Here is a 56475-nt window from a genome sequence, read left to right as displayed (position 1 = left end):
CCGCTCTTGCGCATCTGCCCGCGGTGCGAGGACTCGGCCAGGACGTAGGCGCGGCGCAGCGGGTCGAGGTCGGCGTCGGGGTGGTGGGCGCGGTGGGCCTCGACGACGTGGCCGATGGCGTCGGGCAGGCCCCGGCTGCGGGTGGCGGAGCCGAGCAGGGCGGCCCGGCCGAGGCGGCGCAGGTCGATCCGGGGGCGGGCCTTCCTGCGGGGCGCCGGCGTGACGGCACCGGTGGCCGCGGGCGGCACGGGTCCCGGGCTCGCTGGATTCACGGCCTCCGCATTCATGGGCACCTCCGGCTGCGCGGACCGGCGGACGGGGAATCCCAGGGCGGACACGGCTCAGGGGATGCTGTCGGTCCCCCGTCCGGGCCGGTGCTTGATGCTATCGAGCCCATCACGTGCGGCCGACCGCCTCTCGCCGAGCGTGAAACGGATCACCCATTCGAGCGATGGTCCGAGGGTTTACGTTTTCGCACTGAGTGTCACGGACCGAGCTGTGGTTCACCGCGGTCCGGGTCACCGGGTCGTGGTTCAGGCGAGTACCCCTTCCAGCCAGGCGGAGTCGAACTCGCCCTCCGCGACGATCACGGCCGGCCCCGTCATCTCGATCTCGCCGTCCGGGCGCTCGGTGATCACCAGGGTGCCGCCGGGCACGTCGACGGTGTAGGTGGCCGGGGTTCCGGTGGCCGCGGGGTCGAGGCCGTCCCGGCGGGCGGTGGCGACGGCGACGGCGCACGCGCCGGTACCGCAGGAGCGGGTCTCGCCGGAGCCGCGCTCGTGCACGCGCATCGCGACGTGGCGGGGGCCCCGGTCGACCACGAACTCGACGTTGACCCCGTCCGGATAGGCGCCGGCGGGCGCGTGGGCGGGCGGGGCGTACAGGTCGCCCGCGTGGGCGAGGTCGGCGACGAAGGCGACCGCGTGCGGGTTGCCCATGTTCACGTTCCGCGCGGGCCACTCGCGCTCGCCCACGCTCACCTCGACGTCGCCCGCGGGCAGCAGCGCCCGGCCCATCCCGACGGTGACGTCGCCGTTCTTGGCGATGTGCACGCGCTTCACGCCGCCGCGCGTCGCGACGGCGAGGTCCCCCTCGGCGGCGTGCCCGGCGCGCTGGAGGTAGCGCACGAAGACCCGCACGCCGTTGCCGCACATCTCCGCGACCGAGCCGTCGCCGTTGCGGTAGTCCATGAACCACTCCGCCTCGGCGGCCATGCCCCGGGCCTCGGGGTGCGCCGCGGACCGCACCACGTGCAGCAGCCCGTCCCCGCCGAGGCCCGCCCGGCGGTCGCACAGGGCGGCGACAGCGGCGGGGGGCAGGTCGAGGGCGTTCTCCGGGTCGGGAACGATCACGAAGTCGTTCTCGGTGCCGTGACCCTTGAGGAAGGCGATCCGCGTGCTCATTCCTCGATCGTACGGGGTGGGTGCACCACGACGACGAGGGGCGGAGCCGGGCCCGGGGGCGGGAGGGCCCGTCAGCCCCGAAGGCGGGCGACCCGCCACACGGCCAGGACGACGACCGCGGCGACCGCCAGGGCGTACACGAGGATCGTCCGCCAGTCGGCCCGGCGCCCCGAGCCGCGCTGGGGCAGGCCCGGCCAGGTGTAGCCGACCCGGCGGGCGGCCATCATGCCCCAGCCGGCCGCACAGGAGCAGATCAGCAGTCCCAGCATCGCGATCACGGCGCCGCTGTCGCCGAAGTCGAAGGCGAGCGGGAAGGCGAACATCAGGGAGCCGAGCGCGGCCAGGCACACGATGGGCGCGAGCTGCCAGATCCGCAGCCGGCGCTGGGGCCGCAGCTCGACCTCGACCTCGTCCCCGTACATCTCGTCGGGCGCGGGTCCGTCGGCGACGCCGTCCGGCGTCTCGTCGGGACCGTCGGGGCTCAGGGCGCCGCCGTCCGGCTCCGGTCCGCCGTGGTCGGCGGTGCCGTGTTCGGTGCTCGGTGCGGTGTCGCGAGGGCCGGCCTCCATCGCCACGCGCCCTCCCAACTAGGACTCACTCGGTCGATCGAAGCTCGATGATGGCACGCCGCCGAAGGCCCGGATGACGGCCGGGGCGTCCCGATGCCATCACGTGATCAGGCTGTAACCGGTCGTTCGACCAACGACAGGGCGAGCCGCGGAAGTTCCGTGCGATCCGCCACACCCCCACTCAACCAGTGCACCCGCGGGTCGCGCCTGAACCACGAATCCTGACGGCGCGCGAAGCGCTTGGTGGCACGGACGGTCTCGGCGCGCGCCTCGTCGAGCGTGCACTCGCCGGCGAGCGCCGCGAGAACCTGCTGGTAGCCGAGCGCGCGGGACGCCGTACGCCCCTCGCGCAGCCCCTGCGCCTCCAGTGCGCGCACCTCGTCGACCAGACCGGCCTCCCACATCCGGTCGACGCGCAGGGCGATGCGCTCGTGCAGCTCGGGGCGGGCCACGTCGACGCCGATCTGCACGGTGTCGTAGACGGAGTCGTGACCGGGGAGGTTGGCGGTGAAGGGCCTGCCGGTGATCTCGATCACCTCGAGGGCGCGCACGATGCGACGCCCGTTGCTGGGCAGGATGGCCCGCGCCGCCTCCGGGTCGGCGCGGGCCAGCCGGGCGTGCAGCGCACCCGGGCCGCGCAGTTCGAGCTCCTCCTCGAGGCGGGCCCTGATCTCGGGGTCGGTACCGGGGAACTCCAGGTTGTCGACGGCCCCGCGGACGTAGAGACCGGAACCGCCGACGAGGATCGGCCAGCGCCCTTCGGCGAGCAGCGCGTCGATCCGCTCGCGCGCGAGGCGCTGGTACTCGGCGACGGACGCCGTGACCGTCACGTCCCAGATGTCCAGCAGATGGTGCGGGACGCCACCGCGTTCCTGGGGCGTCAGTTTGGCGGTGCCGATGTCCATCCCTCGGTAGAGCTGCATGGAGTCGGCGTTGACGACCTCTCCGCCGAGCCGCTCGGCCAGGAAGACGCCCAGATCGGACTTTCCGGCCGCGGTGGGTCCGACTACGGCGATGACGCGGGGGGCGGGGGGTGCGCTGCTCACCGCACCAGTCTCGCAAACCTCTCACCTCGCCCTCGAACGAGTTACGTGACGGTCCGCGTCCGGGGTCGTTGCCCGTTGCGAGGTTCCCGCTCCCCGGGCCACCGGGTCATGGCCCCGGCCACGCAAACGGACGCACCGGATGCCGCGGGATTTCGCCCGCACGAGTAACGTATGGAGTTGATATGGGCGTTTTTGCACGGCTTTTTCGGAGGTCGAAGAACACCGAGGCGGCGTCGGGCACGGAGCCGCGGACCGACATCCCGGACACCGGGAGCGCGGCGGAGGCGAAGGCGGCCGACGTGGTCGAGATGGCCGACGCGGCCGAGACCGCCGACGCCGGTCCGCGGAACACGGCGGAGCCCGGCGCGGCCGACGGGGCCTCCGCCGAGGCCGGCGACTCGGAGAGCGTCGGCATCCCCAAGCAGCAGTCCGCCGGGGAGGCCGTCGACAACGAGGCCGACAAGGGCGCCCGCACCTGACTGCCCCGTGAGGGAAGGCGAACCATGGGTCTCCTGGACAATTTGAAGGCCAGACTCGAACCGGCGAAGGGCAAGGTCTCCGACCTCGCGCAGCAGCACGGCGACAAGATCGATCGCGGTCTCGACAAGATGGCGCGGACCGTCGACGAGAGGACCAAGGGCAAGTACAGCGACCGGATCCAGACGGGCACGGGCAAGGCCAAGGGCGCCATGGACCGCCTCGCCCACAAGGACGACAAGGGCGGGGAAGAAGGCGGCGACGCACCCGGCGGCACGCCTGGCGGCGCCCCTCCGGCCGGCCCGCCTCCGGCTTCCTGACCCGGTGCGCCACCGGACGGTCACGGAGCCCGGCCCCCGGGCCGCCGCTCCGGACCGTCCGCGCGCGCGTCGACGGCTACGACGGTGCCCGCGCCGCCGCTGCGACCAGGCGGGGGTGCCTCGCCGCTACGACCGTGCAGCCGCGTCGGCCGGTACGTCCGTGCAGCCGCGTCGGCCGCTATGTCCGGCGCGCCGCGACTGCCACCACGGCAAGATCGCCGCGCCGTCGCTACGACCATGCGGTTGCGCCTGACGACCGTCCGGTTGCACCTGCCGCGACGTCCGGGGCGCCGCGTCCACCGCCACGGAGAGCTGGCCGCGCCGCCGCGACGACCGGGGGCGCGCCCCCGCAACGACCGGACGGCCGCGCCCGCCACCACATCCGGGTCCCCGCGTCCACCGCCGCGGCAAGGTGGCGGCGACGCCGCGACGACCCGGTGGCGCCTCGCCGCTGCGGCCATGCAGCCGCGTCGGCCACCACGTCCGGGCCCCCGTGTCGGCCGCGTCGGGGGCGTCGCGCCGGACACCGCGGCCAGGTGGCCGCGCCGACCACTACGACCAGGTCGCCACGATGTACCCGACCCCGTAGGGCGCGTCCTCGTACAGCAGCGACCCGCCCAGGTCCGAGTCCGCGGCGGCACCCGCGAGGACCTGCCAGGGTGCCCGGCCCGACGCCTTGAGCTCGCGGGCCAGCTCGGCGTCCAGGGCGGCGAGCGCGGCCGGGTCCGCCGTTTCCAGGGCGCGGCCCACCTCCGCGTCGAAGGGCGCCGCCCGCTCGTCGAGGTAGCCGGGCGCCTTCAGCGTGCGGCACGCGCTGGCGTCGCCGAGCACCAGCAGCGCCGTCCGCCCGGCCCGCGCGGCGACGTCCCGGCCGACGGCGGCACAGCGCTCGGCGGACAGCCCGTCGCCCACCCCGATGGCGTCGACCGGGGCGTCGGTCCACCCGGTCCGCCCCAGCAGCCAGGCGCCGACGGCGAGGCCGTGGGGCAGCTCGGCCCCGTCGACACCGCCGCTGTCGGCGCCCAGGTACACCTCCACGTCCACGCCGAAGCCGCGGAAGGAGCCCCGCGCGCCCTGCGGATAGACCTCGGGCCCGGCGGAGTCCGCGGGTCCGACCACCACGAGCCGGTCGGGCCGGGACGCGGCGAGCACGCCCAAGGCGTCCGTGCACGCGGCGCGTGCGGCGTCCAGCTCGGGTGCGGCACCCGCGGCGACCTCCGGCACGAGGAGCGGCGGGCAGGGGCAGACGGCGGCGGCGACAAGCATGATCGGCAGCGTATCCCCGTACCGCCGCCCCCGTCGGCACCCCCCGCGGTCAGTCGCAGCCGCAGCCGCTCGCCACGGCCGGCTGCGGCTCGGGAACGCCGATCTTGGGCAGGCCCAGCAGCACACCCGCGGGCTTGGCCTGCTCGGCGGTGTTGCGCTTCTCCCAGGCGTCGCCCGCGCGCGTGCGGCGCACGTCGAGCACGGCGCCCTCGGCGAGGAGGTGGTGCGGGGCGGCGTACGTGATCTCCACGGTCACCACGTCGCCGGGGCGGACCTCCTGGTCGGGCTTGGTGAAGTGCACCAGGCGGTTGTCGGGGGCCCGGCCGGAGAGTCGGTGGGTGGCGCCGTCCTTGCGGCCCTCGCCCTCGGCGACCATCAGCTCCAGGGTGCGGCCGACCTGCTTCTTGTTCTCGTCCCAGGAGATCTCCTCCTGGAGGGCGACCAGGCGCTCGTAGCGCTCCTGGACGACCGCCTTGGGGATCTGGTTCTCCATCTCGGCGGCCGGGGTGCCGGGGCGCTTGGAGTACTGGAAGGTGAAGGCCTGGGCGAAGCGGGCCTCCCGCACCACGTGCAGCGTCTGCTCGAAGTCCTCCTCGGTCTCGCCGGGGAAGCCCACGATGATGTCGGTGGTGATCGCCGCGTGCGGGATGGCGGCGCGGACCTTCTCGATGATTCCCAGGTAGCGCTCCTGGCGGTAGGAGCGGCGCATCGCCTTGAGGACCGGGTCGGAGCCGGACTGGAGCGGCATGTGCAGCTGCGGCATCGCGTTCGGCGTCTCGGCCATGGCGGCGATGACGTCGTCGGTGAAGTCGCGGGGGTGCGGGGAGGTGAAGCGGACGCGCTCCAGGCCGTCGATGTTCCCGCAGGCGCGCAGCAGCTTGCTGAACGCCTCGCGGTCGCCGATGTCGGAGCCGTAGGCGTTGACGTTCTGCCCGAGCAGGGTGATCTCGCTGACGCCCTCGGCGACCAGGGCCTCGACCTCGGCGAGGATGTCGCCGGGCCGGCGGTCCTTCTCCTTGCCGCGCAGCGCGGGGACGATGCAGAAGGTGCAGGTGTTGTTGCAGCCGACGGAGATGGAGACCCAGGCCGCGTACGCGCTCTCGCGCCGGGTGGGCAGCGTGGACGGGAACGCCTCCAGGGACTCGGCGATCTCGACCTGCGCCTCCTCCTGCACGCGGGCGCGCTCGAGCAGCACCGGGAGCTTGCCGATGTTGTGGGTGCCGAAGACGACGTCCACCCAGGGGGCCCGCTTCACGATGGTGTCGCGGTCCTTCTGCGCCAGGCAGCCCCCGACGGCGATCTGCATGCCGGGGCGGCTCGCCTTCTTCGGGGCGAGGTGGCCGAGGTTGCCGTACAGCTTGTTGTCGGCGTTCTCCCGTACGGCGCAGGTGTTGAAGACGACGACGTCGGCGTCGCCGTCGGCGCCCTCGGGGGCGCGGACGTAACCCGCGTCCTCCAGCAGACCGGACAATCGCTCGGAGTCGTGAACGTTCATCTGGCACCCGTAGGTGCGTACTTCGTAGGTGCGCGTGCCGCCCACTGACTGGCTCCGGTCGATGCTGCTCATGGCACTAAGGGTAGGCGGTCACGATCGGGGCGAACGCCCGCGCACATCTTGACAGTACGCGGTCAGTCTCGGTGTGATGCATGGGAGCGCTCCCACACTTCCCTTCTCCCACCCTGGAGGCACCCTGTGCGCACCCGAGTCCTTCGATTACTGCGCCGGCCCTGGACCGCGGCCGTGGCCGCCGTGGCGCTGGTGGTGTCGGTCCTGGTGGCGATGCCCGCGAGCGGCGCCGCGGCGGCCGCCTGCCGGGTCGACTACAGCGTCGACGCGTGGGCGGGCGGCTACACCGCCCAGGTGAGGATCACCAACCTCGGTCCCGCGGTGAGCGACTGGCGTCTCACCTGGACCTACACCGGCGATCAGCAGGTGACCTCGGCGTGGAACGCGACCGTCACACAGACCGGCACGTCCGTCGTCGCCGTCGACGCCGGCTGGAACGGCGCCGTGTCCACCGGCGGCACCGCCGAGTTCGGACTGCAGGGGACCTGGCGGTCCGCCGACCCCGCACCGGACGACTTCGCACTCAACGGCGTCTCCTGCGGCGAGGACGGCGGCACACCGTCCGCCACTCCGACGGCGTCCCCCACCACACCGCCGACCACGCCTCCCACGACGACTCCGCCGCCGTCCGCGGAGTGCGGTGACGCCGTGATCTGCTCGGGCTTCGAGGACCAGTCCGGCCCCGAGCCCTCCGGCGACTGGCGGTTCACCGCCCCCGACTGCCAGGGCACGGGCACGGCCACCGTGGACTCGGCGGTGTCGCACGAGGGCGGCAGGTCGCTCCGGGTGGACGGCCGGGCCGGGTACTGCAACCACGCCTTCGTCGCCCACACCGCGGACCTGTCGTCGGTCGGCCCGGTGATGTACGTGCGCATGTGGGTCCGGCACACCACCGCGCTGCCGACCTCGCACGTCACCTTCGTGTCGATGCCGGACTCGGCGCAGGGGGGCCGGGCACTGCGCGTGGGCGGCCAGAACGGCGCGCTGCAGTGGAACCGGGAGAGCGACGACGCCACCCTGCCCGCACAGAGCCCGGCCGGGGTGGCGCTGAGCAGGCCGCTGCCGACGGACGGCTGGCAGTGCCTGCGGTTCGCGATCGACACCTCGGCCGCCAACCTCGACACCTGGCTCGGCGACGAGCAGGTTCCGGGCCTGCACGCCGACGGGGTGCCGACACAGGACGTCGACCAGCAGTGGCTCACCCGCGGCACCGCACCCAGGCCGACCGCCCTGCGACTGGGCTGGGAGAGCTACGCGACGGGCGACGACACCGTCTGGTTCGACGACGTGGCCGTGGGCTCCGCACCGATCGGCTGCTGACGGGGCGGCCCCGAGGGCCCGAGGCCACGGGGGTGTCACCACGGCGTCGGCCCGGGCCGGGGCGCCTCAGGGCTCGATGAGGCCCGCGCGGATCGCGTACCGGGTGAGTTCCAGCCGGTCCCGTACGCCCAGTTTCTGCAGGAGGTTCGCGCGGTGGCGTTCGACGGTCTTGGCGCTGATGAACAGCAGCTCGCCGATCTCCTTGGAGGTGTGGCCCTCGGCGACGAGCTTGAGGATCTCCTCCTCGCGCTCGGTGATGGGCCGCTCGGGCAGGCCGCCACCGCCCTGCACGCGGTCCAGGTAGGAGCGGACGAGGGCCCGCTCGGCGCCGGGGTAGATGAACGGCTCGTCGCGCACGGCGGCCCGGCACGCCTCGACCAGGTCGCGGTCGGCGACGGACTTGAGGACGTATCCGCAGGCGCCCGCCTTGAGGGCCTCGAAGAAGTACTGCTCGTTGTCGTACATGGTCAGGATGAGGATGCGCAGCTCGGGCAGGCGCCGGGAGAGTTCGCGGGCCGCCTGGAGGCCGGTCATGCGGGGCATGGCGACATCCAGGACGGCCAGGTCGATCTCGGTGGCCCGCGCGGCCGCGACCGCTTCGGCACCGTCACCGGCCTCGGCGACCACCGTCAGATCGGGTTCGCCGTCCAGGATGAGGCGGACTCCGCGGCGTACGAGGGTGTGGTCGTCGGCGAGCAGGACGCGGATCGGGGGCCGTGCGGACATCAGGGGCTGTCTCCGGTTCGGTCTGCGGAACGGTCCCCCGGCGGCGCGGGGACGCGCAGGCGTACGTCGGTGCCCCCTCCGGGGGCGGGTTCGAAGTGGATCTCGGCTCCTATCAGCAGGGCCCGCTCCCGCATCCCGCGGATACCGGCGCCCTCGGCGGCGGTGCCGAGACCGGTGCCGTCGTCCCGGACGAGCAGTTCGACACCGGCGTCGTCGGGCAGCGGCCTCAGCGTGAGCGCCGCGCGGGCGGCGCCGGCGTGGCGGGCGGTGTTGGTCAGTCCCTCCTGGGCGACCCGGTAGAGCACGAGTTCGGCCTCCGGGGCGAGCGGGGGCAGGTCGCCGGGGATGTGCTGCTGGACGGTCAGTCCGTGGTGCGTGAACTCGGCGGCGAGCGAGCGCAGGGCGCTGGCCAGGCCGAGTTCCTCCAGGACGCCGGGACGCAGCCGCCGGGCGATGCGGCGGATCTCGTCGAGCCCTGCCCGGGTGGCCTCCTGCGCCAGGGTCACCTCGTCGCGCAGTTCCCCGGGGACCCGGTCGGCGACGCGCTTGAGCTGGAGGAGAACGGCGGTCAGGGTCTGGCCCACCTCGTCGTGGAGTTCGCGGGCGATGCGGTGGCGTTCGCGTTCCTGGGCCTGCAGGGCCCGACCGGCACCGGCGGCGCGTTCGGCCTGGAGCCGGTCCAGCATCGTGTTGTACGTCGCGATGAGCTGCGCTGCCTCGGCCGGTCCGGAGACCTCGGGACGGGTCCCGGGCACCAGCAGGTCGGCGGTGGACATGGCCCGGCCCAGCCGGTGCAGCGGGGTGAGCCCGATGCGCAGCACGACCGCGTTGCCCGCCAGCAGGGCCGCGAGGCCGCCCAGCAGGACCAGGGCCTCCCCGGCCAGCACGGGCGTCGACACGGTGACCGGTCCCAGCAGCAGTGCGGTGGCCACGACCAGGCCGGCGGCGTTGAGCGAGAAGATCCGCCAGAACAGCGACACGTTCCTCTTTCCGCTCCTCCCGGCCTTCTCGCACGACACCCCCGCAGCCAGCTTCGCCGACCGCGACCGGCTGCGTATATCCGTCACGACACCCATATCGCCACCGTACGTGCGGATGGCAGCATGGCGAGGTCGCGGGCACGGCACCCACGTGCGGAAAGCGCAGCTGGAGACGCGGCAGGCAACGCAGGACGAGTGAGGGGAAAGCACGTGTCAGCTCCACGCCTGAGGGCGACTCCGCTCCCGGGTATCGGGGTCCAGTACGACCTGGTGACCCGCGAGCACCGCCACCTGTCGGTGGTGGCCCACCGCGACGGTGCCCGCACGGTGAACGTGTACCGGTCCGACGACCCCGACTCCTGTGCCCACTCGCTGCGGTTGACCGGCCCCGAGGCGGGCGCGCTGATCGACGCGCTGAAGCCCTCCCACCACAGCGCGAGCCTGCTCTACACCACCGATCTCGGGCTGGTCGCCGAGCGGATCGAGGTGGCGGCCACCTCCCGGTGGAACGGACGGCTGCTGGGCGACACCCGGATGCGGACCGACACGGGCGCCTCGATCGTGGCGGTGCTGCGGCGGGCCGAGGCGATTCCCTCGCCGGCGCCGGACTTCCGGCTCGTGGGTGGTGACACCTTGATCGTCATCGGCACCCGTGAGGGCGTCGACGCCGCCGCGGCGATACTCGGGCAGGAGTGAGCGCGTGCACTCCGCGGTACTCCTGATCGAGTTCGGTTCCATCATCCTCGGGCTCGGGCTGCTCGGCCGGTTCGCCGGCCGTTACCGGCTGTCGCCCATCCCGCTGTACCTGCTGGCCGGTCTCGCCTTCGGCGAGGGCGGCCTGCTGCCGCTCGGCGCGAGCGAGGAGTTCGTCGCGACCGGCGCCGAGATCGGTGTCATCCTCCTGCTGCTGATGCTGGGCCTGGAGTACACGGCCAGCGACCTGGTCACCAACCTCAAGTCGCACTATCCGGCCGGTCTCGTCGACTGCGCGCTCAACGCCGTGCCGGGCGCGGTGGCCGCGCTGCTGATGGGCTGGGGCCCGGTGGCCGCCGTCGTCCTGGCCGGTGTGACGTGGATCTCGTCGTCCGGTGTGATCGCGAAGGTGCTCGGCGATCTGGGCCGGGTCGGCAACCGCGAGACGCCGGTGATCCTGAGCGTGCTGGTCCTGGAGGACCTGGCGATGGCGGTGTACCTGCCGATCGTCACGGCCCTGGTCGCCGGCGCCGGTCTGATGACCGGGAGCATCACGCTGGCGGTCGCGCTGGCCGCGGCGGGCCTGGTGCTCTTCGTGGCGGTGCGCTACGGCCGGCTCATCTCCCGCTTCGTCTCCAGCGACGACCCGGAGAAGCTGCTCCTCGTGGTGCTGGGTCTGACGATCCTCGTCGCCGGTGTCGCACAGCAGCTCCAGGTGTCGGCCGCGGTGGGCGCCTTCCTGGTGGGCATCGCGCTGTCCGGGGAGGTCGCGGAGGGCGCGCACACGCTGCTGAGCCCGCTGCGGGACCTGTTCGCGGCCGTCTTCTTCGTCTTCTTCGGGCTGCACACGGACCCGGCCAGCATTCCGCCGGTCCTGCTGCCCGCGCTGGCGCTGGCGCTGCTGACCGCCGTGACGAAGATCGCCACCGGGTACTGGGCGGCGCGGCGCGCCGGGATCTCCGTCAAGGGCCGCTGGCGGGCGGGCGGTGCGCTGGTGGCGCGCGGCGAGTTCTCCATCGTGATCGCGGGCCTCGCGGTCTCCGCCGGTATCGAGCCGTCCCTGGGCCCACTGGCCACGGCGTACGTCCTCATCCTGGTCGTCCTGGGCCCCCTCACCGCGCGCTTCACCGAGCCGCTGGCGATGCGCCTCTTCCGGCGCCGCGACAACCCCGACCGCCCGAGCGGGCCCGCGGAGGGGACGCCCCGGACCGCGGCGACGGAGGCGGAAGCCTCGGTGGGCGACTGACCGGGCGCCCGGCCCCGGCGGGCGGGGTCAGGCGCCGGTCGGTTCCGGGGCGTCCGGCGTTGGCGGTGTCCAGCCCTGCCGGCGCAGCACGCCGGACACGTCCGGTGTCTCGTAGTGGTCGCCCTTGAGGACCTTGCCGTCGGCCCGGCGGCTGACGCGGCCGTCGGGCCCCAGCTTGGTCATGTTGGAGCGGTGGACCTCCGCGATCACCGCGTCGAGGTCTATGCCGTGCACGAGGGCGGTGCCGTAGGCCACGTAGACCACGTCGGCCAGTTCGTGCGCGAGCCGGTCGAGCGGGCCCCGCACCGACACCTCGGCGACCTCGGCCGCTTCCTCGGCGAGCAGCTCGCCTCTGTGCGCGGCCAGGGCGGGCGGGACCTCGGTCGGAGTGCTGCGGGCGTCCAGCCCGAAGGCGAGGTGGAAGGCACGGACCAGGTCGGCGGGCGACGTCCTGCCCCCGGCGGACGGGGTGCGGCCCTCGGCAGACGGGGTGCGTCCCTCGGCGGACGGGGGGCCGCTCTCGGCGGGCGGGGTGCTGCTCATGTGGACGACTTTAGCGACCACCACTGACAGTGGGCCCTGGTCAGTGTGGGTGCGGGCTGGCAGGATCGCCCCCATGTCCACGCTGCTCTCCCGTATCGGCAGGCGCCGGGCCGTCCAGGGCGCGGTCGCCGGTGCCGTCGCGCTCGGGCTGCTGTTGTGGTGGCTGCTGCCGCTGGGCGAGAAGCCGCCGAGCGGGACGATCACGTTCAGCACCGGAACCCGCGCGGGTGTGTACCAGAAGTACGGCGAGCTGCTGCGCACCGAGCTGCGCAAGGACATGCCGGACCTGGACGTGCGGCTGATGACCAGCGCGGGCTCGCAGGAGAACGTCGAGCGGGTGGCGTCCGGGGAGGCCGACTTCACGATCGCCGCGGCCGACGCGGTCGAAACGTACAAACTGGCCGGCCGCCCGGGTGCCGAAGGGCTGCGCGGGGTCACCCGGCTCTACGACGACTACGTGCAGCTCGTCGTGCCGACCGACTCGGACATCCAGTCGGTGCGGGACCTGCGGGGCAAGCGGGTGGCCATCGGGCTGCCCAACTCGGGGGTAAGGCTGATCGCCACCCGGCTGCTGAAGGCGGTGGGCATCGACCCGGAGACGGACATCACCCCCAGCGCGGACGGGATCGACACCGGCCCCGGACGGCTGGGCGACGAGCTGGACGCGTTCTTCTGGTCCGGCGGGGTGCCGACGGACGGCCTCAAGAAGATCGCGGAGAGTTCCGCCTTCCGGTTCGTGCCGATCGGCGACGATCTGGTCACCAAGCTGCACCGGTCGGGCGGCGCGACCCGCTACTACCGCACCACCAACATGCCGGAGTCGGCCTACCCCACGGTCCAGAACGGCGCCGTGGTGCCGACGATGGCGGTGTCCAACCTGCTGGTGACCCGCGCGGACGTCGATCCGCGGCTCACCGAGTGGCTGACCCGGACCGTCCTCGACAGCCGCGACGGCATCGGTGCGCACGTGCACTCCGCGCAGCTGGTGGACCTGCGTACCGCGATCTACACCGACCCGCTCGAACTGCACGAGGGCGCCCGGCGCTACTACCGGTCGGTCAAGCCCTAGACCCGCTCGGGCTCCTTGGGCGCCGTGCCGGTCCTGGGCACCGTGACCGTGACCCGAAGCCCGTGCGGCTCCTGGTGGCCGAAGGAGATCGAGCCGTCGCCCGCCGCGAGCAGCGCCCGGCAGATGGACAGGCCGAGGCCGGAGCCGTTGATGTTCTGGTGCCGGCCGCTGCGCCAGAAACGGTCCCCCACGCGCGTGAGCTCCTCGTCGGTGAGTCCGGGACCGTTGTCGGTGACGACGACGGTGGCGGCGTCCCCGGTGGAGGCGACCTCGACCCGGACACTCTCGCCGCGCGGCGTGAACTTCACCGCGTTGTCGATGACCGCGTCCAGGGCGCTCGACAGCGTCACCGGGTCCGCCCAGCCCGTGGTCGGCGGGCAGTCGCCGACCAGCCGTACGCCCTTGGCGTCGGCCGTCGGTGACCAGGCGGCCACCCGCTCGGCGGCCAGCGCGCCGACGTCGGTGACCTTCAGGTCGGCCTGGCTGTGCTCGGCCAGCGCCAGGTCGAGCAGGTCGTCCAGGACCCGGGCCAGGCGTTTGCCCTCGGTCTGGACGGAGGCGATCTCCTCGTTGCCCTCGGGCAGTTCGAGGGCGAGCAGCTCGATGCGCAGCAGGAGGGCGGCGAGCGGGTTGCGCAGCTGGTGGGAGGCGTCGGCGACGAAGGCCCGCTGCTGCTCCAGAACGTCCTCCACGTGGTCGGCCATCTCGTTGAACGACCCGGCCAGGCGTCTGAGCTCCGGCGGTCCCCCGGACGGCGCGACCCGGGACTTCAGCCGCCCGGTGGCGATGTCGTGGGTGGTGGCGTCGAGTACCCGTACCGGCCTGAGCACCCAGCCGGTCAGCCGCAGCGCCGCACCGACGGCGAGCAGCATCGCGGCGAACTCCCCGGCGCCGATGACGAGCCAGCCGCGCAGGATACTCGAACGCATCGAGTCGGTCGGCGACTCGGTGACCACGACCGCGACCACGTCGCCGTCCCGGATGACCGGCGAGGCCACCACGAGCCGTCCGTCCTGCCAGGGCCACACCTGCTCGGGATCGTGGCTGCGGCGGCTGAGCAGCGCCTCGTCGAAGGAGTCGCGGACCTCGCCGGTCTGCGGCAGGAACCAGGTCGTGGGCGCGTTGGCCATCGGGATGTGGTTGCGGTAGAAGACCCCGGCCTTGATGCCGTAGACCTCGTAGTAGCTGGTCAGCTCGGTCTGCAGGGTTTCCAGGCGTTCGTCCGTGTCCGTCCGGCGTGAGCCGCCCGAGCCGTCCTCCGTGACGAACTGGGCGAGCGCGGCGAAGCGCGCCGTGTCGTCGATGCGGTCGATGACGACCTTCTGCTGCTCCGCGCGGGCGACGCTGACGCCGAGCGGCACGCCGAGCGCGAGCAGGACGGCCGCCATCAGGACGATGAGCAGCGGGAGCAGGCGGGTGCTCACCGGACCCGCTAGGCGGTGGGGGCGACGAGGCGGTAGCCGACGCCGCGGACGGTCTCGATCAGCGCGGGCATGTGCAGCTTGGAGCGCAGGGACGCGACGTGCACCTCCAGGGTGCGCCCGGTCCCCTCCCAGCTGGTGCGCCACACCTCGCTGATGATCTGCTCACGACGGAAGACCACACCGGGGCGCTGGGCGAGCAGGGCGAGCAGATCGAACTCCTTGCGGGTGAGTTGGACAACCGAACCGTCCACGCTCACCTGGCGTGTCGGCAGCTCGATGCGCACCGCGCCGAGGCGGACCACGGTCTCGGTGCTCCCGGTGGCGTCCTCGTGGGCGGTGCGCCGGCTGACGGCGTGGATCCGGGCCAGCAGTTCCCCCGTGTCGTACGGCTTGACCACGTAGTCGTCGGCGCCGAGGTTGAGGCCGTGGATGCGGGAGCGCACGTCGGCCCGCGCGGTGACCATGATGACCGGGGTGCTGGTGCGCTTGCGGATCTTTCCGCAGACCTCGTAGCCGTCCTGGTCGGGCAGGCCCAGGTCGAGCAGGACGACGCCGAAGCCGTCGACCTCCGGGACGAGCGCCTGGAGCGCCTCCTCGCCGCTGCGCGCGTGGGTGACGTCGAAGCCGTGCCGTGCCAGGATCGCGGACAGGGCGGCGGCCACGTGGTTGTCGTCCTCGACGAGCAGCAGTCTCATCCGGGCTCCCTTCGGTTCATCGGCCGTACGCTCGGGGCGGGTAGAAATCGGGACGGGCTCATGGACGGGCACGCGCGCGTGCGTCCTGTGCAGTGACGCCGATGGAGGGGGACGGCGTCAAGAGGCTTCCGGTTGCGGCCGCTCGAAGTTATCCGGCCGATATGCGCCCAGCTCACAAGTGCTACGACTCGTGTCCGATTGCTATCGGATCGTGATGCTCAGATCTCGCTCAGATGTAGAGACGCGACGTGGCCCGGGTCACTACTGTCCTGCGAAACCCAGGAGGACGGAGCCCGAGAGCGATGACCGAAGTATCGGTGGCCAAGGAAGACAAGGCTGCGACCGGCGAACTGGTCGTCCTGAAGAGTGTCAACAAGCACTTCGGCGCGTTGCACGTGCTCCAGGACATCGACCTGACGATTCAGCGCGGCGAGGTCGTCGTGGTCATCGGACCCTCCGGGTCCGGCAAGTCCACCCTGTGCCGCACCATCAACCGTCTGGAGACCATCGACGACGGTTCGATCACGATCGACGGCAAGCCGCTGCCCGCCGAGGGCAAGGAGCTGGCCAGGCTGCGGGCCGACGTCGGCATGGTCTTCCAGTCGTTCAACCTCTTCGCGCACAAGACGGTGCTCGAGAACGTGACGCTGGGCCAGGTCAAGGTCCGCAAGGTCGAGGCCAAGAAGGCCGAGGAGAAGGCCCGCGCCCTGCTCGACCGGGTCGGCGTGGGCGCCCAGGCCGACAAGTACCCCGCGCAGCTCTCCGGCGGCCAGCAGCAGCGTGTCGCCATCGCGCGTGCGCTGGCCATGGACCCGAAGGTCATGCTCTTCGACGAGCCGACGTCGGCTCTCGACCCGGAGATGATCAACGAGGTCCTCGAGGTCATGAAGCAGCTCGCCGAGGACGGGATGACCATGATCGTGGTCACCCACGAGATGGGCTTCGCCCGCTCCGCCGCCAACCGCGTGGTGTTCATGGCGGACGGCCGCATCGTCGAAGAGGCCACGCCGGACCAGTTCTTCAGCAATCCGCGCAGCGACCGTGCCAAGGACTTCCTGTCGAAGATCCTGCACCACTGAGATTTCGGTGCGGCTCCGGCGCCCCGCGCCGACCGCACCGGCGGCCCGTTCCCGGGAGCCGCACCTGATCGCCTGATCCTCTGATCGTCCGATCGCAGCTCGATCACAGCCAAAGGATGTTCACCATGAAGCTTCGCAAGGTCTCCGCCGCCTCGGCCGCCGTGCTCGCCCTCGCCCTGACCGCCACCGCGTGCGGCGGCGACGACAAGGACAGCGGCTCGTCCGGTGGTGACGGCAAGAAGATCACCATCGGCATCAAGTTCGACCAGCCCGGCCTCGGCCAGAAGACCCCGGACGGCTACGCCGGCTTCGACGTGGACGTCGCCACGTACGTCGCCAAGAAGCTCGGCTACACCGAGGACCAGATCGAGTGGAAGGAGTCGAAGAGCGCCGACCGCGAGACCATGCTGCAGCGCGGTGACGTCGACTTCATCGCCGCCACGTACTCGATCACTCCCGAGCGCTCGGAGAAGGTCGACTTCGCCGGCCCGTACCTGCTGGCCCACCAGGACGTGCTGATCCGTGCCGACGACGACAAGATCAAGTCGCCGGAGGACCTGAACGACGCGAAGCTCTGCTCGGTCACCGGTTCGACCTCGGCGCAGAACATCAAGGAGAAGCTGGCCCCCAAGGCCCAGCTGCAGCCGTACCCGACGTACTCGGCCTGCCTGCCCGGCCTGCAGAACGGCGCCATCGACGCGCTGACCACGGACGACTCGATCCTCGCGGGTTATGCCTCCCAGTCGCAGTTCAAGGGCAAGTTCAAGCTCGGCGGCTTCAAGCTGACGAACGAGAACTACGGCATCGGCGTCAAGAAGGGCAGCGACCTCAAGAACAAGATCAACGACGCGCTCGAGGCCATGGTCGCCGACGGCGCCTGGGACAAGGCCGTCAAGGACAACTTCGGCCCGGCCAACTACAAGAACGAGCCGGCGCCGAAGATCGGCGACATCAAGAGTTGAGGCCGGGCCTGACGAGGTGCGCCGCCCTACGGCAGGGGCGGCGCACCGGGGCGGGCATCCCTACACCCGGAAGCGCGGGAGATCGTGTTCGACTTTCTTCAGGATTACGACCTGGCGGGAGCCATCTGGACGACAGTGCAGCTCGCTGTGCTCTCGGCCGTCGGCTCCCTGATCTGGGGCACCCTGCTGGCCGCCATGCGGGTCGGCCCGGTGCCGTTGATGCGCGGTTTCGGAACCGCGTACGTGAACATCGTGCGGAACATCCCGCTGACCGTGATCATTCTGTTCGCGTCGCTGGGACTGAACCAGACGCTGGGCATCACCCTCGGCGGAGGGGATGACTTCGAGACGATCAACTTCCGGCTCGCCGTCCTGGGCCTGATCCTCTACACGTCGTCGTTCGTGTGCGAGGCGCTGCGCTCCGGCATCAACACGGTGCCGGTCGGCCAGGCGGAGGCGGCTCGGGCCCTCGGCCTGAGCTTCGGTCAGGTGCTTCGGCTGGTGGTCCTTCCGCAGGCGTTCCGCTCGTCCGTCGTTCCGCTGGCGAACGTGCTGATCGCCCTGATCAAGAACACCACGGTCGCCGCCGCCATCGGTGTGGCGGAGACGGCGCTGTTGATGAAGGAGATGATCGAGAACGAGGCACAACTGCTGCTCATCTCCGCGGTCATCGCTCTCGTGTTCGTGGTGTTGACGCTGCCGACCGGCCTGATCCTCGGCTGGGTGGGCAAGAAGGTGGCGGTGAAGCGATGAGCTCGGTCCTCTATGACGCCCAGGGGCCGCGCGCCAAGCGTCGCAACGTCCTCTTCACGGTCGTCTTCCTGGTGGCGTTCGCCGCCCTGCTGTGGTGGGTGTTCAGCACCCTCGACGACAAGGGCCAGCTGGAGTGGGCCCTGTGGAAGCCCTTCTTCACCGGCACCGAGGCCTGGTCGACGTACATCTGGCCGGGTCTGCAGAACACCCTGAAGGCCGCGGCTCTCGCGGTGGTCATCGCCCTGCCGCTCGGCGCCGCACTGGGCATCGCCCGGCTCTCCGACCACAAGTGGGTCCGGGTACCGGCCGCGGTCGTGGTCGAGTTCTTCCGGTCCATCCCCGTGCTGGTCCTGATGATCTTCGGTCTCGCGCTCTTCGCGGAGTACACGAACGTCAGCTCGGACGACCGCCCGCTCTACGCCGTCGTCACCGGCCTGGTGCTGTACAACGCCTCCGTCCTCGCCGAGATCGTCCGGTCCGGCATCCTGGCCCTCCCCAAGGGCCAGGCCGAGGGCGCGATGGCCATCGGGCTCCGCAAGGGCCAGGTCATGCGGCTGATCCTGCTGCCGCAGGCGGTCACGGCGATGCTCCCGGCCATCGTCAGCCAGCTCGTCGTGATCCTCAAGGACACCGCGCTCGGCGGCGCGATCCTGACCTTCCCCGAACTGCTCGCGTCGGCCAACACCATGAGCGGCTACTACGGCGCCAACGTGATCGCCAGCTACACCGTGGTCGCCGTGATCTACATCGCGCTCAACTTCGCCCTCACGAGCTTCGCGAGCTGGCTGGAGCGCCGGCTGCGGCGGGCGAAGAAGTCGACCGGTGCGGTACTCAGGGCGGACGACGTGGAGACCGCCGATGCCGGAACGGTCGGCAAGATCTAGCACACCTGACACTCGGTCATCTCGTATGACCATCGACGGAGGCCGTGGCGTGATCGCCACGGCCTCCGTCGCTTGACGCAAGCTGCGGCAATAGGTTGCATACGTTCTGTGACCGTGCACCCTGCTCAAACGTCCTGTTCACCCACGTCCCCCGGGACACCGCCACGGGCAGGGGGCGCCGCACCGTGGACCCGGTGATCATCACCGGAGCGGGGCCCGTCGGGCTCACGCTCGCCCTGGCGCTGGCGCGGCAGGAGGTGCCCTGTGTCGTCCTCGACGAGGGACCCGGCAAGGACGAACCGCGCCCCGCGCGCACCGTCGTGCTGCGCGAGGAGGCCGTCGCGCTCGTCGAGCGGCTGACCGGCGCAGCGCTGACGGGGCTGGGTTCGCGTTGGGCCGGATGGCGGTCGATGCGGCGCAAGCAGGTGACGCGCGAGGTCGCGTTCGGCGACGCCGACCCGGCCCCCCTGCACATCGCCCAGCACGAGCTGGCCGGGGTCCTGCGCACGGCACTCGCCCGCGAGCGGCTGGTCAAGATCGCCGTAGACAGCCGACTGGACGGCATCGAGCAGGAGAAGTCCGGCGTCACGGCCCACACCCGCGGCCCCGCCGGCACGTGGTGGCGCGGCAGTTACCTGGTCGGCTGCGACGGCCCGCGCTCCACCGTCCGCAAGCTCCAGGACATCCGCTTCCCCGGCCGTACGGCGGTGGAACGATACGCCGTCGCCGCACTGCGCACCGAACTCCCGTGGCCGGACGAGGCGCTGCTCCACCGCATGCCGCCGTGGCGGACGACCGGGCCCCCGGCCGGCGAGGTGGTCGGCCGCCCGCTGCCGGACGGCGTGTGGCGCCTGGACTGGCTGCTGCCGCCCGGCAAGGACCTGGTCACGCCCGAACTGCTGGTGAGCCGGGTCCGCGAGACCCTCACCGGATGGGCGGCCGACGGTTCGACCCCGGCATACGAACTCCTCGACACCGGCGTCCACACGGTCCACCACCGCCTCGCCCGCCGCTGGCGGGTGGGCCGCGTACTGCTGGCCGGGGACGCGGCTCACCTGCTGGGCGCGCTGGGCACGCAGGGCCTGGAGGAGGGGCTGCTGGACGCCGACAACCTCGCCTGGAAACTGGCTCTGGCCTGGCACCACGGGCCCCGCGAGGCGCTGCTCGACAGCTACCAGCAGGAGCGGCGGGCGGCGATCTCCGCGCGGCTGCGCGCCGCCGATCAGTTGCTCCCGCTGGTACGCGGCGGCGGTGGACTGCGCTCCTACGTGCCCGGCTCCGCCCGTGGCAACGACGCGCTGCTGACGGACGGTCACCTCGGCCGCGGCGCACTGGGCGCGCAGGGGACGTACGCCGACTCGCCGCTCGCACCCGAGGGCCTCGGCGGGGAGGTGTCCGTGGGCACACCGCCGGGGACACCCGTCACCGATGTGCGGGTCACGGCGGAGGACGGCACGTTCGTACAGCTGCGCGACCGGCTGGGGCGCGGGGCGCTGCTGGTGGTACTGATCGCGCCGGGCACCGGGGTGTGGGACCGCAAGCACTGGGTGACGGCCGGGATCATGCCCCGACTGGCGGCCGCGGTGACGGCGCTGCCCCACCACGCCGAGCTGCTGGTCGCCGAGAGCTACCCGGGTGCCGCGGCCCACACGGTGCTGCTCGTGCGGCCCGACGGCCACCTGGTCACGGCGCTGAACGGGGTGCGTCCGGCCGACCTCTACGCGGCTGCCGAGAGCGCGCTGGGCGGGGCGACGGCCAGGGCGTCGACCGAGGCCGAGGAGGGGGCGGGGGCCGGGGCCGGTTCGCGTTGAGCGGTGGCGTTGAGCGGTGGCGTTGAGCGGTGGCGTCCAGCGGTCGCGTCGGCCGGGTGCCGGTCCCGCCGGCCGTCTGGACACCCGGGGGGCGCGGCCGCTGTCCGCATGGTGACGCTGAGTTGACCGGCCCGCACCGTCATGGTCTACTCCGGATCGTGACCGACACCTGTGTGCGCCTGTGGCGGAGGGTCCATATGGACCTCGTCCGCTATGCGGGCTGCGTGTGTCGTCCGTCCTGCTGAATTCGCCTCCCCTTTCCTTCGCGCGCGCCGCCGGTCCGACGTGCCGCCGCGCGCTCCCTCGCGAACTCCCAGGACGGTACCCGTGTCCCTCCCCTCCGTTTCCCCCGCTTCCCCTTCCCCCGCGTCCGCGTCCACGCCCGCCCCGACGCAGGCCCAACTCCTGGGCTTCGTACGGCGGGCGGCGGCCGACACCGAACTGATCGCCTCTCTGCCGCTCGACCCCGAGGGCCGCACCTGGATGCGGCTGGCCGGACCGGGTGGCAGCGAGGCCTGGCTGATCGGCTGGCCGCCCGGCACGGGCACCGGCTGGCACGATCACGCCGACTCCGTGGGCGCCTTCGTGACGGCCGCGGGCGAGCTCAAGGAGAACGCGCTCGCCGCCCGCCTGCCCACCGACGGCTGGAAGACCCTCGAACTCAGCGACGGTGTGGACCGGGAGCGCCGGCTGACCGTCGGCACGGGGCGCGCCTTCGGGCGGCACCACGTGCACGAGGTCCTCAACGAGTCGTCCGACCGCCACGCGGTGTCCGTGCACGCCTACTACCCGCCCCTGCCGCGGATCCGCCGCTACAGCCGCAGCGGACAGACCCTGCGCCTGGAGCAGGTCGAGCGCCCGCAGGACTGGCAGTGAGCGGGCCCACCGGAATCGACGCCCTGCTGGAGCGGGTACGCGCCGGGTATCGGCGGATCGGGCCGGAAGAGGCGTACGACGCCGCCGAGGCGGGCACGGCACTGCTGGTCGACATCCGGTACGCCGCCCTGCGCGAGCGGGACGGTGTGATTCCCGGCGCGCTGGTGATCGAGCGCAACGAACTGGAGTGGCGGCTGGATCCGCTGGGCAGCCACCGCGTGCCCGAGGCGACGGACCACGACGTGCGGGTGGTCGTGGTGTGCGACGAGGGATACGCCTCCAGCCTGGCGGCGGAGTCACTGCACCGGCTGGGACTGCACCGGGCCACGGACCTGATCGGGGGCTTCCAGGGCTGGCGGTCGGCGGGCCTCCCGGTGGCCGCACGGGGCCAGTAGTCGGCGGGGCAGTACAGGGGTGCCGGGTCCGCGTTGCCCTTGGTGACCAGGCGGATCGGAGTGTGGTCGATCTTCTTCGCCTTCCTGCCGCACGGCAGGGCGACGGTGTTGCGGACGGGCCGGACGCCCGCTCAGAACCCCTCGTCGCCGAGGTGTTCCGTGTCCTCGCCCTCCTCCTCCAGTGCCTGGCGGACCACCCGCAGGGCCATGCCCTCGGAGTAGCCCTTACGGGCCAGCATGCCGGCGAGGCGGCGCAGTCTCTTGTCGCGGTCGAGTCCCCGGGTGGCGCGCAGCTTGCGCGCCACCAGGTCGCGCGCGGTCTCCTCCTCCTGCTCGGTGTCCAGTTGGGACACCGCCACGTCGATGACCGTCGCCTCGACGCCCTTGGTGCGCAACTCTCTGGCGAGGGCGCGCCTGGCCAGCCCGCGGCCGTGGTGCCGGGACTCCACCCAGGCCTGAGCGAAGGCGCCGTCGTTGATCAGGCCGACCTCCTCGAACCTGGACAGCACCTCCTCCGCGGCCTCGTCGGGGATCTCCCGTTTGCGCAGGGCGTCGGCCAACTGTCTGCGGGTGCGCGGGGTCCCGGTGAGCAGGCGCAGGCAGATCGCCCGTGCCTGCTCCACCGGGTCCCGCGGAGGCTCCCCCTTCTCGGCCCTCGACGAGGAAGTGGCACCTCCGTCCTCGGCGGACGGCTCCACACGCTCGCGCCTTCGGCGCCCGCGCGTGCCGCCCGCTCCACGGCTCCGTCCGCCTCCGCGGCGCCCCTCGCCGTCACCGTGGCGCGCCGCGCCGTCCTCGTGGGGACCGACGGCGGAGGGATCCGGCTCGTACGGGGCCGCAGCCGCCCCGTACGCGTCGTCGCCCGGCCCGGCGGAGCCGCTCGTGTACTCGGCCCAGTCGGTTCGTCGGGTCACGGGTCAGCTCTTGGCTGCCGCGGCCTTGGACTTGGTGGCCTTGGCGGTCGTGGGCGCGGGCACCGCCGGTGCGGCGTCGGCCGGGGCGGCGGAGGCGGCGTCCGCGCCGGGCTCGGTGGCCGACTCCTCGGGGCGCACACCGACGCCCAGCTTCTGCTTGATCTTCTTCTCGATCTCGTTGGCCAGGTCGGGGTTGTCCTTCAGGAAGTTGCGCGCGTTCTCCTTGCCCTGGCCGAGCTGGTCGCCCTCGTACGTGTACCAGGCACCGGCCTTGCGGACGAAGCCGTGCTCCACGCCCATGTCGATCAGGCCGCCCTCGCGGCTGATGCCCTGGCCGTAGAGGATGTCGAACTCGGCCTGCTTGAAGGGCGGCGCGACCTTGTTCTTGACGACCTTGCAGCGGGTGCGGTTGCCGACCGCGTCCGTGCCGTCCTTCAGCGTCTCGATGCGGCGGATGTCGATGCGCACGGAGGCGTAGAACTTCAGCGCCCGGCCACCGGTCGTGGTCTCCGGGGAGCCGAACATCACGCCGATCTTCTCGCGGAGCTGGTTGATGAAGATCGCGGTGGTCTTGGACTGGTTGAGCGCGCTGGTGATCTTCCGCAGGGCCTGGCTCATCAGCCGGGCCTGCAGACCGACGTGGCTGTCGCCCATCTCGCCCTCGATCTCCGCACGCGGGACGAGCGCGGCGACGGAGTCGATGACGATGAGGTCGAGGGCACCGGAGCGGACCAGCATGTCCACGATCTCCAGGGCCTGCTCGCCGTTGTCGGGCTGGGAGAGGATCAGGTTGTCGATGTCGACGCCAAGCTTCTTGGCGTACTCGGGGTCGAGGGCGTGCTCGGCGTCCACGAAGGCGACCTGGCCGCCGGCCTTCTGCGCGTTCGCCACCGCGTGCAGGGTCAGGGTCGTCTTGCCGGAGGACTCGGGGCCGTAGACCTCCACGACACGGCCGCGCGGGAGGCCGCCGACGCCGAGGGCCACGTCGAGCGCGGTCGACCCGGTCGGGATGACCTCGATGGGCTCGTTCGGCCGCTCGCCCATGCGCATGACCGCGCCCTTGCCGAACTGCCGTTCAATCTGTGCGAGCGCGGCGTCCAGGGCCTTCTCGCGGTCGGTTCCTGCCATGGGTTCCACCCGGTTTGCTTGATTCGATCGCTTCACGTCAAAGACGCTAATGCCTGCCACTGACAATGGGCCCCGATGCGGGTCCGGCCTGTGGATAACTCGGGTGCATCTCCACCCGAACCCACTCGAATCACCCGTCACGAGCCCCGCCGGAGCCTCCATAAGAATGGATGTTCGATTTTCGTGTCAAGCGCACCACGCGGCACTTCCGAGCGTACGTCCCCGGGGCGGCGAGCCAGGTGGTTGGATGCGGATGCGACACCGGGAGAGGTCGGAGAGGGGACACCATGGCCAGGATCACCATCGATCTCGACGCCGAACTCGTGGTGGAGGTGATGGTCCTGGCCGGTATCGGCTCACCCCAGGACGCCGTCGAGGCGGTGGTGCGGGACTACATCGCCCGCGGTCACCGCACCGAGACCCGCACCGAGTTCAAGGACCGCAACCTGCGGGAGATCGACGCCAAGCCGCAGGAACCGCAGGGCTGACCCTGCTCCCGCCGGCGTACGGCGGGTGCCTCCGGCCGGACGACGACGGGGCGGACGGCCGTTGCCAGGCTCCTCCCATGCAGACCGCCCACACCGACCGCTCTCCCGTGCCGCGCCTGTGCCGCGCGACGGGCCTCGTGCTGATCCTCTCCGGCCTCGCGCACCTGGTGGTGTTCGCGGTGGACGGCGGGCCCTGGGACGGACCGGTGTCCTGGCGCAAACCGGTGACGTTCGGGCTGTCCTTCGGGGTGACGCTGATCGCGGTCACCTGGGTCACCTCGTACCTGGACCTCCGGCCGCGAACGCGCGCGGTGCTGCTCGCGGTGTTCGCGGCCGACTGCGTCGTCGAGGTCGGCGGGATCACCCTCCAGGCATGGCGCGAGGTGCCCTCGCACCTCAACATGGAGACGCCCTTCGACACCACCGTGTCCATGACGCTCGCGGTGGGCGGCGGTGTCCTGGTCGTGCTGCTCACCGCGTTCGCCCTCGCCTCCTTCCTCCGTCGTCCCACGGGCCCGGCCGGAATGGCCCTGGCGGTGCGCTCCGGTTTCGCGGTGCTGCTCGTCGGTCTCGCCTCGGGCGCCGCGATGATCGCGCGCGGTGTGGTGCTCACCCGCACCGGTCACCAGGAGGCCGCCTACCACTCCACGGCGTGGCTCAAGCCGCTGCACGGCGTGTCCCTGCACGCCGTGCTGGTACTGCCGGTGCTGGCCCGCCTGCTGGCCCTCACCCCGTGGAGCGAGACGGTACGGCGGCGGGTGGTGACCGGGGCGGTGTGCGGCTACGCGGCCGCCGTCGCCGTCGCCGGTGTGTGGGCCGGTGTCACCTACTGAGCCCGCGGAGCGCCCCTCAGGAGGGTGCTCCGCGCCTCAGGAGGAGCCACCGTCCCCGGTGCCCTCCGTTCCCTCCGTGCGCTCCGTACCCTCCGGCGCCGGGCGCCGGGCCCACAGTGTGCGCAGGCGCGTGGACGTCCCGGACACCGACCGGCGGTCCCTGCGCCCGTGGACGCGGGGATCGTCCGTGACGTCGTAGCGCTTGACGTACGCGCCGAGGAACGCCTGCAGCGTGGCGACCGCCGGGATGGCGATCAGCGCGCCGACGGCGCCGAGGAGGGCGGTGCCCGCGATGACGGAGCCGAAGGCGACCGCGGGGTGGATGTCCACGGTCTTCGACGTCAGCTTGGGCTGCAGCACGTAGTTCTCGAACTGCTGGTAGATCACCACGAAGATCAGCACCCACAGCGCGTACCAGGGGTTGACCGTGAACGCGATCAGCATGGGCAGGGCGCCCGCGAGATAGGTGCCGATGGTCGGGATGAACTGCGACACCAGACCGACCCACACGGCGAGCGCGGGCGCGTAGGGCACCTCCAGGATCTCCAGGAGGATGTAGTGCGCGACGCCGGAGACCAGCGCCATCAACCCGCGTGAGTACAGGTAGCCGCCGGTCTTGTCCACGGCGATCTCCCACGCGCGCAGGACCTCCGCCTGGCGGGCGGGCGGCAGGACGGAGCAGAGTCCGCGCCGCAGCCGGGGGCCGTCGGCGGCGAAGTAGAACGAGAACAGCAGCACCGTCAGCAGCTGGAAGAGGCCGCCGAGGACCTGGGCCGACACGTCCAGGACGCCCGTCGCGCTGTTCTGCACGTAGTTGCGCAGCCAGTCGGAGCGGAGCAGGCCCTCCTGGATGTCGACCCGTCTCAGCTCGGTGTGGAAGTGGCCGTTGACCCAGTTGATGACGGAGTCGAGGTAGTCCGGGAACTCCTCGACCATCTTGACGATCTGGCCCGCGAGCATGGAGCCGAGCAGGGTGACGAACCCCGCGGCGGCGATCAGCACGGCGAGGAAGACGAGGAAGGTGGCGAATCCCCGGCGCATGCCGCGTCCGGCCATCCAGCTCACCGCGGGTTCGATGGCCAGGGCCAGGAAGAACGCGATGAGGACGTTGATCAGCAGCCCGGTGAGCTGGTGGAAGGCCCAGCTGCCCAGCTGGAAGGCGGCGATGAGCGCGAGGGCCAGCACCATGGCGCGCGGCAGCCAGCGCGGCATGCGGGCGCCCGGCCCCGCCACGGAGCCGTCGGCCGGGGGGCCGACGGGCGGCGCGGTGCCCTCGGAGGGTGCGTGCCGGGCGGCCTGCCCGGTCTCGTCAGTGGATGCCACGGAGCAAGTCTCGCCCACGCCACCGACGGGGGAGCCCGGTACGGCGATCTTCGTGAACCGTCACCGCTGTTCCCGCGGCACGTTCATGACGGTGCACACCACGCGCCACACGTCCTTCGCGTCCCAGCCGGCGTCCAGCGCCTCGTGCACCGTACGCCCGCCCAGCTCCGCCATCACGTGATCACGCGCGAAGGTGTCGGCGTACCCCGGACCGAAGTGATCCGTCATCCGCTCCCAGAAGACCGTCAACCGCATGCCCCCAGTATCCCGCCCCTGAGAGTGGGCCCCGAACCGGGACCACCTGCCGGAACCGCCTTTGGGCCTACGGTCTGTCCCATGGCCGAAACCGGAGCGTCCCCACTCCCCGCGATCCCACCGCCCGCGTCCCCCCGCGCCCAGGGCCCGTGCTCACCGCTCGCGCGCGCGGAGCAGTTCGTCTGGCTCACCGCGCGCGTACTGGAGCAGCGGCTGTTCGCGCACGACTTCCGGGGCGGGGACCCCGGCCCGGTGGAGACCGCGCTGGAGGCCTACCGCAACGAGGACGGCGGGTACGGCCACGCACTGGAACCCGATCTGCGCGGCCCGGTCAGTCAGCCGCTGCACACCGCGCAGGCGCTGCGCGTCCTGGACGCCGTGGGCCGCTGCGGCGGGCAGCGGGCCGAGCGGATCTGCCGCTATCTGACCGCCGTGTCCACGCCGGACGGTGCCCTGCCGGTGACCCGGGCGGTCCGGGACGGGGCACCGGCCGCGCCCTTCCTGCCGGTCGTGGCCGACCCTCCCGGCGAGCTGCTCGTCACCGGGCCGGTGGTCGGCCTGCTGCACCGCAACGAGGTCTGGCACGCCTGGCTGTTCCGGGCCACGGACTTCTGCTGGCAGGCGGCCGAGTCGCTGGGGTCCCCGCACCCGTACGAGGTCCGGGCGGCCGTGGCCTTCCTGGACACCGCTCCGGACCGTCCGCGCGCACGGGCCGCGGCCGGCCGGCTGGGCCGCCTGGTGCGCGAGCAGCGGCTCGCCGTGCTGGACCCGGACGATCTCGACGCCTGTCCGGTCCCTCCCGGCCACGCCCCCGGCGAGCACCTTTTCCCGCACGACTACGCGAGCGATCCGTGTTCGCTCGCGCGCGCGTGGTTCACGGACGACGAGATGGCCCGTTCCCTCGACTTCCTCGCGGCCGGGCAGGAGGACGACGGCGGCTGGCCCGTGCGCCGACGCCGGTGGGCGCCCGTCCCGGCGCTGGAGGCCCGCGGCCGGGTGACGCTCCAGGCCCTGCGCACCCTCCGGGCGTACGGCCGTCCGCTGGGCTGATCCGCCGGCTCAGCCGCCCATGGCCCGTACCCCCGCGGTGACCACCACGGCCGCCGCGACGACGAGCAGGAACGGTGCGCGCAGCAGCAGCGCGACGGCGGCCGCGGCGACTCCGGCGGCCCGCGCGTCCAGCACGAGCTGCTGCCCGTCGGCGAAGGTCTGCTGGGCGGTGAGCGCCGCGAGGAGGGCGACGGGCAGCAGCGCGGCGAGCCGCCGGACCAGGGGCCGTTCCAGGGCGCCCGCGGGCACCAGCAGCCCGAGGAGCTTGACCGCGTAGCAGCCCACCGCGGTCACGCCGATCGCGATCCACACGCTCATCGCTCGCCCTCCCCTTCCCCCTCGGCGGCCCCGCGGACCGCGCCGTCCTCGGCGTCACCCGCGCGGCGTCCGCGCGCCCACAGGACGAGCGGCGCCGCGAGCGCGGCCACCAGGACGGGAACGCCGGCGGGCAGCACGGGCAGCAGACCGAGCCCCAGCAGGACGGCCAGGGCGGCGACCGCGCGCTCCGTGGTGTTCTTCAGCATCGGCGCGAGCAGCGCGAGGAAGACCGCCGGACCGGCCGCGTCGAGGCCCCAGGCGTCGGTGTCCCCGATGGCCTCGGCGCCCAGCGCGCCGAGCAGGGTGGTGAGGTTCCACAGGACGTACAGCGTGAGTCCGGTGACGGTGAAGCCGATCCGGACGCCGCGCCGCGTGGGCTGGGCGAGCGCCACGGCCGTCGTCTCGTCGATGACCCACTGCGCGGCGAACGGCCGCACCGCGCGCGGGAGGGCCAGCAACTGCGACAGGCGCAGCCCGTAGAAGGCGTTGCGGACGCCCAGGAAGAAGGCCCCCGCGGCCGCGGTGAGCGGGTTTCCGCCTGCCGCGAGCGCGCCGACGAGCGCGAACTGGGACGCCCCGGTGAACACCAGCAGGCTGAGGGCGCAGGTCTGGGCCAGGGTGAGTCCGCTGCCGGCCGAGGTCACCCCGAAGGCGAACCCCGACAGTCCGACGGCGACTCCGACCCCGAGGGCGTCCCGTACGACGGCGGCGTCCGGCTTGGCACCGGCGCCTCCCGTGCCGGGAGCGTCGGGGAGGGCTGTCTGTTCTGTCACGCCTCGAACGGTAGGAGCGGCTCCCGCCGCGCGTCTTGTACGTTCTTGCGCTCGCGCTGGTAGGAACCGGGCGGCACACCGACGATCCGCGCGAAGTGCCGGTTCAGGTGCGGCTGGTCGGTGAACCCCACGGCGACGGCGGCCTCGGCCGGGGAGGTCCCGGTGTCCAGCAGCCGCCGCGCCCGACGCACCCGGGCGTCCGTCAGCCAGGTGTGGGGCGGCATCCCATAGGCGTCCCGGAAGGCCCGCAGCAGCGCGAACGGACTGCTCCCGAGCTCCCCGGCGAGCCGCTCCAGGCTCGGCGGGTCGGCCATCCGCTCCTCCAGCACCGCACGCGCGCGTGCCGCCGTCCTCGCCCCGGCGGTACGCACCCGGCGCCGGGGCAGCGGACCGCCGTTCAGCCGCAGCAGCCGGGTCACGGCCACCCGCAGCAGGGTGTCGGCGGCGAGCGCGTTTCCCTCGTCGGCGGCCCGCAGCACGCGGTGCACCAGCTCGACGGTGTACGGGTCGTCGAGCACCGGCCGGACGAATCCCGCCGTCCCGCGCAGCGTCGTCGTCTCCGCCGCGATCCCGGCCACCAGGTCGGGCGCCGGGTAGACGGCCCCGTACCGCCACCCCTCCGGCACCCCGGCCCGCCCCGTGTGCGGGGTGTCCGGGTTGACCAGGGCGAGGGAGCCGGCCCCGGCGTACTGGTCGCTCCCGCCGTGGTGGAAGACCTCCACACCGTCGGCGATGGCGGCGATGACGAAGTGCTCGTGCGTGTGGCGCACGAAGGTCTTGCGTATGTACTGGGCGCGGAGCAGGTCGACGTCGGGCAGCTCCTCGTACCGCCAGTGCCGTGCCCGCTCGCCCGATGCCGCCATGCCCCCCATTCTCCGTCACCCGCAGCGGACCCCGGAGTCCGCGGCCCGGGCCGATTGTCAGTGGTCGGGTGCACGATGGAGCCATGGTCAGCTCCGCACACCGAGCCCTGGACGGCTTCTCGCCCGCGACCCGCGGCTGGTTCGCGGGGGCCTTCTCCGCGCCCACCTCCGCACAGGCGGGCGCGTGGCAGGCCATCTCGCAGGGCTCGGACGTCCTGGTGGTCGCCCCCACCGGTTCCGGCAAGACGCTGGCCGCCTTCCTCGCCGCGCTGGACCAGCTGACCTCGACTCCCCCGCCCGCCGACCCCAAGAAGCGCTGCCGCGTCCTGTACGTCTCCCCGCTGAAGGCCCTGGCCGTCGACGTCGAGCGCAATCTCCGCAGCCCGCTGACCGGCATCCGCCAGGAGTCCGTGCGCCTCGGCCTGCCCGAGCCGGAGGTCAAGGTCGGCATCCGCTCGGGCGACACCCCGGCCGCCGAGCGCCGCGCCCTGTCCACCCGGCCGCCGGACATCCTGATCACCACCCCGGAGTCCCTCTTCCTGATGCTGACGTCGGCCACGCGCGACGCGCTGACCGGCATCGAGACGGTGATCCTGGACGAGGTGCACGCGGTCGCGGGCACCAAGCGCGGCGCCCATCTCGCGCTCACCCTGGAGCGGCTGGACGAGCTGCTGCCGAAGCCGGCCCGCCGCATCGGCCTGTCGGCGACGGTCCGCCCGGTGGACGAGGTCGCCCGGTTCCTCGCCCCGCGCGGCCGGGTCGAGATCGTCCAGCCGGAGTCGGGCAAGGAGTTCGACCTGTCCGTCGTCGTCCCCGTCGAGGACCTCGGCGAGCTGGGCGGCTCCCCGGTCGCGGAGGGCAACGAGGGGGCGGAGCGCCCGTCGATCTGGCCGCACGTCGAGGAGCGGATCACCGACCTGGTCCAGTCGCACCGCTCCACGATCGTCTTCGCCAACTCCCGACGGCTGGCCGAGCGCCTGTGCAACCGGCTCAACGAGATCGCGTACGAGAGGGCCACCGGCGAGCCCCTGGACGAGCACCACTCACCGGCCGAGCTGATGGGCGGCTCGGGTGCCGCCCAGGGCGCCCCGCCCGTGATCGCCCGCGCCCACCACGGCTCGGTCTCCAAGGAGCAGCGGGCCCTGGTCGAGGAGGACCTCAAGGCGGGGCGGCTGCCCGCCGTGGTCGCGACCTCCAGCCTGGAGCTGGGCATCGACATGGGCGCCGTCGACCTGGTGGTCCAGGTCGAGTCGCCGCCCTCCGTCGCCTCCGGCCTGCAGCGCGTGGGGCGCGCGGGCCACCAGGTCGGCGCGGTCTCCACGGGTGTGGTCTTCCCCAAGTACCGCGGCGACCTGGTGCAGTCCGCCGTGGTCACCGAGCGGATGCGCAGCGGCGCCATCGAGGCGCTGCGCATCCCCGCCAACCCGCTGGACGTGCTGGCCCAGCAACTGGTGGCGATGACCGCGCTGGACACCTGGCAGGTCGACGACCTCCTCGCCACCGTCCGCCGCGCCGCCCCGTTCGCCTCTCTCCCGGAGTCGGCCTTCACCGCCGTCCTGGACATGCTCGCGGGCCGGTACCCGTCCGACGCCTTCGCCGAGCTGCGCCCGCGCGTGGTGTGGGACCGGGTGGCCGGCACGGTCACCGGCCGCCCGGGGGCGCAGCGGCTCGCCGTGACGTCCGGGGGCACGATTCCCGACCGCGGGCTCTTCGGGGTGTTCCTGGCCGGTGCCGACCCGAAGAAGGGCGGCGGCCGCGTCGGCGAGCTGGACGAGGAGATGGTGTACGAGTCCCGCGTGGGCGACGTCTTCACGCTCGGCACCAGCTCCTGGCGCATCGAGGACATCACCCGCGACCGGGTCCTGGTCTCCCCGGCACCGGGCGTACCGGGCAGGCTGCCGTTCTGGAAGGGCGACCAGCTGGGCCGCCCCCTGGAGCTGGGCCGCGCGCTGGGCGCGTTCCTGCGCGAGGTCGGCTCCCTGTCCAAGGAGGACGCCCGGCTGCGTCTGGTCACCGCGGGTCTGGACGCCTGGGCCGCGGACAACGTGCTGTCGTACCTCGACGAGCAGCGCGAGGCCTGCGGCCACGTCCCCGACGACCGCACCATCGTCGTCGAGCGCTTCCGGGACGAGCTGGGCGACTGGCGGGTGGTGGTCCACTCCCCCTTCGGCGCCCAGGTCCACGCGCCCTGGGCCCTCGCCCTGGGTGCCCGCCTGTCCGAGCGCTACGGCATGGACGCCCAGGTCATGCACGCCGACGACGGCATCGTGCTGCGCCTGCCGGACGCCGACCTGATGGGACTGGACTTCCTCGACCAGGACCCCGCGAAGCCGGGCCTCGAGTACGACGCGGAGAAGGCGCCCGTCGGCGCGGCCGACGTCGTCTTCGACAAGGGCGAGGTCGACCGGGTCGTCACCGACCAGGTGGGCGGATCGGCCCTGTTCGCGTCCCGCTTCCGCGAGTGCGCCGCCCGCGCGCTGCTGCTGCCGCGCCGCAGCCCCGGCAGGCGCACCCCGCTGTGGCAGCAGCGCCAGCGCGCCGCACAGCTGCTGGAGGTGGCCAGCGAGTACGGCTCGTTCCCGATCGTCCTGGAGGCGGTCCGCGAGTGCCTCCAGGACGTCTTCGACGTCCCCGGCCTGGTCGAGCTGATGGGCGACGTGGAGGCCCGCAAGGTCCGCCTGGTCGAGGTCACCACCCCGGAGCCGTCCCCGTTCGCCCGTTCCCTGCTCTTCGGCTACGTCGCCCAGTTCCTGTACGAGGGCGACTCGCCGCTCGCCGAGCGCCGGGCCGCCGCGCTGTCCCTGGACTCACGGCTGCTGGCGGAGCTGCTCGGCCAGGCGGAGCTGCGCGAGCTGCTCGACGCGGAGGTGCTCACCGAGCTGGAGCGCGAGCTGCAGTGGCTCACCGAGGACCGCCGCGTCAAGGATCCCGAGGGCGTCGCCGACCTGCTGCGGGTGCTCGGCCCGTTGACGGACGCGGAGCTGGCCGAGCGGGGCGCCGAGCCGCAGTGGGCGCCCGAGCTGGCCGCGGCCCGCCGCGCGATCAGGGTGCGGATCGCCGGCGCCGACCACTGGGCGGCGATCGAGGACGCGGGCCGACTGCGGGACGCGCTGGGCACGGCGCTGCCCGTCGGGGTGCCGGAGGCCTTCACCGAGCCGGTCAAGGACCCGCTCGGCGACCTCCTCGCCCGTCATGCCCGCACCCACGGCCCCTTCACGTCGGTCACCGCGGCGGCCCGCTTCGGTCTGGGCGTCGCGGTCACCGAGGGCGCCCTCCAGCGGCTCGCGGGGTCGGGGCGGGTGGTGCAGGGCGAGTTCCATCCGGCCGGGATCGGCCAGGAGTGGTGCGACGCGACCGTCCTGCGCAGGCTGCGCCGCCGTTCCCTGGCCGCGCTCCGGCACGAGCTGGAGCCGGTGGCACCGGCCGCGCTCGGCCAGTTCCTCCCCCAGTGGCAGCACATCGGCAAGGGGCACACACTGCGCGGCATCGACGGGCTGGTCCGCGCCGTCGAGCAGTTGCAGGGCGCCTCCGTGCCCGCCTCCGCCCTGGAGAAGCTGGTCCTGCCCTCACGCGTGGCGCACTACAGCCCCGCGATGCTGGACGAGCTGACGGCCGCCGGTGAGGTGGTGTGGGCCGGGGCGGGATCGCTGCCCGGCAAGGACGGCTGGGTCTCCCTCTACCTCGCGGACGCGGCCCCGCTGCTCCTGCCGCCCCCGCACCCCCTGGAGACGACCGCCCTGCACGAGTCCGTCCTGAGCGCGCTCTCGGGCGGGTACGGCCTGTTCTTCCGCCAGATCGCCGACCAGGTCCGCGCCACCACCCACCCGGAGGCCACCGACCCGCAGCTGGCCGACGCCCTGTGGGACCTGGCCTGGTCCGGGCGGCTGACCAACGACACGCTGGCGCCCCTGCGCTCCCTGCTTGGCTCCGGCCGCACCGCGGGTTCCACGGCCCACCGTGCCAAGCGTGCGGTACCCCGCGGCCGGTACGGCTCGCTCACGGCCGCCGCCCGCCCGGCGTCCCGCACCGGCCCGCCGACGGTCGCGGGCCGCTGGTCGCTGCTGCCCGACCGCGAGGCCGACGGCACCGTGCGGGCCCATGCCCTGGCCCGCACGCTTCTCGACCGGCACGGCGTGGTGACCCGCGGCGCCGTCGCCGCGGAGGGCGTCGAGGGCGGCTTCTCGGCGGTGTACCGGATCCTGGCCGCGTTCGAGGAGAGCGGTCAGGCCCGGCGCGGTTACGTGGTGGAGGGGCTCGGGGCGGCACAGTTCGCCATGGAGGGCGCCGTGGACCGGTTGCGCGCGGTGGCGAACGCACGCGAGCGGGGTGCCGGCGGCCCGGCCGGGCCGGCGGACTTCCCGCGCGACGGCTCCGCGAACCGCCGCGGGACCGTCGGCTCCCCCGGCCCCGCCGACGACTCCTCCCTCGGAGGTCCCCTCGACCCCTTCGCTCCCTTCGACCCCCAGGACGCCTCCGGCGGCATCGGGGCCGGCCGCCCCTTCGACGACGTCTTCGCCGACCCCGACCGTCTGGGCCGTTCACCCTCCCGGGGCGACTACATCTCGCCTCGCGACTACGCCGAGCCGGGCGCCGGCGGTCCGCGCGGGGGCGGTGCGCACGGCCGTTCCGAGGGCCCGCGCGGCGGGTACGACACCGGTTTCCCCGGCCGTCGCGACGGCACCTCCGTCGGTCCGCGGGCCGTGGTGCTGGCCGCCGCCGACCCGGCGAACGCGTACGGTGCGGCCCTGGGCTGGCCCGAACCGCCGGCCGGTGCCACGCACAAGCCCGGTCGCAAGGCGGGCTCCCTGGTGGTGCTCGTCGAGGGCGAACCGGCGCTCTACATGGAGCGCGGCGGCAAGACCCTGCTGCTGTGGCCCTCCGACCCCGACCGGCTGCCCACCGAGGACCCACGGCTGCGAGCCGCCGCCGAAGCCCTCGCGGAGGCGGCACGCGCCGGTTCCCTCGGCACGGTCACCGTGGAGCGGGTCAACGGCACGGCGGCCCTGACGTCCCCGTTCGGCCCGCTCCTGGAGGGGGCGGGGTTCATCGCCAACCCGCGCGGTCTGCGCATCAGGGCGTGACCCTGTCACCCTTGAGCCATGCCCGAAGGAGACACGGTCTGGCAGGCGGCGCGACGGCTGCACGACGCCCTCGCGGGCCGGGTGCTGACGCGCAGCGACTTCCGTGTCCCCCGGTACGCCACGGTCGACCTCACCGGCCGCGCCGTGCTGGACGTCACCCCGCGCGGCAAGCATCTGCTGACCCGTGTCGAGGGCGGACTGACGGTCCACTCGCACCTGCGGATGGACGGCTCCTGGAAGGTGTTCACGCCCGGTCAGCGCTGGAGCGGCGGCCCGGCGCACCAGATCAGGGTGATCCTCGGCACCGCCGACCGCACGGCCGTCGGCTACCGCCTCCCGGTGCTGGACATCCTGCGCACCGCCGACGAGCAGCGCGCCGTCGGCCATCTGGGCCCCGACCTGCTGGGCCCGGACTGGGATCCGGAGCGGGCCCTGGACAATCTGCGCGCGGACCCGTCCCGCGCGCTCGGCGAGGCCCTGCTCGACCAGCGCAATCTCGCCGGCATCGGCAACGTCTACAAGAGCGAGCTGTGCTTCCTGCTCGGCGTCACGCCCTGGCTGCCGGTGGGCGAGCTGCCCGCCGACCGGGCCGCGCGGCTGCCCACGCTCGCCAGGAGGCTCCTGGAGGCCAACCGCGACCGCCCGGTCCGCCGCACCACGGGCCTGCGCGGCCAGGACCTGTTCGTGTACGGCCGGGCGCCCCGCCCCTGCCTGCGCTGCGGCACGTCGGTCCGGGTGGCCGACCAGGGCGACGGCTCCCGTGAGCGCCCCACGTACTGGTGCCCGACCTGCCAGGCGGGGCCCGCGCCGCGTCCGGGCAGCCGCACGGGTGCCCGGACACGGCGCTGAGTGAGCCGCCGGGAAGGCCGCGGGACGGACAGCCGCGGGACGGACGGGCCTAGGCGGCGAGGAGGGCGTCCATCTGGCCGGCCGCCTCGCGCAGGCCCTCCGCCGTGCCCATCGTCATGATCTGCTCCATCTGCTCCCGGGTGTCGAAGACCGCCCGCATCTCCATGCGGGTGCCGCCGTCGCGCTCGGTGAGCGTCACCCGGTTCGCCGCCGTCGGCATCGCGGCGTCCGGCACCCCGTCCGCGTCGGCGAATCCGTCGGTGAACTCCAGCGACCTGGGGGCGTCGACCGTGGCCACCCGCCACCAGCCGCGGAACTTCTCGCCCTCCGGGCCGGTCATGAAGTACGTGACGTCCCCGCCCGGGGTCAGGTCGTACTCCTCCACCGTCGCCGGGTAGGTCGGCGGTCCCCACCAGCGCTCCAGCTGCCGGGGATCGGACCACAGCTGCCACACCCGCTCCACCGGAGCGGCGAAGTCGGCGACCAGGGTGAGGGTCAGGTTGTCGAGATCCTTGTCCAGGCTGGTGACACTCATTGGCTCTGTCCTTCCGTCGGTCTACTGCGCTTCGGATCCGGCCTCCGGCGCCTCGGCGAGCAGACCGGACATCCGCTCCACCCGTCCGCGCCAGGCGGCCTCCAGTTCGTCCAGGGCACGGCGGGCCCGGCCCAGGGCGTCGGGATCGGTCCGCACGAGCTGCTCCCGTCCGCGGCGCTCCTTGACCACCAGACCGGCCCGTTCCAGTACCGCGACGTGCTTCTGCACCGCGGCGAAGCTCATCGGATAGGCCTCGGCCAGCCGTGACACCGACAGGTCGTCCCGCACGCAGCGGCGCAGGATGTCCCGGCGGGTCAGGTCGGCCAGGGCCTGGAACAGGCGGTCCGTACCCGCTTCCGCCTCTTCGACCGTCTCAGCGGCTCTATCTACAACCATTTGGTTGTACGTTACTCCTCCGGCGCCCCGCCGTAAAGGTCAGCGCCCGTCCGGGCGGGTCGTGGCCACTCCCCGCGTACGCGCCCCGCGCAGCGCCCGTCGCCACCGGCCGGCTCCCAGCGCCCCCGCGGCCCGGCCCCGTGGCACACAGTGCACCGGCAGCACGCTCAGCCCCCAGCCGCCGACCGCGACCGCCCCTTCGAGCACCCCGGCGTCGGGCTCCAGCGCCAGGCGCAGCACGGCCCACCACCACAGCACGCCGAGGCCCAGCGCGGCCGCCCGGCGAGCCGTCCGCGCCGAGACCATCCCGCGTCATCCGTTTTCGGCCTGGAACATCCAGTGCTGCTTCTCGAGGTCGGCCGTGATCTGGATGAAGATGTCCTGGCTCACGGGATCGGGCTCACCGCTCGCCGCGATCCGCTCACGCATCCGCCCGATCACGGCGCCCAGCGCGTCCACGACGGTCTGTACGGCGGTGGTGTCGTCGACCCAGCCCTCGGGGGTCACGTCGATGCCGCTGCCGACGGCGACCGTCGCGGCCCGCCCGTCCGGGGAGACGCCGAGCGCCGAGGCACGCTCCGCCACGGTGTCCGAGTGCGTGCGGGCGGTGCCGACGAGTTCGTCGAGCTGGAGGTGTACCGAGCGGAAGCGCGGGCCGACCACGTTCCAGTGGATCTGCTTGGCCACCAGGGACAGGTCGACCAGGTCGACGAGGGCGCCCTGCAACGCCTCGGAGACGGTCTTCAGGTCCGCGTCGGACAACGGGCTCTTCACGACGTACATCCACGCCTCCGTCGGTTCGCCCCCCGGCCATCTCCCTCCACGATGACCGCCCCCTCACGGACCGGCAAACCGGCGGCGGCACCGCCGAGGGCCTCACGCCCGCCCGCCGGACACCCCCGGGCATGCGAAAGCCCCGGCCTCGTCGCTCCGGATCTCCGGAGCGACCCCTGGCCGGGGCCTCACACGCACACGTTCTCGGGCGCTCAGGCGGCGACGACGTCCACTGCCTCGGCGGGCGCCTTGATGGTCACCCGTTCCGGTGGCACACCGGTCACCGACACGGAACCCAGCATCGGGCGCACCGGTGCCGGTACGGTCTCGCTGGGCGTGGCCGCGGCGGACCGGGCCAGCTCGGCAAGGGCCAGTTCGTCGCTCACTTCACGCATGAGCTCGGACATCCGTACGTCCAGCGCGTCGCAGATGGCGGAGAGCAGCTCGGAAGAAGCCTCCTTCTGCCCCCGCTCCACCTCGGAGAGATAGCCGAGTGAGACTCGGGCGGACGAGGAGACTTCGCGCAGAGTACGGCCCTGGCGTTGGCGCTGCCGACGCAGCACGTCACCCAGCAGGCGACGGAGCAGAATCATCGGTGGCTCCCTCCTCGGACCGTGTAACCGCATCCTTCACGCCCCACCGTACCGCCTCGCGCCGCGGCCGTGCGGGGAGCGATGTCGTGTTCACTCAGGGCTGCAAACATCAAAACCCCCCGTTCCGTTCCGTATCCTGTGCCCGCTCATTCCCGGTCTGTTCGCTCGCAAGCTCCCTCAAAAGAAGTGCGAGTACGCTCCGTACACTCTCCATACGAATTTCCGCGCGGTCGCCGTTCAACCGCAGCGCCTCCACTTTTCCGCCATCGGCGCAACCCTGCTCGGCCCCGAAGGGCCCGTCCACGGCCACGAAAACCGTCCCCACGGGCTGCCCGTCCTGCGGGTCCGGACCCGCGACGCCCGTCGTCGCGATGCCCCAGTCGGCACCCAACGCGGTGCGTACGCCTGCCGCCATCCGGGCGGCGACCTGCGGATCCACCGCTCCGCGTGCCGCGAGCAGCTCGCCGTCGACACCGAGCAGTTCCCGCTTCAGCTCCGTCGCGTACGCGGTGACGGAGCCCCGGAAGGCCTTGGACGCCCCGGGGACCGCCGTGAGCGCGGCGGCGACCATTCCACCCGTCAGTGACTCGGCGACCGCGAGGGTCTCGCCCCTGACCGTGAGTAGTCGCACCACGTCGGCGGCCGTGGAACTCAAACTTCCGACTCCTTCGACGCGTCCTTCAACGCCGCCCTGCGTTCGGCGATTCCCCGGCGGCGCAGCACAATGGCCTGCTTCACATAGTCCAGGCCGGTCGCGACGGTCAGGACGACCGCCGCCGCCATCACCCAGAACCTCAGGGTGGCCAGCGGCCCCGTCAGCGCCAGGACGTACATGCCGACGGCGATGCCCTGGGTGAGCGTCTTGAGCTTGCCGCCCCGGCTCGCGGGGATGACGCCGTACCGGATGACCACGAAACGCAGGACGGTGATCCCGAGTTCCCGGCCGAGGATGACGGCCGTCACCCACCACGGCAGGTCGCCGAGCGCGGACAGGCAGATGAGCGCCGCACCCATGATCGCCTTGTCGGCGATGGGGTCGGCGATCTTCCCGAAGTCGGTGACGAGGTTGTAGGTGCGCGCCAGGTGCCCGTCGAAGAGGTCGGTGATCATGGCGACGGCGAAGGCGGCCCAGGCGAAGGAGCGCCAGGCCGGGTCGTACCCGCCGTTGCCGAGCATGAGCGCGACGAAGGCCGGCACCAGGAGCAGCCGGAGCATCGTCAGCAGATTGGCGACGTTCCAGACGCTCGCCTGGTTGACGGCGGCCGCCGTGATCTTGCCACCGCGCGCACCGGCGCCGCCCTCGGTGGCGCCCCGCCGCTCTCCCGCGTCCCGTTCCACGGCGCCCCCCGAAGTCGTGCGCCCGGCCGGTTCCGGTGCCGCGCCCGAGGCGCCGCGCGGGCCGGTCCGGCGCGCACTGGAGGAGCCGCCCGCCGCGGACGCCGGGACTCCGGTCATCTGCCGGCCTCCTCACTCCACTCGGACGAGCCCAGCAGCGGTTCGGCCACCAGGTCGACACCCTCCGTACCGACCACCTTCGCGTCGACCATACGACCGACGCTCAGGCCTTCGCTGCCCGTGAGCAGCACCTGGCCGTCCGTCTCGGGCGCCTGGTGCTCCGCGCGGCCGCGGATGCCGTCCCCCTCGTCGGCCGGGTCCACGGACTCGACGAGTACCCGCACGGTCGCCCCGACGCGCTCGTCGGCCCGCTGCGAGACCAGCTCCTCAGCCAGCCGGGAGACGCGTGCCAGCCGCTCGGCGACGACGTCCTCGTCCAGCTTGTCGCCGTAGGTCGCCGCCTCGGTGCCCTCCTCGTCGGAGTATCCGAAGACGCCGATGGCGTCGAGGCGGGCGTGGTTCAGGAACCGCTCCAGCTCGGCGAGGTCCGCCTCGGACTCGCCGGGGAAGCCGACGATGAAGTTGGAACGCACGCCCGCCTCGGGGGCCTTGCTCCGGATGGTGTCGAGGAGCTCCAGGAAGCGGTCGGTGTCGCCGAAGCGGCGCATCGCGCGCAGCACGTTCGGCGCGGAGTGCTGGAAGGAGAGGTCGAAGTAGGGCACGACCTTCTCGGTGGAGGTGAGCACGTCGATCAGGCCGGGGCGCATCTCGGCCGGCTGGAGGTAGCTGACCCGCACCCGCTCGATGCCGTCGACCTCGGCGAGGTTCGGCAGGAGCGACTCCAGGAGCCGGATGTCGCCGAGGTCCTTGCCGTAGGAGGTGTTGTTCTCGGAGACCAGCATGATCTCCTTGACGCCCTGCTCGGCCAGCCACCGTGTCTCGTTCAGCACGTCGCTGGGTCGGCGCGAGATGAAGGAGCCGCGGAAGGACGGGATGGCGCAGAAGGAGCAGCGCCGGTCGCAGCCCGAGGCCAGCTTCACCGAGGCGACCGGGGAGCCGTCCAGCCGGCGGCGCAGCGGCGCGCGGGGCCCCGAGGCGGGCGCGACACCTTCGGGGAGGTCGGTCGGGCCGTGTCCCGGCAGGGCGACCGAGGCACCGGCCTCCTGCCGCTCGGCGGGGCTGATCGGCAGCAGCTTGCGCCGGTCGCGCGGGGTGTGGGCGGCGTGGATGCCGCCGTTCAGGATGGTCTGCAGGCGGTCGGAGATGTCGGCGTAGTCGTCGAAGCCGAGGACGCCGTCGGCCTCCGGGAGGGCGTCGGCCAGCTCCTTGCCGTACCGCTCGGCCATGCAGCCCACCGCCACGACGGCCTGCGTTCTTCCGTGGCCCTTGAGGTCGTTGGCCTCCAGGAGGGCGTCCACGGAGTCCTTCTTGGCGGCCTCGACAAAGCCGCACGTGTTCACGACGGCGACGTCCGCTTCCTCGGCGTCGTCGACGAGCTTCCAGCCGTCCGCCTCCAGACGGCCTGCGAGCTCCTCCGAGTCCACCTCGTTACGGGCGCAGCCAAGGGTGACGAGTGCGACGGTACGGCTTTCAGGCATGGGCTCAAGACTACTTCGTCCCGCCGACAGCCCACGTCGATGGGGTTGGCCGATCCTGGCCAACCCCGTGTGGACTCGTCCCCCGCGTCCCCTATCCGACCTGCGGGTCGCCCTTCGTGTACGTCAGGCGCTCGACGGCGCCGGGCTGGAAGTCGTCCTCGATCTTCTTGCCGTTGACGTAGAGCTGGATGGCTCCGGCGTCGCCGAGGACGAGCTTGACCTTCTCGTTGTCCTGGAACGTCTTGGAGTCGCCCTGCTTGAGCAGGCCGTCGAAGAGCAGCCGGCCGTTGTGGTCCTGGGCGGAGATCCAGCTGCGGCCCTCGGTGGCGCTGACCTTGACGGTCACCTTGTCCGCGGGCGCGGCGGCGATGGCGCTGTCGCTCGGTTCGGGCTTGGGGTCGGCGGGCTTCTTGGGCTTGGCGCTCGACGAGGCGGACTCGCCGGACGAGGGCTGGGCGCCCTCGGCGACGCTCGCCTCGTTGCCGCCGTCGTCGCCGCCCTTGACGAACGTGAAGCCCACGAAACCGATCACCGCGACGATCGCGGCGACCATGGCGGCGGTCCAGTTGGGTCCGCGCCGCTCGGGACGGATGCGCTCCGCCTCGAACAGGGGCGCGGCGGGGGTCGGCGCCGGGCGTCCGCCGTGCTCGGCGTCGAACCGCGCGAGCAGCTCGGCCGGGTCGAGCCCGACGGCCTTGGCCAGGGTGCGGATGTGCCCGCGCGCGTAGACGTCGCCGCCGCAGGGCGCGAAGTCGTCCGCCTCGATGGCGTGCACGATGGCGATGCGGACCCGGGTGGCGGTGGTGATGTCGTCGACGGTCAGCCCGGCGGCGATCCGGGCCTGCTTCAGGGCGTGGCCGACGGAGGGGCGGGCTTCCTCGGAAACGTCGTCAGGGGCGTCCTGGGACACGTCTTCGATCGGACGCTCGTCTTCAGGGGAGTTGCCGTTGGACACGGGGGCGCCTTTCGAGCGTTTGGCCGCCTGTGCTGGGCGTTCAGTCTAGGGGGGGTGCAAACGGGTGGGGCAAGCGGGCGGTACGACCTTTACGCCATCGGAATGGCCCGGCACCCCGATGGTGTACTACCTGTTTGTCACTTCCCTCAACTTGACGTAGGGCCTGGGGAAACGGTTGCTCAATGATCCCTAACGGGTGAGTCACGATCGGCCGCCCGGCCGTCGCGCCCCTCCGTCGGTGGAACATCGGCGGATCGTCGGCGGAACCCTTCTCCTACCCGCCCCTACCCTTCAGACTCCCCCCGGATCACCGCGAGCACGCCGTCCAGCTCATCAGGCTTCACAAGAACGTCACGAGCCTTCGAACCCTCGCTCGGTCCGACGATGCTCCGCGACTCCATCAGGTCCATCAGGCGGCCGGCCTTCGCGAAGCCGACTCGCAGCTTGCGCTGGAGCATCGAGGTGGACCCGAACTGGGTGGAGACGACCAGCTCGGCCGCCTGGCACAGCAGGTCGAGGTCGTCGCCGATGTCCTCGTCGATCTCCTTCTTCTGCTTGGTCCCGACGGTGACGTCGTCCCGGAAGACCGGCGCCATCTGGTCCTTGCAGTGCTGGACGACGGTCGCGACCTCCTCCTCGGTCACGAACGCGCCCTGCATGCGGGTCGGCTTGTTCGCGCCCATCGGCAGGAAGAGGCCGTCGCCCTTGCCGATCAGCTTCTCGGCGCCGGGCTGGTCGAGGATGACCCGGGAGTCGGCGAGCGAGGAGGTGGCGAAGGCGAGCCTGGAGGGCACGTTGGCCTTGATCAGGCCGGTGACGACGTCCACGGAGGGCCGCTGGGTGGCGAGCACCAGGTGGATGCCGGCCGCGCGCGCGAGCTGCGTGATCCTGACGATCGCGTCCTCGACGTCGCGCGGGGCGACCATCATCAGGTCGGCCAGCTCGTCCACGATCACCAGCAGGTACGGGTACGGCTGGAGCTCCCGCTCGCTGCCCTCGGGCGGCTTGACCTTGCCCTCGCGCACCGCGCGGTTGAAGTCGTCGATGTGCCGGTAGCCGTAGGCGGCGAGGTCGTCGTAGCGCAGGTCCATCTCGCGCACGACCCACTGGAGCGCCTCGGCGGCCCGTTTCGGGTTGGTGATGATCGGCGTGATCAGGTGCGGGATGCCCTCGTACGCGGTCAGCTCGACGCGCTTGGGGTCGACCAGGATCATCCGGACGTCCTCCGGGGTCGCCCGCATCATGATCGAGGTGATCAGGCAGTTGATGCAGGACGACTTGCCGGAGCCGGTGGCACCGGCGACCAGCATGTGCGGCATCTTCGCCAGCGAGTGCATGACGTAGCCGCCCTCGACGTCCTTGCCGAAGGCGACCAGCATCGGGTCGTCGTCCTCGGCGGACTCCGCGAGGCGCAGCACGTCGCCGAGGTTGACCATCTCCCGGTCGGTGTTGGGGATCTCGATGCCGACCGCGGACTTGCCGGGGATCGGGCTGATGATCCGCACGTCGGGGCTGGCGACGGCGTAGGCGATGTTCTTGGTCAGCGCGGTGATCCGCTCGACCTTCACGGCGGGGCCCAGCTCGACCTCGTAGCGCGTGACCGTCGGGCCGCGGGTGAATCCGGTGACGGCGGCGTCGACCTTGAACTCGGTGAAGACGGTGGTCAGCGAGGCGACTATGGCGTCGTTGGCGGCACTGCGCGCCTTGCCGGGGCCGCCGCGCGTGAGGGCGTCGAGGGACGGCAGGGAGTAGGTGATGTCGCCGGAGAGCTGGAGCTGCTCGGCGCGCGGCGGCAGGTCCCGCTCCTTGGGCAGCGGCGTCTTCGTCAGGTCGGGGACCGCACCGCCCGCCGGTTCCCGTCCGGCCGCCTTCGTGGCGTCCTTCTTGAGCTTCCCCGGCTGCGGCCGCGCGGCCGGCACCGGCGTGGGCGTCGGGGTCGTGGACTCGCGGTCCCCGGGGCTCACCCCCTGGGTGAGGTCGGCGACCAGCGGGGAGGGCGGCATCCCGTGCAGTACGGCGCCGTCGAGCGCGGCGGCCGCCGCGGCGGCGACGTCCACGGCGTCCATCGGACGGTTCAGCTCGGGCTGCGGCACGGCGGACCGCCGGGGCCTGCCGCGGCGCCGGCTGAGCGCCTCCTGCTCGGCCGCGTCGGGGTCGTACGGCTCGGCGGCGGCCGGCTGGGCGCGCTTGCGGGACCGGGCGGGCAGCGCCTCGCGCCACTGCTCGTCGTAGCGCTCGTCGTCGTCCGTGAACTCGTCCGTCTCCGGGGCGTGGACCACGCCGAGTCGCACCCCGAGCTGCCGCAGCCGCTGCGGAATGGCGTTGACCGGGGTGGCCGTGACGACGAGCAGCCCGAAGACGGTGAGCAGCACGAGCAGCGGCACGGCCAGCACGTCGGTCATCGTGTACGACAGCGGGGTGGCCGCGCCCCAGCCGATGAGGCCGCCGGCGTCCCTTATGGCCTGCATGCCCTCGCTGCGGGCCGGCGAGCCGCAGGCGATGTGCACCTGGCCGAGCACGCCGATGACGAGCGCGGACAGGCCGATCACGATCCGCCCGTTGGCCTCGGGCTTCTCGGGGTGCCGGATGAAACGTACGGCGATGGCGCCGAGCAGGATCGGCACGAGCAGGTCGAGCCGGCCGAAGGCGCCGGTCACGAGGATCTCGACGAGGTCGCCGACGGGGCCCTTGAGGTCGGCCCAGGTGCCCGCTGCGACGATCAGCGACATGCCGAGCAGCAGCAGCGCGACGCCGTCCTTGCGGTGGGCCGGGTCGAGGTTCTTGGCGCCCTGCCCTATGCCGCGGAAGCCGGCGCCCACTCCGTGCGCGAGGCCCAGCCAGAGCGCGCGCACCAGCCGGTAGACGCCGCCGGTGGGGTTCGGAGCCGGTTTGGGCGCGGGCTTCTTCGCCGCGGCCTTCTTGGCGGGCGCCTTTTTCGCGGGTGCCTTCTTCGCGGCGGCCTTTTTGGCCGGACCCTTCGCGGGAGCGGCCGCCTTCTTCGCGGGCTGCTTCTTGGCTGCGGAGGGACGTGAGGCCATGGGTGTGAGGTTACCGGGGGAGACGGCGGTCGACACGTGTGCCTACCGCTTCACCCGTTCGTGTCGCCCCTCCATGGGGGCGGAACTGACGCTTCCGGTACAGCCCCTGACAAGCCCTCACGGGCCCTCTCACCGGCCCTCTCGCAGGCCCTCTCACGGACGGCCGCGCGGGCCGCCACGACGAGCCTCGCGGGCAGCAGGGGCGTTCCCGGCGTCAGTTGACGGCGGCCTGACCGCCGGACGAGCCCGGCTCCAAGGCATCCAGCGCCCGCCGCAGCCCGGTGAGCTTGCGCTCCAGGTGGGCGGCCGTCGCCACCGCGGCCGCGTCCGTCGACTCGTCGCCGAGCTGCTTGGACAGCGCCTCCGCCTGCTCCTCCACGGCCGCCAGCCGCGCCGACAGCTCGGCGAGCAGCCCCGCCGGCTCCTTGGCCTCGCCGACCGCGGCCTTGTCGTTGCCCTCCAACTGGAGGCGCAGCAGAGCCGCCTGCTCACGCAGCTGGCAGTTCTTCATGTACAGCTCGACGAAGACCGAGACCTTGGCGCGCAGCACCCAGGGGTCGAACGGCTTGGAGATGTAGTCCACCGCGCCTGCCGCGTACCCGCGGAAGGTGTGGTGGGGCCCGTGGTTGATCGCCGTGAGGAAGATGATCGGGATGTCCCGGGTCCGCTCCCGGCGCTTGATGTGCGCGGCGGTCTCGAATCCGTCCATGCCCGGCATCTGGACGTCCAGCAGAATGACCGCGAAGTCGTCCGTGAGCAGTGCTTTGAGCGCTTCCTCCCCGGACGATGCCCGCACCAGCGTCTGATCGAGCGCCGAGAGGATCGCCTCCAGCGCAAGCAGATTCTCCGGCCGGTCATCGACCAGGAGGATCTTGGCCTTCTGCACCATGGCCCGCCCTCCTCGCCCCGGCGTGGGGCCTCCCCTGTCCACAGGACTTGGCACGGCACCGGCGGGTGCCGCCCCGGGGGACGGCTCCCTTGCGCCGCCCGTCCTTGTGCCGGTCATCGTAGCCGCACCCCGCCTGTCGCCACACCCTGTCACCGTGATGTCACTGTGCTCGTAGCAGAAACGCGGCGGGAGACCAGAAGGTTCCCCGAAACCCGTACTTCTACACGGCTTCGGGCACGCTGGGTCAGCGACTTCGCGTGGCCCCCGAAGGTTCCCGCCGTTTACACACACCCCACGTTCGCACACCGCCCGAGCGAGCCGCACGGAAGGTGCCCGTACGTACGGCAGGACGCTGCCCGAACGTACTACGGGCCCGGGGGCCGGACGGACCGGTCACTTCCCGCCCGGCCCCGCCACCGCCACCCGGCCCCGCCGCCACCGGCTCCCCCGGGCTCGCCCGGGGCTCACTCCTCGTCACTCCTCGCGCATCCACTGCTGCATCACCGTCAGCAGGTGGTCGGGGTCGACCGGCTTGGTCACGTAGTCGGAGGCGCCCGACTCGATCGCCTTCTCCCGGTCGCCCTTCATCGCCTTCGCGGTCAGCGCGATGATCGGCAGCCCGGCGAACTGGGGCATCCTGCGGATCGCCGTGGTCGTCGCGTATCCGTCCATCTCGGGCATCATGATGTCCATCAGGACGACCGCCACGTCCTCGTGCTGCTCCAGCACCTCGATGCCCTCACGCCCGTTCTCGGCGTACAGCACGGACAGGCCGTGCTGCTCCAGCACGCTGGTGAGGGCGAAGACGTTGCGGATGTCGTCGTCGACGATCAGCACCTTCTGCCCGCCGAACCGGATCCCCCGGTGCGCCTGCGGTGCCGCCTCCTGCCCGGCGCCCGGCTGCCGCTCCTGCGCCTCGAGCCGGTCACCGGTGTCCGCGGCCGGCTTGCGACGGCGCCGGAACAGCGCGGCCGCGCCGTTCTGCGCGTCCTGGTACGACTTCACCTCGGCCGGCGTCTCGACCTCGGCACCCGGCAGCTCGGCCACCGCGCCCGAGGCCGCCGGCAGCTCACCCGCCTCCACGGACGGCAGCGGCTGCTGGTATCCGTGCGGGGGCAGCTCGCTCGGGTGCAGCGGCAGGTAGAGCGTGAAGGTCGACCCGCGGCCCGGCTCGCTCTGCGCGTGGATCTCACCGCCGAGCAGCTGCGCGATCTCCCGCGAGATGGACAGCCCGAGGCCCGTACCGCCGTACTTGCGACTCGTGGTGCCATCGGCCTGCTTGAACGCCTCGAAGATCACCTGCATCTTGCTGGCCGCGATCCCGATGCCCGTGTCGCTCACGGAGAACGCGATCAGCTCTGCGTCCGGGTCGTTCATCGAACCGGCCTCCAGCAACTGCTCCCTGATGCCCTTCGGAACCTCGTCCCGGGCCGGCCGGATGACCAGCTCGACGGAGCCCGAGTCGGTGAACTTCACCGCGTTGGACAGCAGGTTGCGCAGCACCTGGAGCAGCCGCTGCTCGTCGGTGTGCATGGTGGCGGGCAGCCCCGGCGACACCCGCACCGACAGGTCCAGGCCCTTCTCCGCGCTCAGCGGCCGGAAGGTCGCCTCCACGTAGTCCACGAGCTGGACGAGCGCGATGCGGGTCGGGGAGACGTCCATCTTCCCGGCGTCGACCTTCGACAGGTCGAGGATGTCGTTGATGAGCTGGAGCAGGTCGGAACCCGCGCCGTGGATCGTCTCCGCGAACTCGACCTGCTTCGGGGTCAGGTTCGCGTCGGCGTTGTCCGCGAGCAACTTGGCCAGAATCAGCAGCGAGTTGAGCGGTGTGCGCAGCTCGTGCGACATGTTGGCCAGGAACTCGCTCTTGTACCGCATGGAGACCGCGAGCTGCTCGGCACGCTCCTCCAGGACCTGCCGCGCCTCCTCGATCTCGGTGTTCTTCACCTCGATGTCGCGGTTCTGCTGCGCCAGCAGCTCGGCCTTCTCCTCCAGTTCGGCGTTGGACGACTGGAGCGCCTTCTGCCGCTGCTCCAACTCCTCCGACCGCTCCCGCAGTTGCTCGGTCAGCTCCTGCGACTGGCTCAGCAGCACCTCCGTCTTGGTGTTCACGGAGATGGTGTTGACGCTGGTCGCGATCATCTCGGCGATCTGGTTCAGGAAGTCCTTCTGGATGTGCGTGAACGGCGTGAACGACGCCAGCTCGATGACGCCGAGTACCTGACCCTCGAACAGCACCGGCAGCACGATCACCTGCGCGGGCGGCGCCTCGCCGAGCCCGGAGGAGATCTTCAGGTAACCGCTCGGCGCGTTCTCCACGAGGATCGTGCGCTTCTCCTGGGCGGCCGTGCCGACCAGCGCCTCGCCCGGCCGGAACGAGGTGGGCATGGACCCCATCGAGTAGCCGTACGACCCGAGCATGCGCAGCTCGTACGCCTCGCCCTCGGCGCCCGCCTGCTCCTGCCCGTCGACCAGCGGCATCGCGAGGAAGAACGCCCCGTGCTGCGCGGAGACCACCGGCGTCAGCTCGCTCATGATCAGCGACGCCACGTCCTGGAGATCGCGGCGGCCCTGCATCAGGCCGGAGATCCGGGCCAGATTGCCCTTGAGCCAGTCCTGCTCCTTGTTGGCGATCGTGGTGTCGCGCAGGTTGGCGATCATCTTGTTGATGTAGTCCTGCAGCTCGGAGATCTCTCCGGAGGCGTCCACGTCGATCTTCAGGTTCAGGTCGCCCCGGGTCACCGCGGTCGCCACGCGCGCGATGGCCCGCACCTGCCGGGTCAGATTCCCGGCCATCTCGTTCACGGACTCCGTCAGGTCGCGCCAGGTGCCGTCGACGTCGCGTACGCGTGCCTGGCCGCCGAGCTGCCCCTCCGTGCCCACCTCACGGGCGACCCGGGTGACCTCCTCGGCGAAGGACGACAGCTGGTCGACCATCGTGTTGATGGTCGTCTTCAGCTCCAGGATCTCGCCGCGCGCGTCGATGTCGATCTTCTTGGTCAGGTCGCCCTTGGCGATCGCCGTGGTGACCATCGCGATGTTGCGCACCTGACCGGTCAGATTCGACGCCATCTGGTTCACCGACTCGGTGAGGTCCTTCCACGTCCCCGACACGCCCGGCACCTGTGCCTGGCCGCCCAGGATGCCGTCGGTGCCCACCTCGCGGGCCACCTTGGTCACCTGGTCGGCGAAGGACCGCAGCGTGCGCACCATGGTGTTGAAGGTGTCGGCGAGCTGCGCGACCTCGCCGCGCGCCTCGATCGTCACCGTCCGCGTCAGGTCGCCGTTGGCGACGGCCGCGGCCACCTGGGAGATGTTCCGCACCTGGACCGTGAGGTTCTTGGCCATCAGGTTGACGTTGTCGTTGAGGTCCTTCCAGATGCCCACGACGCCGGGCACGCTCGCCTGACCACCGAGGATGCCCTCCGTGCCCACCTCGCGGGCCACCCGCGTGACCTGCTCGGCGAAGGACGACAGCTGGTCCACCATCGTGTTGACGGTGGTGACCAGTTCGAGGATCTCGCCCTTGGCGTCGACGGTGATCTTCTTCGACAGGTCGCCCTTGGCGACCGCGGTGGTCACCTCGGCGATGTTGCGCACCTGCATGGTCAGGTTGTTGGCCATGCCGTTCACGGACTGCGTGAGGTCCTTCCAGGTGCCGGAGACGCCCTGCACCTCCGCCTGGCCGCCGAGGATGCCCTCGGTGCCCACCTCGCGCGCGACGCGCGTGACCTCCTGGGCGAACGACGACAGCTGGTCCACCATCGTGTTCAGCGTGTTCTTCAGCTCCAGGATCTCCCCGCGCGCGTCCACGGTGATCTTCTGGGACAGGTCACCGCGGGCCACCGCCGTCGCGACCTGCGCGATGTTGCGGACCTGAGCGGTGAGATTGCCGGCCATGCCGTTCACCGAGTCGGTCAGGTCCCGCCACACACCGGCCACCCCGGGCACCTGCGCCTGACCGCCGAGGCGGCCCTCCGTGCCCACCTCACGGGCGACCCGGGTGACCTGCTCGGCGAAGCTGGAGAGCTGGTCGACCATCGTGTTGATGGTGTTCTTCAGCTCCAGGATCTCGCCGCGCGCGTCGACGTCGATCTTCTGGGACAGGTCGCCGCGCGCCACAGCCGTCGTCACCTGCGCGATGTTGCGCACCTGGGAGGTCAGATTGCCGGCCATGGAGTTGACGGAGTCCGTCAGCTCCTTCCAGGTCCCCGACACGCCGTCGACCCGGGCCTGGCCGCCCAGGCGCCCCTCCGTACCCACGTCCCGGGCCATCCGCGTCACCTGGTCGGCGAAGCTGGAGAGCTGGTCCACCATCGTGTTCACGGTGTTCTTCAGCTGGAGCATCTCGCCGGAGACGTCCACGGTGACCTTCTGCGACAGGTCGCCGTTGGCCACCGCCGTCGTCACCTGGGCGATGTTCCGCACCTGACCGGTGAGGTTGCGGAACGCGGTGTTGACGGAGTCCGTCAGGTCCTTCCACGTCCCCGCCGCCCCCGGCACCTGCGCCTGCCCGCCCAGCTCGCCCTCGACACCGACCTCACGGGCCACCCGCGTGACCTCGGCACCGAACGCGGACAGCTGGTCCACCATCGTGTTGACGGTGTTCTTCAGCTCCAGCATCTCGCCGGCCACGTCCACCGTGACCTTCTGCGACAGGTCGCCGCTGGCCACGGCCGTCGTCACGGCGGCGATGTCCCGCACCTGCGTGGTCAGGTTCCGGAAGACGGTGTTGACGGAGTCCGTCAGGTCCTTCCAGATACCGGCCGCGCCCGGCACGTTCGCCTGCCCGCCGAGCTGGCCCTCGCCACCGGTCTCGTTCGCCACGCGCGTGACCTCGTCCGCGAAGATCCGCAGCGTCTCGGTCATCTGGTTGATCGTCTCGGCGAGCTGCGCGACCTCGCCGCGGGCCGGCACCGTCACCTTCTTCGACAGGTCTCCGTTGGCGACCGCCGTCGTCACGTGGGAGATCTCCCGCACCTGGGCCGTCAGGTTCCCGGCCATGGTGTTGACGGAGTCGGTCAGCTCCTTCCACACCCCGGCCACGCCCGGCACCTGCGCCTGCCCGCCCAGGGCGCCCTCGGTGCCCACCTCGCGGGCGACGCGCGTCACCTCGGACGAGAACGCGGAGAGCTGGTCCACCATCGTGTTGACGGTGTTCTTCAGCTCCAGCATCTCGCCGGCCACGTGCACCGTGACCTTCCGGGACAGGTCACCCTTGGCCACCGCCGTCGTGACCAGCGCGATGTCCCGCACCTGCGCGGTGAGCCGGTACGCCATCGTGTTGACGGAGTCCGTCAGGTCCTTCCACGACCCGGACATTCCGCGCACCCGGGCCTGACCGCCCAGCTTGCCCTCGGTGCCGACCTCGCTGGCCACCCGCGTGACCTCGTCCGTGAACGTCGACAACTGGTCGACCAGGTTGTTCACGGTCCGGCCGACCTTCAGGAACTCACCGCGCAGCGGCTGCCCGGTGCCCTCGTCGTTCTGCGTGCGCAGCTCCATGCGCGGCGACAGATCGCCGTCCGCGACCGCCGACAGCACCCGGCTGACCTCGGAGACGGGCCGTACGAGGTCGTCCACCAGCGCGTTCGAGTGGTCGATCGCGGCCGCCCAGGACCCCTCGCAGGCGCCGGTCTCCAGCCGCTCCGTGAGTTTTCCCTCACGCCCGACCACGCGCCGCACCCGCGCCAGCTCACCCGTGAGGTGCAGATTGCGGTCGGCCACCTCGTTGAAGACCGCCGCGATCTCCGACATCACGCCGTCGCCGGACACCGTGAGCCGCCTGCGGAAGTTCCCCTCGCGCATGGACACCAGCGCCGCGAGCAGCCGGTTGAGCGCGGCGGTGTCCACCGTCGTACTGCCGCTCCGTGCGCCGCCACCCCGCGATTTGCCCTGGTTACTCAGGGACTGTCCGCCTTTCGCGCGCGTCTTCGTGGTCCGCGTCGCTGCGCCAGACTCCACTGTGTCCCTCCCGCAGGGGTCGACCGATACCGCTGTGCCCGGCCGCCCACGCTCGGCGGACCGGTTCCTGCCGCTTACTTCCCGTACTGCCGGTACTTCCCGCACTGCCGGGTGATCCGGTCCGGCGCGCCGGACCGCTTCCAGGGCTGCTGCCCACCCGACTCGGCGCGCATTCACCTGCCCGGACCTTCATAAGCAGCTTGCCCAGTGTTTCACCCCGGCCGAACCAGGCCATAACAGTTCGGCAGCTTCGCACATCGTCCGCACACCCTCTGGGCGGAAACACTGCAGACCGGCATTCGGATGGACGGCGAAGGTAAGTAACCTTGCATACGGCTGTCCAGCCGAACCGGTCCCGTCCGGTCTGGGCGGTGGCACGGAGTCGAGCGGGCATCGGAGGGGCGGCCGGAATGACCACCGGACTGATCCCGGGGGAGCAGCCCCCGGATCCCGGGCCGACGGGTGGGCTGCCGCAGCAGCGGCACGAGCCGGTCGGCCATGAGGCCGTGCACGGGGAGAGAGGGTCGAGGAGTTCTGTGATCACCGCGCGCGCGGCCGCCAGCTTCGAGCCCGTCGGACGATCCGTGGCGAGTGCCCGGTCCTTCGTCCGCGACACGCTCCAGGGCTGGGGCCATGCGGACATCGTCGACGACGCCGTGGTGCTCACCAGCGAACTGGTGACCAATGCCGTGGTCCACGCCGGCACGACCGCCGACGTCGTGTGCCTGCGCAGCGACGACGGGGTACGGATCGAGGTCGCCGACCACTACCCGGAGCGCGAGGTCCCCCTGCAGGGCTCCCCCGCCACCATGGGCAGCCTCGACCGCGAGGGCGGCCGCGGCCTGCAGCTGTGCGCGGCCCTGGCCGACCGCTGGGGCGTGGAGTACTCGCCCACCCTGAAGAACGTCTGGTTCCACCTCCACCTGCCCGAGCGTCCGGTCGGCACCCGCGCCGCCGGCCCCTCCCTCCCGGCCGCCCTGCTGCCGCTCGCCGACGGCCGGGTCCGCGTCGCCGTCGTCCAGATCGACCGCTCCGGCGCCGTCACCTCGTGGAACGAGGACGCCGAGGACCTCTTCGGCTACTCCCCCGACCAGGTCACCGGCAAGCCGCTCACCGACCTCGCCGCCTGGCCGCACACCCCCGGCACCAGCACCGGCATCGCCGAGGCCCTCCAGCTCTCCCGCTGGGAGGGCAGCTACGGCATGCGCGGCGCCAACGGCCGGGTGACCCCGGTCTACGCCTCCCACCTGCGCGTCCGCGACGCCGACGGCGAGCCCTCCACGGTCTGCCTCCTCGTCCGCGACCACGAACGCGCGGTGCTGCAGACCCCGTTGCGGGTGCCGTCCGCCGACTCCCCGTCCGCCGAGGGGCAGAGCGCGGACCCCTTCGAGGTGTTCATCGGCTCCCCCGCCCCGGACGACCTCGACGGACTCCTCCAGCGCACCGTCGAACGCGCCCGCGACATGCTCGACGCCGACGCCGCCTTCCTGCTCCTGGCGACCGACGACGAAACGGAGTTGGAGGTCCGCGCCTCCACCGGCCTGCCCTCCGCCCGCCAGCGTTTCGCCCGCGTCCCCGTCGAGGCCGGGCCCGGCCGCTACGGCTCGGCGCGCATGCCCGCCGTCCACGACGACCTGGAGGCCGTCCCCGGCGCGGTCCCGCTGCTCAACAGCACGGGCATGCGCTCGGTCGTCACCGTCCCGCTCAAGGTCGAGGGCCGCCTCACCGGCTCGCTCGGCGTCGCCGCCGAGGCCGCCGGCCGGTACTCCAACGAGGAGGCGCTGCGCCTCCAGTTCGCGGCCGACCGCATCGCGCTGGCCGTCGAGTCGGCGCGCCTGGGCGAGCTGGAGCGGCTGCGCCGCGGCTCCCTCAGCTTCCTCGTCGAGGCCTCCGACCTGCTCGCCGGCACCCTGGACCGCGATCAGACGCTGGCCCTGATGGCCCAGATGACGGTCCCGACCCTGGCCACCTGGTGCGCGGTCTACACGATCGCCGACCAGGCCTCGGACCCGTACCTCTCCTACGTCCTGCACGAGGACGAGGAACTCATCGACGGCATCAAGTCCCTGCTGTCGAAGATCGCCCCGCCCGACCCGGTACCCACCCCGGGCGCCCGCGTGTGGACGGCCCCCGCCGAGATGGCCCACCAGGCGGCGCTGCGCACCTCCATGCGCGACCTCGGCCTCAGCGGCGGCCCGACCCCGCAGCTGAGCACCGGCATCGGCCCGACCCTCGCCACCGCCTCCGCCGTCGGCGGCGAGACCGTCGTCCTGCCCCTGGTCGCCCGCAACCGCGTCATCGGCATGCTCACCCTCGGCAAGCCCACCGACGACCACTTCCGCCAGGAGATCCTCGAACTCGCCGAGGACCTGTCCCGCCGCGCCGCCCTGGCCCTGGACAACGCCCGGCTGTACTCCGAGCGCACGGCCATCAGCCAGTCCCTCCAGCGCAGCCTCCTGCCCCCGGAGCTGCCCGTCATCGACGGCGTCGAGGTCGAGGTCATCTACCGCGCGGCCGGCGAGGGCAACGAGGTCGGCGGCGACTTCTACGACCTCTTCCCCATCAGCGACGACGCGTACGGCTTCGCCATCGGCGACGTCTGCGGTACGGGGCCCAACGCGGCCGCGGTCACCGGCCTCGCCCGGCACGCCCTGCGCCTGCTCGCGCGGGAGGGCCTGAGCGGCCCGGCGGTCCTGGAGCGCCTCAACTCCGCCATCCTCGACGAGGGCGCCCGCAGCCGCTTCCTCACCCTGCTGTACGGCGAGATGCGCCCGCAGGAGGACGGCAGCGCGGAGTTGAAGGTGGTCTGCGCCGGCCATCCGCTCCCGCTCCGCCTGCGCCAGGACGGCACGGTCGAGCCTGCCGCCGAACCCCAGCCCCTCCTCGGCGTCATCGAGGACCTGGAGCTGTACGAGCAGACGGTCACCCTCGATCCGGGCGACGTCCTGCTCTGCGTCACGGACGGCGTCACCGAACGCCGCGAGGGCACCCGCATGCTGGGCGACGACGGCCTCGCCGACGTCCTCACGACCTGCACGGGCCTGACGGCGGGCGCGGTGGCCGCCCGCATCATGCGCGCGGTGGAGCGTTTCGCCTCCGACGCCCCGTCCGACGACATGGCGATCCTCGCGATGCGCGTCCCGGAGCCCCACACGGACTGACCAGGGCATGCGAAAGGCCCCGCCCGAATGGGCGGGGCCTTTGTGCTGGAGCCCCCAAACGGAATCGAACCGTTGACCTTCTCCTTACCATGGAGACGCTCTACCGACTGAGCTATAGGGGCCTGTCGCTTTCGAGGTTTCCCTCGCGGCAACGGAATAGATCATACCCCGAACAAGCCGGTGCTCCCAACCACTGACTGCCGCTCAGTACGCGGGCTGCAACAGCCCACCGAGCGCATTGCACGCGGACGCGATCCGCTGCATGTCCCGCTTGGTCAAAGCGGCCTCGACCGGCAGCGCGAGCGTCTCGTCGACGGCCCGCTCCGTCTCCGGCAGCGACACACATCGCCGGAATCCAGGCATGCGGTGCACGGGTGTCCTCACCGGCACCCGGCATTCGATGCCCCTCCCCCGCAGCGCGCGGGCGAACGCGTCACGGTCCGGCCGCCCGTTCCCCGGCACCCGCACCACGTACTGCTGATAGGTGTGCCCGTCGCCCCCGTCGGGGGTCCGCACGCCCCTCAACTTCCCGTCGAGATAGGCCGCCCGCTGCCTGCGCCGGGCTATCTCGTCATAGGGCGCCTCGGACTCGCCCCACTCCAGCACGAGCAGCCCGTGGCGTTCCCCGACGCGGTGCAGAGAGCCCATGTCCGCCGGCCGCCCGAACCGGTGCACGACGACCATGGCCGCGGTTCGAGGCGTTACCGCGGCCTCCACCAGAGAGGCGTCCAGGCAGTACGTCTCCGGATCTATGTCGGCGAACACCGGCAACGCGCCCGCCAGTGCCACGGCTTCGGCGACTTCCACGTTCCCGAAGGCAGGTACGACGACCTCGTCACCGACGCCCACGCCGGCGGCCCTCAGCATTGCTGCAGTACCCATACGTCAGATGGTCGGGGCGCAACGTGAACGCGAAGTGACGGAAAGCAAAAAAGAGCTGGTCCTGGAACCGAAGTTCCGGGACCAACCCTTTTCCAATAATTGTTCGGCGGCGTCCTACTCTCCCACAGGGTCCCCCCTGCAGTACCATCGGCGCTGTAAGGCTTAGCTTCCGGGTTCGAAATGTAACCGGGCGTTTCCCCTACGCTATGACCACCGAAACACTATGAAACAGACAACCAACCGGTGACCAACACGGTCTGATTGTTCGTGGTTTCAGAACCAACACAGTGGACGCGAGCAACTGAGGACAAGCCCTCGGCCTATTAGTACCGGTCACCTCCACACCTCACGGTGCTTCCAGATCCGGCCTATCAAC

At 72.1% G+C, this 56475-nt stretch carries 51 protein-coding genes, 1 tRNA gene and 1 rRNA gene (1 of these 53 only partly in view); 20 read left to right on the top strand and 33 right to left on the bottom strand.

Annotation, left to right across the window (positions count from 1 at the left end):
* The 4 genes from ACH4D3_RS00265 to miaA all read right to left on the bottom strand — a co-directional run.
* A protein-coding gene (locus ACH4D3_RS00265) for a RelA/SpoT family protein (protein WP_398314764.1) crosses the window boundary here: on the bottom strand, positions 1–287 show its 5' end (the start). It extends 1888 nt beyond the left edge of the window; 287 of the gene's 2175 nt are visible here — the first part of the coding sequence; it begins with the start codon at positions 285–287; the stop codon falls past the left edge of the window.
* A 246-nt stretch (positions 288–533) separates the two neighbouring features.
* A complete protein-coding gene (gene dapF, locus ACH4D3_RS00260; protein WP_398314762.1) occupies positions 534–1403 on the bottom strand; it encodes a diaminopimelate epimerase in 870 nt (289 codons plus the stop codon).
* A gap of 71 nt (positions 1404–1474) precedes the next feature.
* A complete protein-coding gene (locus tag ACH4D3_RS00255) occupies positions 1475–1972 on the bottom strand; it encodes a hypothetical protein (protein ID WP_398316592.1) in 498 nt (165 codons plus the stop codon).
* 107 nt (positions 1973–2079) lie between these two features.
* Positions 2080–3018, bottom strand: coding sequence for a tRNA (adenosine(37)-N6)-dimethylallyltransferase MiaA (gene miaA, locus ACH4D3_RS00250; RefSeq protein ID WP_398314760.1), 939 nt, complete (start codon positions 3016–3018; stop codon positions 2080–2082).
* 182 nt (positions 3019–3200) lie between these two features.
* Between miaA and ACH4D3_RS00245 the strand changes: the two genes are divergently transcribed.
* Positions 3201–3497, top strand: coding sequence for a hypothetical protein (locus ACH4D3_RS00245; RefSeq protein WP_398314758.1), 297 nt, complete (start codon positions 3201–3203; stop codon positions 3495–3497).
* Between the two features lie 24 nt (positions 3498–3521).
* Entirely contained in the window at positions 3522–3815 is a 294-nt protein-coding gene (locus ACH4D3_RS00240) for an antitoxin (protein WP_398314756.1), read from the top strand.
* Positions 3816–4367: 552 nt separating this feature from the next.
* Here the strand turns inward: ACH4D3_RS00240 and ACH4D3_RS00235 are convergent.
* Positions 4368–5081 carry a class III extradiol dioxygenase subunit B-like domain-containing protein gene (locus tag ACH4D3_RS00235; RefSeq protein ID WP_398314754.1) on the bottom strand — a complete coding sequence of 238 codons (714 nt, stop codon included), beginning with the start codon at positions 5079–5081 and terminating at the stop codon, positions 4368–4370.
* Positions 5082–5130: 49 nt separating this feature from the next.
* Positions 5131–6648 (bottom strand): tRNA (N6-isopentenyl adenosine(37)-C2)-methylthiotransferase MiaB, encoded by a 1518-nt coding sequence (gene miaB / locus ACH4D3_RS00230; RefSeq protein ID WP_398314752.1) that lies wholly within the window; start codon positions 6646–6648, stop codon positions 5131–5133.
* Positions 6649–6774: 126 nt separating this feature from the next.
* On the opposite strand from miaB, the gene ACH4D3_RS00225 reads away from it, so the two are divergent.
* On the top strand, positions 6775–7968 hold the full coding sequence (locus ACH4D3_RS00225) for a cellulose-binding domain-containing protein (protein ID WP_398314750.1): 1194 nt from the start codon (positions 6775–6777) through the stop codon (positions 7966–7968).
* A gap of 66 nt (positions 7969–8034) precedes the next feature.
* Here the strand turns inward: ACH4D3_RS00225 and ACH4D3_RS00220 are convergent, their stop codons facing one another.
* Together ACH4D3_RS00220 and ACH4D3_RS00215 are read right to left on the bottom strand one after the other, a co-directional pair.
* Complete coding sequence (locus tag ACH4D3_RS00220) at positions 8035–8694, bottom strand: response regulator transcription factor (protein WP_011030451.1); 660 nt, start codon at positions 8692–8694, stop codon at positions 8035–8037.
* Positions 8694–9770 (bottom strand): HAMP domain-containing sensor histidine kinase, encoded by a 1077-nt coding sequence (locus ACH4D3_RS00215; RefSeq protein WP_398314748.1) that lies wholly within the window; start codon positions 9768–9770, stop codon positions 8694–8696. The genes ACH4D3_RS00220 and ACH4D3_RS00215 overlap by 1 nt, the downstream gene beginning before the upstream one ends.
* Positions 9771–9884: 114 nt before the next feature.
* Between ACH4D3_RS00215 and ACH4D3_RS00210 the strand changes: the two genes are divergently transcribed.
* Both ACH4D3_RS00210 and ACH4D3_RS00205 read left to right on the top strand, forming a co-directional pair.
* Positions 9885–10370 carry a cation:proton antiporter regulatory subunit gene (locus ACH4D3_RS00210; RefSeq protein WP_102928754.1) on the top strand — a complete coding sequence of 162 codons (486 nt, stop codon included), beginning with the start codon at positions 9885–9887 and terminating at the stop codon, positions 10368–10370.
* Positions 10371–10374: 4 nt separating this feature from the next.
* Positions 10375–11613: a cation:proton antiporter gene (locus tag ACH4D3_RS00205; RefSeq protein WP_398314746.1), complete on the top strand. Its 1239-nt coding sequence runs from the start codon at positions 10375–10377 to the stop codon at positions 11611–11613.
* A gap of 27 nt (positions 11614–11640) precedes the next feature.
* Here ACH4D3_RS00205 and ACH4D3_RS00200 read toward each other — a convergent pair whose 3' ends face one another.
* Positions 11641–12156, bottom strand: a complete 516-nt coding sequence (locus tag ACH4D3_RS00200) for a MazG nucleotide pyrophosphohydrolase domain-containing protein (RefSeq protein WP_398314744.1) — start codon at positions 12154–12156, stop codon at positions 11641–11643.
* A gap of 73 nt (positions 12157–12229) precedes the next feature.
* On the opposite strand from ACH4D3_RS00200, the gene ACH4D3_RS00195 reads away from it, so the two are divergent.
* Positions 12230–13225, top strand: coding sequence for a TAXI family TRAP transporter solute-binding subunit (locus tag ACH4D3_RS00195; protein WP_398314742.1), 996 nt, complete (start codon positions 12230–12232; stop codon positions 13223–13225).
* On the opposite strand, the gene ACH4D3_RS00190 is transcribed toward ACH4D3_RS00195, so the two are convergent.
* Together ACH4D3_RS00190 and ACH4D3_RS00185 are read right to left on the bottom strand one after the other, a co-directional pair.
* A complete protein-coding gene (locus ACH4D3_RS00190) occupies positions 13222–14649 on the bottom strand; it encodes an ATP-binding protein (protein WP_398314740.1) in 1428 nt (475 codons plus the stop codon). The two genes, ACH4D3_RS00195 and ACH4D3_RS00190, sit on opposite strands and share 4 nt — an antisense overlap.
* 8 nt (positions 14650–14657) lie before the next feature.
* Positions 14658–15344, bottom strand: coding sequence for a response regulator transcription factor (locus ACH4D3_RS00185; RefSeq protein ID WP_003973245.1), 687 nt, complete (start codon positions 15342–15344; stop codon positions 14658–14660).
* Positions 15345–15646: 302 nt separating this feature from the next.
* Between ACH4D3_RS00185 and ACH4D3_RS00180 the strand changes: the two genes are divergently transcribed.
* The 8 genes from ACH4D3_RS00180 (at position 15647) to ACH4D3_RS00145 (ending at position 22104) form a co-directional block, all read left to right on the top strand.
* Positions 15647–16423: an amino acid ABC transporter ATP-binding protein gene (locus ACH4D3_RS00180; RefSeq protein ID WP_108987449.1), complete on the top strand. Its 777-nt coding sequence runs from the start codon at positions 15647–15649 to the stop codon at positions 16421–16423.
* A gap of 125 nt (positions 16424–16548) precedes the next feature.
* Positions 16549–17385, top strand: coding sequence for a glutamate ABC transporter substrate-binding protein (locus ACH4D3_RS00175; protein ID WP_108987448.1), 837 nt, complete (start codon positions 16549–16551; stop codon positions 17383–17385).
* An 84-nt stretch (positions 17386–17469) separates the two neighbouring features.
* On the top strand, positions 17470–18138 hold the full coding sequence (locus tag ACH4D3_RS00170; RefSeq protein ID WP_398314737.1) for an amino acid ABC transporter permease: 669 nt from the start codon (positions 17470–17472) through the stop codon (positions 18136–18138).
* Positions 18135–19022 (top strand): amino acid ABC transporter permease, encoded by an 888-nt coding sequence (locus ACH4D3_RS00165; protein WP_398314735.1) that lies wholly within the window; start codon positions 18135–18137, stop codon positions 19020–19022. The genes ACH4D3_RS00170 and ACH4D3_RS00165 overlap by 4 nt, the downstream gene beginning before the upstream one ends.
* 185 nt (positions 19023–19207) lie before the next feature.
* On the top strand, positions 19208–20833 hold the full coding sequence (locus ACH4D3_RS00160) for an FAD-dependent monooxygenase (RefSeq protein WP_398314733.1): 1626 nt from the start codon (positions 19208–19210) through the stop codon (positions 20831–20833).
* A gap of 29 nt (positions 20834–20862) precedes the next feature.
* Positions 20863–21078, top strand: a complete 216-nt coding sequence (locus tag ACH4D3_RS00155) for a putative leader peptide (protein WP_398314731.1) — start codon at positions 20863–20865, stop codon at positions 21076–21078.
* Positions 21079–21160: 82 nt separating this feature from the next.
* On the top strand, positions 21161–21709 hold the full coding sequence (locus ACH4D3_RS00150) for a cysteine dioxygenase (protein ID WP_398314729.1): 549 nt from the start codon (positions 21161–21163) through the stop codon (positions 21707–21709).
* Complete coding sequence (locus ACH4D3_RS00145; RefSeq protein WP_398314727.1) at positions 21706–22104, top strand: rhodanese-like domain-containing protein; 399 nt, start codon at positions 21706–21708, stop codon at positions 22102–22104. Before ACH4D3_RS00150 ends, ACH4D3_RS00145 begins: the two co-directional genes overlap by 4 nt.
* A gap of 131 nt (positions 22105–22235) precedes the next feature.
* Here the strand turns inward: ACH4D3_RS00145 and recX are convergent, their stop codons facing one another.
* Both recX and recA read right to left on the bottom strand, forming a co-directional pair.
* Positions 22236–23018 carry a recombination regulator RecX gene (gene recX / locus ACH4D3_RS00140; protein ID WP_398314725.1) on the bottom strand — a complete coding sequence of 261 codons (783 nt, stop codon included), beginning with the start codon at positions 23016–23018 and terminating at the stop codon, positions 22236–22238.
* Between the two features lie 3 nt (positions 23019–23021).
* Positions 23022–24146, bottom strand: coding sequence for a recombinase RecA (recA, locus tag ACH4D3_RS00135; protein WP_108990708.1), 1125 nt, complete (start codon positions 24144–24146; stop codon positions 23022–23024).
* A gap of 287 nt (positions 24147–24433) precedes the next feature.
* On the opposite strand from recA, the gene ACH4D3_RS00130 reads away from it, so the two are divergent.
* Positions 24434–24634, top strand: coding sequence for a type II toxin-antitoxin system VapB family antitoxin (locus tag ACH4D3_RS00130; RefSeq protein ID WP_003973256.1), 201 nt, complete (start codon positions 24434–24436; stop codon positions 24632–24634).
* 77 nt (positions 24635–24711) lie between these two features.
* The gene (locus tag ACH4D3_RS00125; RefSeq protein WP_398314722.1) at positions 24712–25467 is read left to right on the top strand and encodes a hypothetical protein; all 756 of its coding nucleotides are present in this window, start codon (positions 24712–24714) and stop codon (positions 25465–25467) included.
* A 36-nt stretch (positions 25468–25503) separates the two neighbouring features.
* Here the strand turns inward: ACH4D3_RS00125 and ACH4D3_RS00120 are convergent, their stop codons facing one another.
* Entirely contained in the window at positions 25504–26790 is a 1287-nt protein-coding gene (locus ACH4D3_RS00120; RefSeq protein WP_398314720.1) for an AI-2E family transporter, read from the bottom strand.
* A 60-nt stretch (positions 26791–26850) separates the two neighbouring features.
* Positions 26851–27045 (bottom strand): DUF3046 domain-containing protein, encoded by a 195-nt coding sequence (locus ACH4D3_RS00115; RefSeq protein ID WP_007445009.1) that lies wholly within the window; start codon positions 27043–27045, stop codon positions 26851–26853.
* A gap of 81 nt (positions 27046–27126) precedes the next feature.
* Between ACH4D3_RS00115 and ACH4D3_RS00110 the strand changes: the two genes are divergently transcribed.
* A complete protein-coding gene (locus ACH4D3_RS00110) occupies positions 27127–28095 on the top strand; it encodes a hypothetical protein (protein WP_398314718.1) in 969 nt (322 codons plus the stop codon).
* Between the two features lie 9 nt (positions 28096–28104).
* Here the strand turns inward: ACH4D3_RS00110 and ACH4D3_RS00105 are convergent, their stop codons facing one another.
* From ACH4D3_RS00105 to ACH4D3_RS00095, 3 genes are read right to left on the bottom strand one after another with little or no spacing between them, the layout of a single operon-like run.
* Positions 28105–28413, bottom strand: a complete 309-nt coding sequence (locus tag ACH4D3_RS00105; RefSeq protein WP_356862288.1) for an AzlD domain-containing protein — start codon at positions 28411–28413, stop codon at positions 28105–28107.
* Entirely contained in the window at positions 28410–29186 is a 777-nt protein-coding gene (locus ACH4D3_RS00100) for an AzlC family ABC transporter permease (RefSeq protein WP_398314716.1), read from the bottom strand. The genes ACH4D3_RS00105 and ACH4D3_RS00100 overlap by 4 nt, the downstream gene beginning before the upstream one ends.
* Positions 29183–30049 (bottom strand): AraC family transcriptional regulator, encoded by an 867-nt coding sequence (locus ACH4D3_RS00095; RefSeq protein ID WP_398314714.1) that lies wholly within the window; start codon positions 30047–30049, stop codon positions 29183–29185. The genes ACH4D3_RS00100 and ACH4D3_RS00095 overlap by 4 nt, the downstream gene beginning before the upstream one ends.
* An 83-nt stretch (positions 30050–30132) precedes the next feature.
* On the opposite strand from ACH4D3_RS00095, the gene ACH4D3_RS00090 reads away from it, so the two are divergent.
* The gene (locus tag ACH4D3_RS00090; protein ID WP_398314712.1) at positions 30133–35130 is read left to right on the top strand and encodes an ATP-dependent helicase; all 4998 of its coding nucleotides are present in this window, start codon (positions 30133–30135) and stop codon (positions 35128–35130) included.
* 18 nt (positions 35131–35148) lie between these two features.
* Positions 35149–35979 carry an Fpg/Nei family DNA glycosylase gene (locus tag ACH4D3_RS00085; RefSeq protein ID WP_398314710.1) on the top strand — a complete coding sequence of 277 codons (831 nt, stop codon included), beginning with the start codon at positions 35149–35151 and terminating at the stop codon, positions 35977–35979.
* 49 nt (positions 35980–36028) lie between these two features.
* On the opposite strand, the gene ACH4D3_RS00080 is transcribed toward ACH4D3_RS00085, so the two are convergent.
* From ACH4D3_RS00080 to ACH4D3_RS00025, 12 genes are all read right to left on the bottom strand, one after another.
* Positions 36029–36514, bottom strand: coding sequence for an SRPBCC domain-containing protein (locus tag ACH4D3_RS00080; RefSeq protein WP_398314708.1), 486 nt, complete (start codon positions 36512–36514; stop codon positions 36029–36031).
* Between the two features lie 21 nt (positions 36515–36535).
* Complete coding sequence (locus ACH4D3_RS00075; RefSeq protein ID WP_398314706.1) at positions 36536–36910, bottom strand: ArsR/SmtB family transcription factor; 375 nt, start codon at positions 36908–36910, stop codon at positions 36536–36538.
* Positions 36911–36949: 39 nt separating this feature from the next.
* Positions 36950–37216 carry a hypothetical protein gene (locus ACH4D3_RS00070; protein WP_398314704.1) on the bottom strand — a complete coding sequence of 89 codons (267 nt, stop codon included), beginning with the start codon at positions 37214–37216 and terminating at the stop codon, positions 36950–36952.
* A 6-nt stretch (positions 37217–37222) separates the two neighbouring features.
* Positions 37223–37693, bottom strand: a complete 471-nt coding sequence (locus tag ACH4D3_RS00065) for a Dps family protein (RefSeq protein WP_398314702.1) — start codon at positions 37691–37693, stop codon at positions 37223–37225.
* A gap of 203 nt (positions 37694–37896) precedes the next feature.
* Positions 37897–38277 (bottom strand): helix-turn-helix domain-containing protein, encoded by a 381-nt coding sequence (locus ACH4D3_RS00060; RefSeq protein WP_003973269.1) that lies wholly within the window; start codon positions 38275–38277, stop codon positions 37897–37899.
* Between the two features lie 109 nt (positions 38278–38386).
* Positions 38387–38932 carry a CinA family protein gene (locus tag ACH4D3_RS00055; protein ID WP_030184294.1) on the bottom strand — a complete coding sequence of 182 codons (546 nt, stop codon included), beginning with the start codon at positions 38930–38932 and terminating at the stop codon, positions 38387–38389.
* Positions 38929–39732, bottom strand: coding sequence for a CDP-diacylglycerol--glycerol-3-phosphate 3-phosphatidyltransferase (gene pgsA / locus ACH4D3_RS00050; protein WP_398314700.1), 804 nt, complete (start codon positions 39730–39732; stop codon positions 38929–38931). Before pgsA ends, ACH4D3_RS00055 begins: the two co-directional genes overlap by 4 nt.
* Positions 39729–41210: a 30S ribosomal protein S12 methylthiotransferase RimO gene (gene rimO, locus ACH4D3_RS00045; protein WP_398314698.1), complete on the bottom strand. Its 1482-nt coding sequence runs from the start codon at positions 41208–41210 to the stop codon at positions 39729–39731. The genes pgsA and rimO overlap by 4 nt, the downstream gene beginning before the upstream one ends.
* Before the next feature lie 91 nt (positions 41211–41301).
* Positions 41302–42165 (bottom strand): helix-turn-helix domain-containing protein, encoded by an 864-nt coding sequence (locus ACH4D3_RS00040; RefSeq protein ID WP_398314696.1) that lies wholly within the window; start codon positions 42163–42165, stop codon positions 41302–41304.
* A 284-nt stretch (positions 42166–42449) separates the two neighbouring features.
* Positions 42450–45203, bottom strand: a complete 2754-nt coding sequence (locus ACH4D3_RS00035; RefSeq protein WP_398314694.1) for a DNA translocase FtsK — start codon at positions 45201–45203, stop codon at positions 42450–42452.
* A 214-nt stretch (positions 45204–45417) separates the two neighbouring features.
* Complete coding sequence (locus ACH4D3_RS00030) at positions 45418–46092, bottom strand: two-component system response regulator (RefSeq protein WP_003973275.1); 675 nt, start codon at positions 46090–46092, stop codon at positions 45418–45420.
* 474 nt (positions 46093–46566) lie between these two features.
* Positions 46567–52056, bottom strand: coding sequence for a HAMP domain-containing protein (locus tag ACH4D3_RS00025; RefSeq protein ID WP_398314691.1), 5490 nt, complete (start codon positions 52054–52056; stop codon positions 46567–46569).
* A 410-nt stretch (positions 52057–52466) separates the two neighbouring features.
* Here ACH4D3_RS00025 and ACH4D3_RS00020 point away from each other — a divergent pair, with 410 nt between their 5' ends.
* Positions 52467–55217, top strand: a complete 2751-nt coding sequence (locus tag ACH4D3_RS00020) for a SpoIIE family protein phosphatase (protein WP_398314689.1) — start codon at positions 52467–52469, stop codon at positions 55215–55217.
* Between the two features lie 46 nt (positions 55218–55263).
* Here the strand turns inward: ACH4D3_RS00020 and ACH4D3_RS00015 are convergent.
* From ACH4D3_RS00015 to rrf, 3 genes are all read right to left on the bottom strand, one after another.
* Positions 55264–55339, bottom strand: a tRNA-Thr gene (locus ACH4D3_RS00015).
* Between the two features lie 82 nt (positions 55340–55421).
* Positions 55422–56084: a DegT/DnrJ/EryC1/StrS family aminotransferase gene (locus ACH4D3_RS00010; RefSeq protein WP_398316590.1), complete on the bottom strand. Its 663-nt coding sequence runs from the start codon at positions 56082–56084 to the stop codon at positions 55422–55424.
* 116 nt (positions 56085–56200) lie between these two features.
* Positions 56201–56317, bottom strand: a 5S ribosomal RNA gene (gene rrf / locus ACH4D3_RS00005).
* Between the last annotated feature and the right edge of the window lie 158 nt (positions 56318–56475).

The sequence above is a fragment of the Streptomyces sp. NPDC018026 genome, from assembly GCF_044327745.1.
Classification (GTDB): Bacteria; Actinomycetota; Actinomycetes; order Streptomycetales; family Streptomycetaceae; genus Streptomyces; species Streptomyces rubrogriseus.
Note: the sequence above shows the minus strand (reverse complement) of the source record. Positions and strands in the feature narration are given on the sequence as shown.

Bases quoted from the DNA above. Each gene is read 5' to 3' on its own strand.
- ACH4D3_RS00195 (WP_398314742.1), top strand. From the start codon at position 12,230: ATGTCCACGCTGCTCTCCCGTATCGGCAGGCGCCGGGCCGTCCAGGGC.
- ACH4D3_RS00070 (WP_398314704.1), bottom strand. From the start codon at position 37,216: ATGGTCTCGGCGCGGACGGCTCGCCGGGCGGCCGCGCTGGGCCTCGGC.
- ACH4D3_RS00200 (WP_398314744.1), bottom strand. From the start codon at position 12,156: ATGAGCAGCACCCCGCCCGCCGAGAGCGGCCCCCCGTCCGCCGAGGGA.
- ACH4D3_RS00115 (WP_007445009.1), bottom strand. From the start codon at position 27,045: ATGCGGTTGACGGTCTTCTGGGAGCGGATGACGGATCACTTCGGTCCG.
- ACH4D3_RS00095 (WP_398314714.1), bottom strand. From the start codon at position 30,049: ATGGCGGCATCGGGCGAGCGGGCACGGCACTGGCGGTACGAGGAGCTG.
- ACH4D3_RS00130 (WP_003973256.1), top strand. From the start codon at position 24,434: ATGGCCAGGATCACCATCGATCTCGACGCCGAACTCGTGGTGGAGGTG.
- ACH4D3_RS00255 (WP_398316592.1), bottom strand. From the start codon at position 1,972: ATGGAGGCCGGCCCTCGCGACACCGCACCGAGCACCGAACACGGCACC.
- ACH4D3_RS00105 (WP_356862288.1), bottom strand. From the start codon at position 28,413: ATGAGCGTGTGGATCGCGATCGGCGTGACCGCGGTGGGCTGCTACGCG.
- ACH4D3_RS00175 (WP_108987448.1), top strand. From the start codon at position 16,549: ATGAAGCTTCGCAAGGTCTCCGCCGCCTCGGCCGCCGTGCTCGCCCTC.
- dapF (WP_398314762.1), bottom strand. From the start codon at position 1,403: ATGAGCACGCGGATCGCCTTCCTCAAGGGTCACGGCACCGAGAACGAC.
- ACH4D3_RS00085 (WP_398314710.1), top strand. From the start codon at position 35,149: ATGCCCGAAGGAGACACGGTCTGGCAGGCGGCGCGACGGCTGCACGAC.
- recA (WP_108990708.1), bottom strand. From the start codon at position 24,146: ATGGCAGGAACCGACCGCGAGAAGGCCCTGGACGCCGCGCTCGCACAG.
- rimO (WP_398314698.1), bottom strand. From the start codon at position 41,210: ATGCCTGAAAGCCGTACCGTCGCACTCGTCACCCTTGGCTGCGCCCGT.
- ACH4D3_RS00090 (WP_398314712.1), top strand. From the start codon at position 30,133: ATGGTCAGCTCCGCACACCGAGCCCTGGACGGCTTCTCGCCCGCGACC.
- ACH4D3_RS00060 (WP_003973269.1), bottom strand. From the start codon at position 38,277: ATGATTCTGCTCCGTCGCCTGCTGGGTGACGTGCTGCGTCGGCAGCGC.
- miaB (WP_398314752.1), bottom strand. From the start codon at position 6,648: ATGAGCAGCATCGACCGGAGCCAGTCAGTGGGCGGCACGCGCACCTAC.
- ACH4D3_RS00010 (WP_398316590.1), bottom strand. From the start codon at position 56,084: ATGCTGAGGGCCGCCGGCGTGGGCGTCGGTGACGAGGTCGTCGTACCT.
- ACH4D3_RS00020 (WP_398314689.1), top strand. From the start codon at position 52,467: ATGACCACCGGACTGATCCCGGGGGAGCAGCCCCCGGATCCCGGGCCG.
- ACH4D3_RS00240 (WP_398314756.1), top strand. From the start codon at position 3,522: ATGGGTCTCCTGGACAATTTGAAGGCCAGACTCGAACCGGCGAAGGGC.
- ACH4D3_RS00215 (WP_398314748.1), bottom strand. From the start codon at position 9,770: ATGGGTGTCGTGACGGATATACGCAGCCGGTCGCGGTCGGCGAAGCTG.
- ACH4D3_RS00110 (WP_398314718.1), top strand. From the start codon at position 27,127: ATGGCCGAAACCGGAGCGTCCCCACTCCCCGCGATCCCACCGCCCGCG.
- ACH4D3_RS00235 (WP_398314754.1), bottom strand. From the start codon at position 5,081: ATGCTTGTCGCCGCCGCCGTCTGCCCCTGCCCGCCGCTCCTCGTGCCG.
- ACH4D3_RS00035 (WP_398314694.1), bottom strand. From the start codon at position 45,203: ATGGCCTCACGTCCCTCCGCAGCCAAGAAGCAGCCCGCGAAGAAGGCG.
- ACH4D3_RS00125 (WP_398314722.1), top strand. From the start codon at position 24,712: ATGCAGACCGCCCACACCGACCGCTCTCCCGTGCCGCGCCTGTGCCGC.
- ACH4D3_RS00065 (WP_398314702.1), bottom strand. From the start codon at position 37,693: ATGTACGTCGTGAAGAGCCCGTTGTCCGACGCGGACCTGAAGACCGTC.
- ACH4D3_RS00080 (WP_398314708.1), bottom strand. From the start codon at position 36,514: ATGAGTGTCACCAGCCTGGACAAGGATCTCGACAACCTGACCCTCACC.
- ACH4D3_RS00185 (WP_003973245.1), bottom strand. From the start codon at position 15,344: ATGAGACTGCTGCTCGTCGAGGACGACAACCACGTGGCCGCCGCCCTG.
- ACH4D3_RS00075 (WP_398314706.1), bottom strand. From the start codon at position 36,910: ATGGTTGTAGATAGAGCCGCTGAGACGGTCGAAGAGGCGGAAGCGGGT.
- ACH4D3_RS00030 (WP_003973275.1), bottom strand. From the start codon at position 46,092: ATGGTGCAGAAGGCCAAGATCCTCCTGGTCGATGACCGGCCGGAGAAT.
- ACH4D3_RS00220 (WP_011030451.1), bottom strand. From the start codon at position 8,694: ATGTCCGCACGGCCCCCGATCCGCGTCCTGCTCGCCGACGACCACACC.
- ACH4D3_RS00165 (WP_398314735.1), top strand. From the start codon at position 18,135: ATGAGCTCGGTCCTCTATGACGCCCAGGGGCCGCGCGCCAAGCGTCGC.
- pgsA (WP_398314700.1), bottom strand. From the start codon at position 39,732: ATGACCGGAGTCCCGGCGTCCGCGGCGGGCGGCTCCTCCAGTGCGCGC.
- ACH4D3_RS00245 (WP_398314758.1), top strand. From the start codon at position 3,201: ATGGGCGTTTTTGCACGGCTTTTTCGGAGGTCGAAGAACACCGAGGCG.
- ACH4D3_RS00180 (WP_108987449.1), top strand. From the start codon at position 15,647: ATGACCGAAGTATCGGTGGCCAAGGAAGACAAGGCTGCGACCGGCGAA.